The sequence below is a fragment of the Gluconobacter cerinus genome, assembly GCF_025961355.1.
Taxonomy (GTDB): Bacteria; Pseudomonadota; Alphaproteobacteria; order Acetobacterales; family Acetobacteraceae; genus Gluconobacter; species Gluconobacter cerinus.
Window position 1 is genome coordinate 3104823 of the sequence record NZ_JAOQNM010000001.1, and the last position, 57671, is coordinate 3162493.

47 protein-coding genes and 1 tRNA gene (2 of these 48 cut by a window edge) are annotated in these 57671 nt (G+C 53.3%); 25 read left to right on the plus strand and 23 right to left on the minus strand.

What is annotated here, in order from left to right:
• Together gluP and nagB are read left to right on the plus strand one after the other, a co-directional pair.
• Positions 1–756, plus strand: the 3' portion of a protein-coding gene (gluP, locus tag M2305_RS14365) for a glucose/galactose MFS transporter (protein ID WP_264649776.1). 495 nt of this gene lie to the left of the window's left edge; only the last 756 of its 1251 coding nucleotides appear in the window; its start codon lies beyond the left edge, outside the window; its stop codon occupies positions 754–756.
• The gene (gene nagB, locus M2305_RS14370; RefSeq protein WP_264649777.1) at positions 753–1550 is read left to right on the plus strand and encodes a glucosamine-6-phosphate deaminase; all 798 of its coding nucleotides are present in this window, start codon (positions 753–755) and stop codon (positions 1548–1550) included. Before gluP ends, nagB begins: the two co-directional genes overlap by 4 nt.
• A gap of 125 nt (positions 1551–1675) precedes the next feature.
• On the opposite strand, the gene M2305_RS14375 is transcribed toward nagB, so the two are convergent.
• Positions 1676–3892 (minus strand): beta-N-acetylhexosaminidase, encoded by a 2217-nt coding sequence (locus M2305_RS14375; protein ID WP_264649778.1) that lies wholly within the window; start codon positions 3890–3892, stop codon positions 1676–1678.
• 914 nt (positions 3893–4806) lie between these two features.
• Here M2305_RS14375 and M2305_RS14380 point away from each other — a divergent pair.
• Positions 4807–6099, plus strand: a complete 1293-nt coding sequence (locus M2305_RS14380; RefSeq protein WP_046901819.1) for an NAD(P)/FAD-dependent oxidoreductase — start codon at positions 4807–4809, stop codon at positions 6097–6099.
• Between the two features lie 9 nt (positions 6100–6108).
• Here M2305_RS14380 and M2305_RS14385 read toward each other — a convergent pair whose 3' ends face one another.
• Positions 6109–7050 (minus strand): CDP-glycerol glycerophosphotransferase family protein, encoded by a 942-nt coding sequence (locus tag M2305_RS14385; protein WP_264649779.1) that lies wholly within the window; start codon positions 7048–7050, stop codon positions 6109–6111.
• 222 nt (positions 7051–7272) lie between these two features.
• On the opposite strand from M2305_RS14385, the gene M2305_RS14390 reads away from it, so the two are divergent.
• The 3 genes from M2305_RS14390 (at position 7273) to M2305_RS14400 (ending at position 12812) form a co-directional block, all read left to right on the plus strand.
• Entirely contained in the window at positions 7273–8601 is a 1329-nt protein-coding gene (locus M2305_RS14390; RefSeq protein ID WP_264649780.1) for a lipopolysaccharide biosynthesis protein, read from the plus strand.
• Between the two features lie 516 nt (positions 8602–9117).
• On the plus strand, positions 9118–11448 hold the full coding sequence (locus M2305_RS14395; protein ID WP_264649781.1) for a TonB-dependent receptor family protein: 2331 nt from the start codon (positions 9118–9120) through the stop codon (positions 11446–11448).
• Positions 11449–11453: 5 nt separating this feature from the next.
• A complete protein-coding gene (locus tag M2305_RS14400; RefSeq protein ID WP_264649782.1) occupies positions 11454–12812 on the plus strand; it encodes a PepSY-associated TM helix domain-containing protein in 1359 nt (452 codons plus the stop codon).
• Here M2305_RS14400 and M2305_RS14405 read toward each other — a convergent pair.
• Complete coding sequence (locus M2305_RS14405) at positions 12783–13427, minus strand: SCO family protein (RefSeq protein ID WP_264649783.1); 645 nt, start codon at positions 13425–13427, stop codon at positions 12783–12785. The two genes, M2305_RS14400 and M2305_RS14405, sit on opposite strands and share 30 nt — an antisense overlap.
• A 70-nt stretch (positions 13428–13497) precedes the next feature.
• The gene (locus M2305_RS14410; RefSeq protein ID WP_099212936.1) at positions 13498–14262 is read right to left on the minus strand and encodes a GntR family transcriptional regulator; all 765 of its coding nucleotides are present in this window, start codon (positions 14260–14262) and stop codon (positions 13498–13500) included.
• A gap of 176 nt (positions 14263–14438) precedes the next feature.
• On the opposite strand from M2305_RS14410, the gene M2305_RS14415 reads away from it, so the two are divergent.
• From M2305_RS14415 to M2305_RS14440, 6 genes are read left to right on the plus strand one after another with little or no spacing between them, the layout of a single operon-like run.
• Entirely contained in the window at positions 14439–16790 is a 2352-nt protein-coding gene (locus tag M2305_RS14415; protein ID WP_264649784.1) for a TonB-dependent receptor, read from the plus strand.
• Between the two features lie 4 nt (positions 16791–16794).
• Positions 16795–18147, plus strand: a complete 1353-nt coding sequence (locus tag M2305_RS14420) for an NCS2 family permease (protein WP_046902127.1) — start codon at positions 16795–16797, stop codon at positions 18145–18147.
• A gap of 13 nt (positions 18148–18160) precedes the next feature.
• Entirely contained in the window at positions 18161–19237 is a 1077-nt protein-coding gene (locus M2305_RS14425) for a nucleoside hydrolase (RefSeq protein WP_264649785.1), read from the plus strand.
• Positions 19230–21005, plus strand: coding sequence for an adenine deaminase (locus tag M2305_RS14430; RefSeq protein ID WP_264649786.1), 1776 nt, complete (start codon positions 19230–19232; stop codon positions 21003–21005). The genes M2305_RS14425 and M2305_RS14430 overlap by 8 nt, the downstream gene beginning before the upstream one ends.
• A complete protein-coding gene (locus tag M2305_RS14435) occupies positions 21005–22267 on the plus strand; it encodes an amidohydrolase (protein ID WP_264649787.1) in 1263 nt (420 codons plus the stop codon). Before M2305_RS14430 ends, M2305_RS14435 begins: the two co-directional genes overlap by 1 nt.
• The gene (locus M2305_RS14440) at positions 22264–22926 is read left to right on the plus strand and encodes a phosphoribosyltransferase (RefSeq protein WP_264649788.1); all 663 of its coding nucleotides are present in this window, start codon (positions 22264–22266) and stop codon (positions 22924–22926) included. Before M2305_RS14435 ends, M2305_RS14440 begins: the two co-directional genes overlap by 4 nt.
• 86 nt (positions 22927–23012) lie before the next feature.
• Here the strand turns inward: M2305_RS14440 and M2305_RS14445 are convergent, their stop codons facing one another.
• Complete coding sequence (locus M2305_RS14445) at positions 23013–24704, minus strand: alpha-keto acid decarboxylase family protein (RefSeq protein ID WP_264649789.1); 1692 nt, start codon at positions 24702–24704, stop codon at positions 23013–23015.
• A 98-nt stretch (positions 24705–24802) separates the two neighbouring features.
• Here M2305_RS14445 and M2305_RS14450 point away from each other — a divergent pair, with 98 nt between their 5' ends.
• From M2305_RS14450 to M2305_RS14460, 3 genes are all read left to right on the plus strand, one after another.
• On the plus strand, positions 24803–25699 hold the full coding sequence (locus M2305_RS14450) for a LysR family transcriptional regulator (protein ID WP_264649790.1): 897 nt from the start codon (positions 24803–24805) through the stop codon (positions 25697–25699).
• A 189-nt stretch (positions 25700–25888) separates the two neighbouring features.
• Positions 25889–26188, plus strand: a complete 300-nt coding sequence (locus M2305_RS14455; protein ID WP_264649791.1) for a hypothetical protein — start codon at positions 25889–25891, stop codon at positions 26186–26188.
• On the plus strand, positions 26188–27648 hold the full coding sequence (locus tag M2305_RS14460) for a PepSY-associated TM helix domain-containing protein (protein WP_264649792.1): 1461 nt from the start codon (positions 26188–26190) through the stop codon (positions 27646–27648). The genes M2305_RS14455 and M2305_RS14460 overlap by 1 nt, the downstream gene beginning before the upstream one ends.
• 287 nt (positions 27649–27935) lie before the next feature.
• Here the strand turns inward: M2305_RS14460 and M2305_RS14465 are convergent, their stop codons facing one another.
• Positions 27936–29207: an MFS transporter gene (locus M2305_RS14465; RefSeq protein WP_264649793.1), complete on the minus strand. Its 1272-nt coding sequence runs from the start codon at positions 29205–29207 to the stop codon at positions 27936–27938.
• Positions 29208–29602: 395 nt separating this feature from the next.
• Between M2305_RS14465 and rfaE1 the strand changes: the two genes are divergently transcribed.
• The 3 genes from rfaE1 (at position 29603) to M2305_RS14480 (ending at position 33573) form a co-directional block, all read left to right on the plus strand.
• Positions 29603–31033, plus strand: a complete 1431-nt coding sequence (gene rfaE1, locus M2305_RS14470; protein ID WP_264649794.1) for a D-glycero-beta-D-manno-heptose-7-phosphate kinase — start codon at positions 29603–29605, stop codon at positions 31031–31033.
• Positions 31034–31255: 222 nt separating this feature from the next.
• The gene (locus tag M2305_RS14475; RefSeq protein WP_264649795.1) at positions 31256–32077 is read left to right on the plus strand and encodes an SDR family NAD(P)-dependent oxidoreductase; all 822 of its coding nucleotides are present in this window, start codon (positions 31256–31258) and stop codon (positions 32075–32077) included.
• 92 nt (positions 32078–32169) lie between these two features.
• A complete protein-coding gene (locus M2305_RS14480; protein ID WP_264649796.1) occupies positions 32170–33573 on the plus strand; it encodes a DUF2252 domain-containing protein in 1404 nt (467 codons plus the stop codon).
• 9 nt (positions 33574–33582) lie between these two features.
• On the opposite strand, the gene M2305_RS14485 is transcribed toward M2305_RS14480, so the two are convergent.
• Positions 33583–34041: a hypothetical protein gene (locus M2305_RS14485; RefSeq protein WP_264649797.1), complete on the minus strand. Its 459-nt coding sequence runs from the start codon at positions 34039–34041 to the stop codon at positions 33583–33585.
• Between the two features lie 105 nt (positions 34042–34146).
• On the opposite strand from M2305_RS14485, the gene purU reads away from it, so the two are divergent.
• Positions 34147–35025 carry a formyltetrahydrofolate deformylase gene (gene purU / locus M2305_RS14490; RefSeq protein WP_086633890.1) on the plus strand — a complete coding sequence of 293 codons (879 nt, stop codon included), beginning with the start codon at positions 34147–34149 and terminating at the stop codon, positions 35023–35025.
• A gap of 25 nt (positions 35026–35050) precedes the next feature.
• On the opposite strand, the gene M2305_RS14495 is transcribed toward purU, so the two are convergent.
• From M2305_RS14495 to M2305_RS14505, 3 genes are all read right to left on the minus strand, one after another.
• Entirely contained in the window at positions 35051–35917 is an 867-nt protein-coding gene (locus tag M2305_RS14495; protein WP_264649798.1) for a DNA/RNA non-specific endonuclease, read from the minus strand.
• 65 nt (positions 35918–35982) lie between these two features.
• Positions 35983–36067, minus strand: a tRNA-Leu gene (locus M2305_RS14500).
• A gap of 105 nt (positions 36068–36172) precedes the next feature.
• The gene (locus M2305_RS14505; RefSeq protein ID WP_211509862.1) at positions 36173–36955 is read right to left on the minus strand and encodes a class I SAM-dependent methyltransferase; all 783 of its coding nucleotides are present in this window, start codon (positions 36953–36955) and stop codon (positions 36173–36175) included.
• A 168-nt stretch (positions 36956–37123) separates the two neighbouring features.
• Here M2305_RS14505 and ypfJ point away from each other — a divergent pair, with 168 nt between their 5' ends.
• The 4 genes from ypfJ to M2305_RS14525 all read left to right on the plus strand — a co-directional run bounded on the left by ypfJ (position 37124) and on the right by M2305_RS14525 (position 40162).
• Positions 37124–37981, plus strand: coding sequence for a KPN_02809 family neutral zinc metallopeptidase (gene ypfJ / locus M2305_RS14510; RefSeq protein ID WP_264649799.1), 858 nt, complete (start codon positions 37124–37126; stop codon positions 37979–37981).
• Between the two features lie 155 nt (positions 37982–38136).
• Positions 38137–38655 (plus strand): hypothetical protein, encoded by a 519-nt coding sequence (locus M2305_RS14515; protein WP_264649800.1) that lies wholly within the window; start codon positions 38137–38139, stop codon positions 38653–38655.
• Positions 38655–39551 (plus strand): cytochrome-c peroxidase, encoded by an 897-nt coding sequence (locus M2305_RS14520; RefSeq protein ID WP_264649801.1) that lies wholly within the window; start codon positions 38655–38657, stop codon positions 39549–39551. Before M2305_RS14515 ends, M2305_RS14520 begins: the two co-directional genes overlap by 1 nt.
• Before the next feature lie 152 nt (positions 39552–39703).
• Positions 39704–40162 (plus strand): c-type cytochrome, encoded by a 459-nt coding sequence (locus M2305_RS14525; protein WP_264649802.1) that lies wholly within the window; start codon positions 39704–39706, stop codon positions 40160–40162.
• A gap of 70 nt (positions 40163–40232) precedes the next feature.
• On the opposite strand, the gene M2305_RS14530 is transcribed toward M2305_RS14525, so the two are convergent.
• From M2305_RS14530 to petA, 3 genes are read right to left on the minus strand one after another with little or no spacing between them, the layout of a single operon-like run.
• On the minus strand, positions 40233–40919 hold the full coding sequence (locus tag M2305_RS14530) for a cytochrome c1 (protein ID WP_264649803.1): 687 nt from the start codon (positions 40917–40919) through the stop codon (positions 40233–40235).
• Positions 40916–42112 (minus strand): cytochrome b, encoded by a 1197-nt coding sequence (locus M2305_RS14535; protein ID WP_264649804.1) that lies wholly within the window; start codon positions 42110–42112, stop codon positions 40916–40918. The genes M2305_RS14530 and M2305_RS14535 overlap by 4 nt, the downstream gene beginning before the upstream one ends.
• 8 nt (positions 42113–42120) lie before the next feature.
• Positions 42121–42777 carry a ubiquinol-cytochrome c reductase iron-sulfur subunit gene (gene petA / locus M2305_RS14540; RefSeq protein ID WP_264649805.1) on the minus strand — a complete coding sequence of 219 codons (657 nt, stop codon included), beginning with the start codon at positions 42775–42777 and terminating at the stop codon, positions 42121–42123.
• Between the two features lie 243 nt (positions 42778–43020).
• Here petA and M2305_RS14545 point away from each other — a divergent pair, with 243 nt between their 5' ends.
• A complete protein-coding gene (locus M2305_RS14545; RefSeq protein WP_264649806.1) occupies positions 43021–45099 on the plus strand; it encodes a phosphocholine-specific phospholipase C in 2079 nt (692 codons plus the stop codon).
• Positions 45100–45160: 61 nt separating this feature from the next.
• Here the strand turns inward: M2305_RS14545 and nadC are convergent, their stop codons facing one another.
• From nadC to M2305_RS14580, 7 genes are all read right to left on the minus strand, one after another.
• Positions 45161–46018, minus strand: coding sequence for a carboxylating nicotinate-nucleotide diphosphorylase (gene nadC / locus M2305_RS14550; protein ID WP_264649807.1), 858 nt, complete (start codon positions 46016–46018; stop codon positions 45161–45163).
• Positions 46019–46029: 11 nt separating this feature from the next.
• Positions 46030–47499, minus strand: coding sequence for an L-aspartate oxidase (locus M2305_RS14555; RefSeq protein WP_264649808.1), 1470 nt, complete (start codon positions 47497–47499; stop codon positions 46030–46032).
• Positions 47500–47501: 2 nt separating this feature from the next.
• Positions 47502–48485, minus strand: coding sequence for a quinolinate synthase NadA (nadA, locus tag M2305_RS14560; protein WP_264649809.1), 984 nt, complete (start codon positions 48483–48485; stop codon positions 47502–47504).
• Positions 48486–48566: 81 nt separating this feature from the next.
• Positions 48567–49448 carry an NUDIX hydrolase gene (locus M2305_RS14565; RefSeq protein ID WP_264649810.1) on the minus strand — a complete coding sequence of 294 codons (882 nt, stop codon included), beginning with the start codon at positions 49446–49448 and terminating at the stop codon, positions 48567–48569.
• A 101-nt stretch (positions 49449–49549) separates the two neighbouring features.
• Entirely contained in the window at positions 49550–50620 is a 1071-nt protein-coding gene (locus M2305_RS14570) for an NAD(P)-dependent alcohol dehydrogenase (RefSeq protein WP_264649811.1), read from the minus strand.
• Positions 50621–50725: 105 nt separating this feature from the next.
• On the minus strand, positions 50726–52084 hold the full coding sequence (locus tag M2305_RS14575) for an amidohydrolase family protein (RefSeq protein WP_264649812.1): 1359 nt from the start codon (positions 52082–52084) through the stop codon (positions 50726–50728).
• Positions 52081–53088, minus strand: a complete 1008-nt coding sequence (locus M2305_RS14580; protein ID WP_264649813.1) for an ABC transporter substrate-binding protein — start codon at positions 53086–53088, stop codon at positions 52081–52083. Before M2305_RS14580 ends, M2305_RS14575 begins: the two co-directional genes overlap by 4 nt.
• A gap of 313 nt (positions 53089–53401) precedes the next feature.
• Here M2305_RS14580 and M2305_RS14585 point away from each other — a divergent pair, with 313 nt between their 5' ends.
• Positions 53402–54424, plus strand: a complete 1023-nt coding sequence (locus tag M2305_RS14585; protein WP_408871479.1) for an isopenicillin N synthase family dioxygenase — start codon at positions 53402–53404, stop codon at positions 54422–54424.
• A 3-nt stretch (positions 54425–54427) separates the two neighbouring features.
• On the opposite strand, the gene M2305_RS14590 is transcribed toward M2305_RS14585, so the two are convergent.
• The 3 genes in view from M2305_RS14590 to M2305_RS14600 are tightly spaced (at most 57 nt apart) and all read right to left on the minus strand, a layout consistent with a single transcriptional unit that may run on beyond the window.
• The gene (locus M2305_RS14590) at positions 54428–55609 is read right to left on the minus strand and encodes an MFS transporter (protein WP_264649814.1); all 1182 of its coding nucleotides are present in this window, start codon (positions 55607–55609) and stop codon (positions 54428–54430) included.
• 57 nt (positions 55610–55666) lie between these two features.
• Complete coding sequence (locus M2305_RS14595) at positions 55667–56974, minus strand: lipase family protein (protein ID WP_264649815.1); 1308 nt, start codon at positions 56972–56974, stop codon at positions 55667–55669.
• A protein-coding gene (locus tag M2305_RS14600; protein WP_264649816.1) for a methylenetetrahydrofolate reductase crosses the window boundary here: on the minus strand, positions 56971–57671 show its 3' portion. It continues 169 nt past the right edge of the window; only the last 701 of its 870 coding nucleotides appear in the window; its start codon lies beyond the right edge, outside the window — the gene reads right to left on this strand; it ends in the stop codon at positions 56971–56973. Before M2305_RS14600 ends, M2305_RS14595 begins: the two co-directional genes overlap by 4 nt.

Here is a 57671-nt window from a genome sequence, read left to right on the forward strand (position 1 = left end):
GAACGCGACGCTATACTTACAGGCTTTACCAATGCCGTACACACGCCGTACCGCGTGATGGCTGGCCTGCTCGGGCTGCTCGCATTTCTTGTCGCGCGATCCTCTCTCCCTGAAATTACAATGGAGCAAGACGTTCCGGCACAAAGGCCAGGGCGCCGCAGGAATTCGCTGAGACTAGCCACTGGGGTGCTCGCCATGTTCCTCTACGTGGGTATCGAGGTTTTGGCAGGGGACGCGATTGGGCTTTTTGGGCGTTCTTATGGCCTCTCTCTCGATGTAACCAAGTACCTGACGGCCATGACCCTCGCATCAATGATGGCTGGATATCTTGTTGGTATGGTCGTCGTTCCGCGGTTTATTAGCCAGGAACGCTACATGATTGTGTCTTGCATTGTTGGGGTCCTCATCTGCCTGATAGCGCTAACAACACATGGGATCGCACCCGTGTTGTGTGTAGCATTACTGGGCTTCACCAACGCCATGATCCTACCCGCCCTCTTCCCCATTGTACTCGCGGAAGCCGGGGCAGACGGCGCAAAGGCAACAGCCTTCCTGGTCATGGCCTTTTCCGGAGGGGCTGTGCTCCCTCAGATATTTGTTCATCTGATCCCAGAACTCGGAACAACATCGGCCTTTATGGGACTAGTAATCCCATCCTACCTCTTCATCGGGCTTTGGATGACTGTTATCCTGATAAAAACTCAACCAACGCTCGCTAACCTTGTCAAAACGCCTGCAGGAGCTCCCGAGGCATGAAAATCTTGATTTGCCCGGATGCGGCATCCGCTCGAACTGCCGCCGCCCATGTTTTGAAGCGTCAGATAGTAAAGAAACCCACATCCGTCCTTGGGCTCGCAACTGGGCGCACAATGGAAGCAATCTATAAGCTTCTTGTCACGGAACACCGTGAAAGCAATTTGGATTTTTCGTCCGTAACAACATTCAATCTGGATGAATATATCGGGCTAGATGCTGCGAACAAGCAGTCTTACCATTACTATATGCAAGAGCATTTGTTTTCGAAAGTTAATGTTTCGCCGAACAGCACGCACGTTCCTAATGGTGCGGCAAGTGACGTAGATGCAGAAGCCAAAAATTACGAAGCCGCTATTGCTCGGGCTGGAGGTATCGACCTTCAACTTCTTGGGTTAGGCCAAAACGGGCATATCGGGTTTAATGAACCACTTTCTTCACTGAACTGCCGAACACGCGCCATCACTCTTGCTCAGACCACGCTTGAGCAGAACGCGGAGATGTTTGGGGGCAACCCAGACAGCGTTCCCTCTCGGGCCATCACGATGGGAACAGCAACAATTCTTGAGTCACATATGGCTCTCATGGTCGTCACTGGCCCATCTAAGGCGCAAATTGCAGCACAGATGATTGAAGGGCCTGTTACTGCAGCTGTGCCAGGATCAGCATTGCAATACCATCCATCCTGCCTGGTCATTTTAGATAAAGATGCAGCATCTGCGCTCGTTGCGCGCGAAGCCATCGATTGGCAAATGAAGCACGATCCTGAACTGATGGCTCTGATGGATTGTTTATAAGTCATAGCGGGGCAAGATTTTTGTTCTCTGCCCCGTCAATTCTCATCATGTTCACGACCATAATAGAAACAGACGACTTAATCCGGCGCTGGGTATGAACCCCGTTGCGCCGGAAATAGCAAACCTTACCTTGCGCTTTGAACCAGTGCGTGAATTCCTGGAACGATAGCAATCAGCAAACCGCTCGGCGGAATAACGCGTTCCTTTCCTGCAAAGCTTGTCGGGTCGATCAACGTCAAATCCTGTTCCGCCAGCAACTGCTGAGCCTTTTTGTGCCAGGCACGATTATGAGCTCCAGGTTCCATTGCCTCCAGCCCGATCTGTGCCAATTGAGAGAGCTGCTTGGAGACAGGCTCAGCCAACTGGAGCTGAGGCGTCGTCGCAACTTGTTCATAAGCTGCATCATTAGCTGCCCAGACACTCAAGGAAGCTCGAAGCTGAGCGGCGGCACTCTTGTCCCCCGCGGCATAGTGCTTCGCCAGAGCGTTGAATTCTATGGCGCTGAAGCTATCCGGTGACGCAATAGCGGCTGGACTTTTGAGCATCGCATCCCCTGTGGGGCCTGCCAAATGGTTCAACGCGTAGTTCTGTACCGGCACGGTTACGGACGTTAGCACCGTAAGTGGAGTAATGTTGCTCGGTGTGAGTTCTGCAATCATCCGGTCCGTATGCTCGCGTGCGAGAAGGCCCGTGCTCTCGAGTTCATTCATGACAACGGGAAGCCTACGATACAGATCGTCAACATCCTGAACTGTTTCCGGCGACCAGAAGCGTTCAGCAATCGCTGCCGAACGCGGCCATAGCCGTGCATCCAGCATCTCATCAGATACAATTTCCGCCCACAACGGCGCTTCCCCGCCCAGGACCAGCTTGCGTTGGGCTTCGTCCAGAGGCGCCATATCCGGATCTGGAGCAAAAGCACGTTCTAGGCGATCCAGCGTTTGATGACGCAGCCGCTCGGCATCTTCAGCGCTTATATTAGCCGGGCGCGTCGCATCCGGATCAACGGCATAGTGGTTGGCTGAGGAGTACAGAAGATCCAGATAGTATCCGGCAGACACTACTACCGGATGGCCAGCCTTCGTGGCAGATCCAGTCCATTTCGCGTTTCGCCAGACTTCAACCACAACATCTTTCGGGATAGGCGCTTCGCTAACTTCGTCCCAACCCATCATGATCTTGCCTTGCGCGGCCAAAGCCTTTTCAATCTTGGCCGTGAAGGCTGCCTGAAGCGCCGGGACATCCTTATATCCATTGGCCTTCATGTAAGAGACAATCGCCGGGTTATCCAGCCACTGCTGATCCTGAACCTCGTCCCCACCCGAATGGATGTAGCGATCCGGAAAAAGCCTTCCGATTTCGGCATAGAGATTTGCCGCAAAATCAATGACCTGCGGGCTAACCGGGTTCAGTGCTGCGTTATTCAGATTGGGCCTTCGGCTACAGTTCGTCGTTGTCTGCCCATCCGCTGAACTCGTCGTACATGCTCTGCCCGCGGCATCAGTCACTAGCACGGGTTGTTGCGCTGCCAACTCTGGATAGGCTTGCAACAGGGAGAGCGTATGCCCGGGAATGTCGATCTCCGGAACCACCCTGATCCCACGATCGGCAGCATATTGGACAATGCTCCGGACCTGAGATTGCGTATAATACTGGTGATGCGCGCCAACATCCTGAAGCTTCGGGTAACGAAGGCTCTGGATCCGGAAGCCCGTCCCATCACTCAGATGCCAGTGTAGAACGTTGAGCTTTGTGAGCTCCATCGCATCAAGCTGGCGCTCCATAGTCTCGACAGACATGAAATGTCGGGAGACATCAATCATGAGACCACGCCAAGAGAACCGCGGGGCATCCTGAATATCACCCTCAGCAAGCTGGCGACCTGATGGACCTGCCTGCACAAGTTGCAGAAGAGTAGCGAGGCCGTGGATCACCCCTGCTGGTCCAACTGCCTCAAGTTGAATGTTCTGCCCCTTTACGGACAGACTGTATCCTTCCCGTTCATTTACCGTCAGATAAGCAGGGTCCTGCCCGGCTCGAATATGCAGGACGGTTTTGGGTTCGGTACTGTCTGAACCGCCATATAATTTTTCCAGTCGGCCGAGAAACCGGGCCACGGCTCGCTGCTCAAGAGCTGTGGCTTTTCCGTCCCAAACAATCTTCACACCTTGAAATGGAACGGATCGACCGCTCAAACTCATGTGGGCGGGAACAGGGAGCAAAACCGGGCTGGAAGACAATGCCTCCTGGGATTGCGCATGCGCTTGAGACACGGAAAATGCGCAGACACTACTGAGCAAGACCCCAGAAAGTGCGAGAGCGTGCTGAAGGTGTTTTTTCACAAACTGTTTTTCCTGATCAGTTAGGAGAGATTTTCGCGGTTCACATAAAACTTCATGAGACAGAGTCTCGGGGCGGTGATCCGAAGACGTCATAACTGCGTCAATGCGTCAGGCTCATCGATGCAGTCAGGGGGGGGGCTTAAAAAGGGAAAAACTTCGGCCATAATTCAGAACAAAGTCTCTCATTCGACGTCATTTCTTCACTACTCCCCCGAAAGATTTTTTGTATTCTTATTACGGGATAGGAATTAAATCTCTGTCAATAGATTTTCATGTTGCATTAACGACGCCAAGATTGTTTAGGCGAAAAACTTAATCAAGAGCGGATAAAGCCCCTCTCAGAGCCCTATTTGGGTTCATACACACCACAATTTTGAAGCTCGTGGATGACTTAGAAAACGATGCATCCATCGTTTTTCATTAGTCGTTTGCTCCACTCAAAAGATAATCCTCCTCGCTTCAGCATGAGAGCGCTGCCTGTAGAAAAACGAAGATGCATGATTTTTGAATCAGGAAAATCATTCTCGCGACATGTTTCCTTTGGAAGGAAAGACAGGCAACCCTTTGCACAGTCAAAGACGGAAAAGAATGCTGTCTTTTATGGATACAACAATCACCCACGATGAATTTGCACAAAAACAATCGCAAATAATAGAAATATATATTCTAATTTCACATATATTTTATCAAAAAAATAGGTTTGTATTTAGATTTAATCAAAGTAAATAATTGTGCATCCGCAATAAGGCTCGCGCCATAAATATGAAATCACCAGAATATTACTTTCTAGAATTTCAAAAAATTCTAATGTCCACCACAACGTTCGTGGCCAGTTCATCCGGCTTCTACTCTCCCCGGAAATGTTCTGTATCACTTCCTTGTGCCTGACTCCTATAAAGGGGGCGAGAAAATCAATGGCGTCTAAATCTGAAATTCTGATTGTTGGTGGTGGCGTTGCAGGCCTAGCCCTCGCGACGCGGCTTGGAAAAGCCATGGGAAAACCGGGAAAAGCCCGCATTACGCTGATCGACAAAAGCTTTTCCCATGTTTGGAAACCAATGCTCCACTGCTTTGCGTCAGGCACAGTGGGAAACGAAAACGATCGTATCAATTTCATCACTCAGGCCAGCGGCCATCACTTCGAGTTCTGGCCGGGAGAAGTTGTATCACTTGATCGAGAAAAGCATGAAGTTGTCCTCAGCCCTCTTCATGCTTCCGATGGGACGGTGGTATTGGAAAGCCGAACCATTAAGTATGACACCATAGTCATCGCTATTGGTAGTTGCGCCAATGATTTCGGCACACCAGGCGTCAAGGAACACTGTCTTTCCATTGATAACCTGGTCGAAGCAAATGCTTTCAATGAAAAATTTCGAATGGAGCTTCTACGATCATTCGCGAATAATTCGGAACTGGATATTGCAATTGTTGGCGGCGGCGCAACGGGCACCCAACTCGCCGCAGAATTACACAAAGCACTCGAAATAGTCGGGCCTTATAACCTCCATGCTTTTGGCAAACCGCCACCGAAACTGCGTGTCACGCTCCTCCAGTCAGGGCCACGTATTCTTCCGGCCTTTCCGGAATCAGTGTCCGCAGCAGCCCAACAGGAACTGGAACGGATTGGGGTAACGGTTCGAACATCAGCACGTGTCGCGGGGGCAAACTCAACAGGTTTCGTCCTGAAAGACGGGTCCCAAGTCTCGGCAAAACTTCGGGTCTGGGCTGCAGGTGTAAAAGCTCCCGAAGTTACGACAACTTATGGTGGGCTTGCTCTGAATAAAACTGGGCAGATCCTGGTCAATCCAAACCTGTCTTCAATCGCAGATGACAGAATTTTTGCCATGGGAGACTGCTCATTCATCGAGAATGATCCCCTTCCCGCAACCGCGCAGGTTGCCAGACAGCAGGCTCGGCATCTCGCACGTTACCTGCCTGCCTGGATCGAAAAGGGCCAGAAGGTTCCTGCCTGTATTTTCCATAACAAGGGCGCCATTGTCGCCTTGGGGAAATACAACGGCTGGGCAGCGCTCCCCGGAGGCACCGTGTGGGGTGGTGGCGTGTCTCATGGTTTGTCAGCGAGGCTTGGACACCTGATGCTCTACAGAAAGCATCAAGTCGAAATTTTTGGCCTCTATCGCGGTCTGATTTCTTGTTATTCGGATTGGGTCGAAGGTTTCGTACGACCTTCTGTGCGACTGGACTAAACGCCGCCATTAGCGGTTCAAGAGACCTCGGATAACATTTGCGCCACGACGCGCTGCCCCCGGAGAACGATCGCCGAGCGACTTGTCAGCCATTTCTTTCTGTCGGTCACGGTACAGTCTATGGCGTTCGGGCGCGGCGCGGATAACATTCAGAAGATCCCTGGGATCATCCACCACATCTCCGAAGTGCCAATGCGCAAAATCGGGATTATTTCGCCAATTAACCTGATGAGCATTCAGGAAAACGCACGGCCGAGGCGTTTCCAGAAATTCGTAAACCTGACTACTCACATCTCCTACGTAAATATCAGCAGCAGACGTGTACGTCATATCGACACAGCGCTCAGATCCAGTGTCGATCAGTATTTGAGAATTGCTTCGCCCGTTCCAGCTATCTCGAACTAATTGTCTGCGCCGCCTGAACATCTTTGTGTGGGGCGCAACAATCAAATTAAAATCAGACTGCTCGGAAAACTGCTCAAGCAGAGGCTCAATAAACCGTTTCCAGGATGACAGCCCCCTCGCCTTATGAGCATTGTAAAGCACCGTTGGGCGTTGAATGGAAAAGAACCGTGTTACATCGGGAAAGAGCTTGCAGGTCTCAAGCTTGACTGATCCGATCACTGAATGATTTTCAGGCTTGATCAGTGCGTTTTCCAGCATTCTTTGGGCCGATTTTTGGCCTGACAGAAGAACATGATCAAATGCTTTGACTTCGCTGGTGAAGCCACGCGCACGATCACCGCAGCCATGTGGAATGTAGATCAATTGAGGAGACGAAATACCAAGTCGCCTCGCGGAAGCGACAGTATCCTCAACCGTTACAATGGCATCGTATCGATCCAGCTCAGCAGCATTATCGCGCAGCACCATATCCTTGAACATTCCCAGGATACGGATGGACTGCATCGCAGCGGTCGGCAATGATCGACGAAGTGGCCGATACTCCATTTCAGGAGCTCCAGCCGCGTAACGAACTCTTTCTAGGTGATAAGGTGTTTCCGGATCGTTGTAAAAGTTTGTAATATTGACTTTGTCAGATTGAGCTAATTCCAGCGCAATTGCCGCAGCGTGATAACACTGATAAGATTCAGCAATGTACAGAAATGCAACGTTCTTCATGTCTAAATATATAGTTTTCTCTCATTTGGTAAGCAAGCACCATTGAATACCATGTCACGAGAAAACGGATTACTGAAACGTACGCTGTCAAATCTTGCATGGCTCCTGGCAGGCAAAGGCGTTGGCGCAGTTCTGAGTCTGATTTATCTGGGACTGGCCGTTCGAACGCTGAAGAGCGAAGGTTTTGGCCAGTTCACCCTCGTGTTCAGCACAGCCCAGGCCATCGCTGCGTTCGTCAGTTTTCAGACGTGGCAAATTATCATCCGGTATGGCGTGCGTCACGTAACGGCACAGGATGAAAGCGCCCTTTCACGCCTTACAGGATTCTGTATCGGCCTTGATGTATCCGGGGGCATCGCCGGATGCCTCATTTCATGGGGCGGGGTTACTCTTTTGGGCCCGCTGCTTGGTTGGTCCCACGCCCTGTCCAATGCCGCACTTGCGTTCTGCTTTGTTATCCTACTGTCAGTCCGGTCCACCGCTGTTGGTCTGCTGCGGCTGCACGACCGTTTCGGTGTAGGAGCCATGGCTGATGCTGTTACCCCGATTGCACGGTTTATTGGTGCGATTGCCGCAACCTTTTGGCATCCAACAGTCACAGGCTTTCTTATTGCTTGGGCTATCGCCGATATTATTACAGCGATCGCTTACTGGATGTGCGTCATGCGGACCATGCCACGGTCTCTTCGCATGAGTGATCTCCGGCAAGGGTGGCAAGCCCCGCGAGAGAACCCGGGGATTTGGCGTTTCACATGGCTTACAAATCTGAATTCAATCATCGGGACAGGCTGCAATAATATCGTATTATTGCTTGTCGGTATTTTTACAGGTGCCACTGACGCAGGCCATTACCGCTTGGCTTATCAGCTGAGTCAGGCACTTGTCCGCGTGTCAGAAATGTTCTCCCGAGCGGTATTGCCAGAGCTTGCCCGTGCTCATGCCAGTCAGGAAGCTGATAATATAAGACTATTACTTCGCCGTTCGACTGGTCTCGCAATCGTCGTAACGGTGGTTATAGCGGTAGCTCTTGCGGCCGGCGGGCGTCCGGTTCTGCAGTTAGTGGCCGGACATGCTTATTTAACGGCGTTCCCTCTACTCGTGACGCTTGGCATTGCCGCCTCCCTGGACCTTATAGGCGTAAGCTTTGAGCCAGCCCTTATTGCGACTGGTCACGCAGGCCGGGCACTTCAGGTTCGCATTGCCCGAACAGGGGTTTTGTTCGCAACGCTTGCTGTTCTGATGCCATACCTTGGCACTATGGGCGCCGCCTTGGGTATGGTGGCTTCAGCAATTCTTGGGCTTGGGCTTTCTGCCATTACAACCAGACAGGCCCTGGCAAAGGCCCAGAAACTCTCTGATACGCTCACCAACAGGCCTTGAACGGAAATCTTACTCAGCCATCTGGTCAGAGCCGGAAAGAGAGAGTAGCACATCCGGTATGGATCGCCGGATCAGGAACTCAGCATATCTATTGGGCTTTTGGCCCTTGGTGCTGCTTGCCTTATTGGCACGCCTAACGTTCGGTAGCCTTGTAACAACGTCGTCAGTCGTTGACGATTCCTTAAACGAACTCAAAAAATTAAGCATTTTCTGTGCGCCGCAGGATGCCTCGTCCGATCCAGGCACACATCATCATCAGAACAATCAACAGGACGACGCGTTTCTACTGTCTGATGCTCTGGATCTTTTCCAGCTAACAATCGCTTTCTGCGCGCTCATAGCATTGAGCATGGCGTTCGTTCACCGTGTCTGGATGTTTGCACCAATTCGCGGGCCACCTAGTCCCGAACGCACCTCTCAATGCCCCCAGGGCCCTCCCGTCTGATCTGAACTGCAAAAGCCACTCGCCTGCAAAACGCACGCGGGTTTTCGTGCTGTCTATCCAGGTTCAGACCAATGCCTCACTCTATGTCTCATCTGCTTGCAGGCGTGATGACCTGCGCCGTCCTCTGCTTCTCTCCTGCCATATCTGCCCCCCTCCCGCATGAGAGAGGTACGTCTCTCAAAGACAATCGCCGCAAACCTCACTCTCCCCCCAAACAATCCTCACCTCTTACCAAACCAGAAGTTATTACCGTCACGGCAGCCAATCATGCGCCGGCGACGAGCCATCCGGCCGGGCAGACGACTTACAGTTCAGACCGCAGCAACTTTGGTAATCAGGTGGGACAAAGCGTCGCAGACATGGTGGTTACCATTCCAGGCGTCAGTTTCACCCAAGGCAATGGCCCGCGTGATACAGTCGTTTCTGTCCGCGGGTCGGGAGATCGACAATCCTATGGGCTAAAAAACCTGCAGGTGCTGGAAGACGGCTTTCCCATGACGCAACCAGACGGCACAGCAAGAGCCGATCTGATTGACCCTCATGCTTATCAGGGGGTGGACGTGTTTGAAGGGCCAGCGTCTACCCTTTACGGAAATTATGCGATCAATGGTGCAATCAATTTCCGAACCCGCAAGGGCACGGACATGCACGGGCTGGAATTAGGATCGGATTTCGGCAGCTTCGGTATGTTTAACAACTACGCAACGCTCGGACTTGGTAACCAGCGTTATGACCTTATGGTATTCGCGAGCGATGTCCGTGGAAATGGGTTCATCGCTAACAGTCGCTACAATACGTCAACAGAAAACGTCCGACTTCGGGTCAATCTGACGTCTTCAGACCGTCTCATCCTGAAGTTCGTCAACAACGTGACAGACGCGTCCCTACCTGTTCGCCTGTCTTTGAACCAGTATAGCGCAAATCCTTATCAGAATGGGTGTTACAATACATCCAATTCCCGCGCTGGGTGCGCTTCCGTCAACCTGCTGGTGAATGGCCGGTATGGCAGTAAAGTTGCCATGAGTCCCGAGGCTGCTGGTCTGGGTCGCTTTGATCGCCGTACCGTTACAGGCCTCCGTTGGGAGCATGATTTTAACAAGCAGACGACCTGGCGCAACCAGTTCACATACGATCAGCGCCACGTAGACCAACCCACTTCACCAACGTCTTTCGTAGGCCCCTACAACTCCTATAACGTCAGCAGCGACGTCACCAATCACGCCCGGATCGGGGCAACATCCCTCGATACATTCGGCGGACTGAGTTTTGATTATCTCGACTATGGATATCAGACGTACAACATCATGCCGTTAGGCGGTGCCACGCGAGGTGCCATGAGTTCTGCTTCCTACGGACATCAGTCAAATATCGGCGCACGTTTCCAGGAAGACTGGCACTTTGCGCCCGGTTGGCATGCTGTTGTTGGACTAGGAGGTACATACTCAGATATCGGTGCCACTGAGACGTTATACGGATATTCAGCATCTGGCATGAACAGCCAATACGTCACCGCCAACCGGTTCTACTTCAATCTCGCGCCTGAAGGTGCTCTGATTTATGATCCGAGCGAACACTGGACTTTCCATACACGCGTTGGCACGGCTTATGGCACACCGTCATCTTCCAATTTCTTCATCACGCCCCAAGGGCAATATGGAAATAATACGCAACTGAAGAGCCAGACGAGTGTCGGAGTTGACCTCGGCGCGGACTGGCACCCCACAGCCACAACACATCTTCAGGTCACGGGATTTTACGAGTTTTACAACAATGAACTCGTCAATCAGTCTGCAGGCGTCAACGCCGTTGGGGCCTACACATTCAATGCTCCTGCCTCGCAGCATCGAGGCATTGTTTTGGGGGCTGACTGGAAGCCTCTTCCCCATACCCTGTCCGGTGGACGGATCTCGCTCAGCTATACCTATGATAATCAGGTCTACACAAACTATACGGAAGTTCTTTCCAATAGCACTGCCTCAAAGGGTTTCAGCCGGAGTGGAAAATACATCCCGGGCGTCATTCCTAACTTCCTGAATGCCCGTTTCCTTTACGATCAGCCTTCTGGCCCTTTAGAGGGCGTGGGGGGATATGCAGAAGTCACCTGGCGTGATGCCTATTGGCTAGACAATGCCAATCGCCTGAAAGCGCCCGGATATGCCCTTCTAAATCTGGAGATGCATTACGATCCCCCCGCGCGAATGGGATGGGCGCATCGCCTGCACTGGTATTTCGAAGTACAGAACGTCACGAACCAAACCTATGTGTCAGGCGCCACGAATATCAGCGATCAATTGCAGGCAAACGGGCAAGAAGCGACGGCAGCCACACTGATGAATAGCACTGGATCGATTTATGCGGGTTCCCCCCGGGCATATTTTGGCGGCGTACGGATAAAACTGTGATGCGCATGAATATAAAACATTATCTGACTTCCCTTGGCCCAGACCGCCTTACGGTGTGGCGATGGCATTTCTTTGCGGGACTGTTTTGTCTCCCCTTTGTCGCTCTTTTGTGTCTCACAGGAAGTATTTACCTGTTCAAACCACAAATTGAGGGATGGATTGACTGGAAATACGATCACCTTCCAGCAGCAATATCCTCATCGCCTCAGGAGGACGTCAATTCTGCTCTGAAAGCTGTGCCCGGTGGCAGTTTTCTCGCATATGAACTTCCTACATCCCCACACAGTGCTGCCCGCATTCTGGTCAATGGTGCCGATGGTGAGGTCGTGCGAGTTTATGTGGAACAGAACCACCATGCCGTCCTGAAAACCGTGCTCGAAGAGGATCGGTTTGAACGATTGGTTTTTAAACTCCATGGGCAGCTTTTACTGGGCAATCTGGGCTCAGTTATCATGGAGATGGTTGCGTCATGGACGATCGTGCTTGTGGTATCGGGCCTCTGGTTATGGTGGCCGAGAAATCAACGCGGCTTGGCTGGTGTGCTGTATCCCCGCCTTACTCAGACTGGGCGGGCACGCTGGAGGGATCTTCATGCTGTGACGGGCGTCTGGGTTTCCATTGTGCTGACACTGTTTCTGGTATCGGGTCTTCCCTGGTCTTATGTCTGGGGACATGCCCTTCTTTCTGTCGAGAATACTGTCGGCCACATCACATCAGTGAAAGACTGGGAAATTGGAGCGGTGCCGGCCCAAGAGACGATAGCCGGTCACCCAATGGTCTCACATCATGAAGACATGCCCGGAATGGACATGTCAGAGGATATGCCGTCACAGGTGAACTTGGACGGCCTGAATAATGTGACCCGCACAGCAGAAAAGCTGTCCCTTGCTGCTCCTGTTCTTATCACGCCCCTCGCAGGATCTGACGATGTCTGGACTGTTAGATCCGACGCCCAGAACCGGCCTCTCAGGGAAAGTGTGAAAGTGATGGGAAACGGGCATATTATTGCGAGAGAACCGTTCTCTCACAAGGCAGCCATTGACCGTGTCATAGGATATGGCGTTGCAGCGCATGAGGGGCATCTGTTCGGTTGGGCAAACCAGTTGCTCAACCTTCTGGTCGCCCTCGGCCTCCTGCTGATGAGTTGTGCCGCAACGGTCCTGTGGCTCAAACGTCGGCCCGAGGGGAAATTTGGAGCGCCGCCCGTTCTTCCATCGTCCAGAATGGGTCTGATTGCGATCGGGGTGCTTTGCATCCTTGGCATTCTGTTACCCGAGTTGGGCATATCCCTGATCTGCATAGCAGTGGCTGGAAAGCTCCCGCGTTTGAAAGCATCACGAGTGAGCAGGCAAGAGACGCTTTAAATCTGTCGCTATCTGATGTGCGCTGGAATCAACGGGTATCATTCCGACCAGATGGTTCCGACCGTCCATCAGGTAGAGCAAAGAGCTGTGGTCAATCAGGTATTCAGGCCCCATGCCAGAATGATGCTGCATCTTTACGTGAAAGGCTTCCATAACGGACTGAAGCTGCTCTGCCGTGCCTGTCAGCCCGATAATCCTGGGGGAAAAATTCTCCACGTAATCCTTCACGACTTTCGGGGTATCGCGTGTCGGATCAACGGAGATGAAAATGGGAGTGACAGATTTACCCTGCACGCTGAGCTCATCGAGAGCTGATGAAACTGTTTCAAGCGTCAAAGGGCAGACATCTACACAGTGCGTGTAGCCAAAATAAATCAGGGTGTAACGCCCCGCAAAATCTGACTGACTAACGGAATGTCCTTGCCCGTCAATCAGTGCGTAAGGGCCGCCAACTGCTGTCGTATGATGTGAGGTCAGGAAGGTCCTGAATGCCGCAGCGCCCACGAGCAACGCAAACGTAATGCTGACAATCAAGACAAGAGCTTTTCTGTCCTGCCGCAAAGGGGCGGCAGCTCTCTTGGCAGGAATTTTCTTGCGGGTCGGACGCCGTTTCATGGGGCATTCATAGCAAATGCCAATGCGCTATGCACAACATGTTTGTTACGTGGCAGACCTCGGCCTGCCCTCACAGCACGCCTTCGCTCAGCATCTCACCATCCGCACCGATACGAAAATCCGCAGTCCCTTCCGTCACGAGCAGTCGGCTATACTCACAGACACCTTCTCCAAGGCATGTTGTCACACGCTTGATACGCATCAGCGCGGATTTCTCGGAAACATCGAGCCATTGAGCGACATCCGGAGACGCGTAAGACAGACCGATGGAAATGTCTGCATGAGCGATCTGGAACTTGAAAATATCCCGAAGGATTGCTGTCGATGTCAGGGACGCTGCGAGTTCTGGCGTTACGAGTGGTGCAAGCCGTCCCGGATAAAAAACTTCTGTCACGCCCAGAGGCCCTTCGTCAGAACGATAGCCGCGCCGGATGAACAATGTCTCGTCATTGACCGACAAAGCGGAGGCAACCTCTTCTGGGGGGCGACGCATCTGATAGTCCAGAAGCGTCATCTCGGGGCTTAGGCCTTTACCAGCCAGAATTTCGAAAAAGGAATGGATGGTTTTCTGCCGTCCCGGACGATGCAAGGCTCCCACAAAAGTCCCGCGCCCGTGCTGGCGGACAACGACATCCCTCTCCGCAAGATAGGATAACGCCTGCCGAATGGTGATGCGACTTACGCCGTACATCAAACAAAGCTCAGCCTCTGAGGGAAGCCGCTCCATGAAACGGCTGTCCTTGCCAATCAGCCCGGAAATATGATGCCCGACCTGAAGATAAAGCGGCGTCGGGCCATTCGTATCGAGGGCTGACGAGAAGACGGCGTTACGCATAGAGAAAAAATTCCAGAAAACGTTTCACTTTTGGATTGAAGAGCGCATCAAAACCCGATACCAAGACGTCTTATAACAACCTAATACGTCTTTGCCGATTCAGTCACTGTTTTGTGGCCAGTCTGCAGGATTTTCGTGCCTTTCTGGCGTCTCCGCAGTGTTTGAGAGCTTCTTCCATGCGTGCTTCAACCTTCCTGAGTACAGCCCTTATCGGCAACATGTTCTATGTTGCAGCCTACGCTGCTCCTGTTGCAGATACAAAACACGACGGGGAGAAGCGCCATTCTCCAGCCACGCGCAAGACTGTAAAAGCCGCTCCTTCCCGGCCTGAAGTCATCCGGGTGGCGGCAGAGTCCGTTGCTGGTGGCCGCATGGTTCTTCAGAACGGCACGAAATCACGCAGCGAGATCACACAGGCTTATATCGCCAAGCAGGCTCCTACTCCCAACGTCTTCAAACTGCTCGGTAACTTGCCAGGCGCCAATGTCGCAAGCGCTGACCCTTTTGGCATGGTCAGCGGCAACATGACGATCCGTGGCATGAATAGTGACCAGATCGGCTTCACTGTTGAAGGGGCGCCTCTGAACGACATCGGGTCTTACATGGCGTTCCCAACAGAATGGGTAGATTCCGAGAACCTCAATGAAGTGACGATGCAGCAGGGCTCCGCCAATCTGGACTCCCCGGTCATTGGTGCATCTGGTGGAATCGTGACGATGAACCTGATCGATCCGTCACACAAAATGGGTGCGACAATTGCGGGCTCGTTCGGCTCCTACAATACACATCGCGAATATGTACGGCTTCAAAGCGGTGACATTGGCAACACTGGCATGCGGGCTTTCGTGGCCTGGTCTCATCTTGAAGAGCCGCACTTCCGCGGCGCCGGTGACGATCACAAGCAGCACATTGATGCAAAACTGGTCAAAGACTGGGTCAATGGAAGCCGCAGCACCGTCGCGCTGACCTTCGATGATTCTATGAAGGTCGCCTATCTGAGCCCGTCTTTGGCTGCCTGGCAGCAATATGGGCGTGGTGCCAACTACACCGAAGATTTTTCACCGACCGACACCAAATACTGGAAACTCCATCAGAGCCCATATCGGGTCCTGATCCTGAGTGCGCCGCAGAATATTGTGGTTAATGACAAGCTTGGCTTCGACTTCACCCCATATTTTTACTGGAACTCAGGCACGATCGCCTCAGCATCTCTTCTGTCTGAGAACGCCATTTATTCCGGGACACAGAAATACAGCATCGACCTCAATGGTAACGGCACCACCAATGACAAGGTGATGATGTATACGCCATTCGGCACGCCTTACGTCTATCGTCCGGGACTTGTTTCCAAAGTGCATTACACATTGGGCAAGCACACTCTTGTCTTTGGATACTGGTTTGACTGGTCCAGACAGCGCATGGTCAATCCCTACAGCGCGGTTGGAGAAAATGGTGGCCCGGCGAATGTCTGGGGATATTTGGGGAATGTGAAGCTGTCCGATGGCACGCGGCTTGCCAGCTACGACAACCTGACCATCACCCGCGTCAATACTTTGTTCTTCGGCGACACGTTCAATGCACTGCACAACCGTTTGCGCGTTGAAGCGGGAATCAAGGAGTCCATGGTAACCCGAATTGGTTACAACTACCTCCCCGGAGCGCAGTATCGCACCAGCATGAACGCGGCAGTCGCAACGCCAAACCTTGGCGCGCGTTATCGCATCGACAGTCACAACCAGATCTTCGCGGATGTCGCGACCAATTTCCGTACCCCGACGTTAAATGCGCTTTACAACACATACAGTGCATCGACCGGCAAAGTGGCGACGCAGGCGAACCCTGCCCAGAAGACCGAATATTCGATCTCGGAAGAGCTAGGATACCGTTATCAGGGTGATATCCTGAGTGGGTCTATCACCTTCTTCAATTACAACTTCACCAACCGCCAGGTTTCTACGCAGGTTACGATTAACAACGCGCAGATCACCCAGAACATCAATGCGGGCGGCCAAACGTCCCGCGGTGTAGACATCGAACTTGGACTGCGCCCGTGGCATCATCTGCGGCCATATGTTTCGGCGGAATATCTACACGCGACGATCGATAACAACTATCAAGTCGGATCGGATTACCTGCCGACTGCGGGAAAAACTGCCGTGCGTAGCCCAAATGTGCAGGCTTCCGTCGGACTGGATTATGATGACGGCACATATTTCGCAGGATTTGCCGTCAAGTACGTAGGCCGACAGTTCTCAACTTTCATGAATGACCAGGCCATGCCAGGGTATGTCAACGCAGACATGAACTTCGGCTATCGGGCTCCGAAGATCTTCCATACACACCCGGAAATCAGGCTGAACCTCATGAATGTTGGCGATAACAAATACCTGTCAGGCGTCGCCGGGGTCGCCGCATCCTCACGCGCAGCACGCGGGATCTATGGCAGCACCATCGCATCGCAGGGTTCACCGACATACTACGTCGCCGGAAGCTTCGCAGCTCTGGTCACAGCCAAGATTGACCTTTGATCTGATGCTTCAAGCCCGTCTGGATCGTTTTTTCGGGCTCACGGCCAGCGGCACAACTGCTGGCCGTGAGGTCATCGCTGGCCTGACAACCTTCGCTGCCATGGTCTACTGTGTCGCAGTCAATCCCATGATCATGGCAGAAGCTGGCATGGACCGTGCAAGCGTCCTGAGCGCCACATGTCTGATTGCAGTCTTCAGCACGACGTTGATGGGCCTTCTGGCAAATCTGCCCCTTGGTGTGGCGCCCGCCATGGGATCAAACGTCGTCTTTGCAATCATTCTGGTCAAACAGATGGGCGTTCCCTGGCAGGCTGCCCTCGCTCTCGTCTGCCTGACCGGCCTGATTTTCATGGTCATGAGCCTGACGCGCATCCGCGAGCGTATTGCCCACGACATTCCTGACACCCTTCGGATTGGTATTCAGGTTGCGGTCGGTCTGGTGATTATGTTCATCGGAATGCGCAACTCTGGGTTTGTCGTGCCGAGCCCGTCCACGTTCGTCACCATGGGCCCGATTACCAGCCCCAAAGTACTCATGACACTGGCTGGGTTTATTCTCACGCCAGTCCTTGTTGCCAGACGGGTGCCGGGATCTCTGATCATTTCGATCATTGCGCTAACGATTGTGGGTCTCTTCCTACCCAACGGAAAAGGTGGAACGATCACCACCTGGCCAGAGCATATTTTTGCCCTGCCCCGCTGGCCTCATGAGACAGCGTTCCGGCTTGAGCCGCTCTACCTTCTGCATCACATTTTCTACGTGCTGCCGATGCTGTTCTTTTTCCTGTGCACTGAACTCTTTGGAACGCTTGCCAACCTGCTGGGTGTTGTTACGGCTACAGGAATGGTGTCCGAAGACGGTCGCATTCCGCGGGCCAGAGAGGCGTTTATAACGGACGCAGCAGGCAGTATTCTGGCCCCCATGCTGGGGACGTCCATCGTAACGGTATACTCTGAGTCCATCACCGGCGTTCATGCGGGGGGCCGAACAGGCCTGACGGCTTTGGTAATAGCAGGCGGGTTCTTCACCGCACTTTTCCTGTGGCCTCTGTTCATGATCATTCCGCCGCAGGCAACAGCGCCATCGCTTCTTATGGTGGGAATGATGATGTTCCAGGGCGTTCGTCATCTGGAACTGTCAGATCTCAAAGAAAGCGCTCCGGCTGCTTTGACGTTCATCATTGCCCTCCTGACCGGCAACCTCATCAACGGCATGGCCATAGGGACCTTTTCTTACGCGACCATGGCTCTTGCCACGGGCCGGGGCCGAGCGGTTGCGCCAGTTGTATGGGGGCTTTGCGTAATTTTCATCATGTTCTTCGTCGTTTCCGCCCAGATGCACGGCCACCATGGCTGAGAGGATATTTCCCATGTTTCCCAGACTTTGCCTTTCAGCTCTTCTGGCTGGCCTCTCCGCTTTGGTGCCTATTCACGCGCACGCTACATCTGCGCCGAATTACGTCATTATCGATAATGATTTTGCCGGACCGGGCGGAACAAACATCCAGTCGGTCATTCCACTACTGGGTCAGCCGGATAAAATAACGCTTCTAGGATTTACGGTTGTCGTAGGAGATGGCTGGGAAAACGAGGCCGTTGCCCATCTGTCCCGCTTTCTGGAGGTTGCGTCTGCTTCAGCAGAGCTCCCGGTCGTACCGGGTGCGACCCAACCGTTGGTTAATTCACGCCTACGCCTTCTGGCATGGGAGAAATCCAACGGGAAAATGCCATGGAAAGGTGCATGGCGCGGGGATGCTCCTGATCTACAGCCTCCGGTGAAAGTCCTGAAGGAAGGACAGCCGACCCGTGCTGTCTCCCGGGAAACTGCCGCACTTTTCCTGATTAAACAGGTGCATGAACATCCTCATGAGGTCACAGTCCTTGCGGCTGGCCCCATGACAAACATTGCTCTGGCCATCAAGCTTGATCCTGAATTCGCCTCGCTCTGCCGCAGGCTGGTCTTCATGGGAGCCATCGTGGACGGCAATCTTTCCCAAGTGACAGAGAGCGCCGATTACTACACCGACTTTAACTTCATGTTCGACCCGGAAGCCGCCAGCATCGCCTTGGAAGCTCCCTTTCCGGAAGTCATCTCCGTGGGTTCGGTCGCCAACCCCATTCGTATGACACCAGAAATCCGCGATCGCGCGACCCAACGTCCGGGACCGCTGTCAGACTATCTGAAGCATTATTTCCACCCACAGCCCATGTGGGACGAACTGGCTGCCGCGATCGCTGTAGATCCCGCTCTGATTACACAAAGCGTGACGGCTTACATGACGGTTGATCTGACGCATGGCCCCAATTACGGGTATGCCCATGTGTGGCCTGACAGCACGCGCCCCCATATTGGTGAGCGCCCCGTCAAGATTGTCACAGCAGTCGATACGCCGCGTTTCATTCAGACGTTTGTCGACGCAGCCAACCGGATGAATACGCATGGTTGATGTAACGGTACCTCTCACCTCACCTGAGTTGCGTAGACGCGCGGTGGATGCCGCAGCAGGTCGAGCTCCATTTGACGTCCTGCTCCGGAATGGCAAAATTGCTGATGTGGCTACCGGAGAGCTTCGTGACGCCGATGTTGGATTGGTGGGTCCGCTGATTGCCAGCACCCATCCAACTGGCCAGCGGAACGACGCTCTCAAAATTTTTGATCTCGCTGGTGCGGTTATTGCGCCTGGCCTCATTGACTCTCACATGCACATCGAGAGTTCGATGGTCACGCCTCGGGTTTACGCACAAACCGTAGTTCCGCAGGGAACAACAACCATTTGCTGGGACCCGCACGAAATCGGGAATGTGAGCGGCTTGGCCGGAGTCCGGTGGGCTATTGAAGCCACTAAAGGCCTACCTCTACGCATTCTGGTTGAAGCTCCATCCTGTGTTCCATCTGCGCCTGGGCTGGAACGGTCAGGGGCAGCCTTTGACGCTACAGCCATGACAGAAATGCTGTCTTGGCCCGAAGTTATTGGCGTTGCTGAAGTGATGGACATGCGCGGCGTCATCAATGGCTCGCCCCGTATGAGCAGCATCGTCAGTGCTGGCCTTAGCAGTGAAAAATTTGTGTGTGGTCACGCCCGAAACCTCAAGGGCCAGGATCTCCAGGCTTTTATTGCGGCAGGCATTGAGTCAGATCACGAACTGACAAGCAAAGCTGATATCCTGGAAAAGCTCCGGTCTGGCATGACGCTGGAACTGCGTGTTTCGCATGAAAATATTTTACCTGAAGCCGTTGCCGCTTTTCAGGAACTGGGCTGCGTTCCTCAAACCGTTACCCTCTGCACAGACGATGTCTTCCCGGATGACCTGTCACGCCGTGGCGGAATGGTCCATCACCTGAGATGCCTTGTGTCTCTGGGAATGCGTCCGCTGGATGTGCTGCGATGCGCCACTCTTAACGCAGCGATGCGTCTTGAACGTAGGGATCTCGGCTTGGTGGCAGCTGGGCGCCGCGCTGATCTGGTTATTTTCGACAACCTGTCTGATTTCACGCCGCTAGAAGTGTTCACATCAGGCGTCCATGCGGCCTCCCACGGAACACTTCTGGCAGATCTTCCTGCCGAACTTCCAGGTCTCCCGCTCAAGACCGTGAAGCATTCTTTAGTCACGGCTGAAGATTTTCAGGTGCCCGTACCTGACGTCTCCAAAGCCCGCATTCGAACCGTTCGTACTCCACGGACGACCCAGTGGGGAGAACGTGACGTCGATGTGAAAGACGGTCACATCACGCTGCCGCCTGATACTGCGCTGATGGCTGTTTTCAATCGGTACGGAGAAAATAGCCCCCCCGGGCTTGGAGTTCTGGAAGGTTGGGGAGACTGGTCAGCTACAATCGGAACGACCATCCTGCATGACAGCCACAACCTCGCAGTTTTCGGTCGAAACCGGGAGGACATGGCGCTCGTGGCCAATACTCTTATAGCCAGTGGCGGCGGTATGGCCGTTGCACGAAATGGCCAAATTGTTGCTCATGTTCCACTTCCTGTCTGCGGGCTGCTATCTCCAGAAAAACTAGATTTTGTCAGTCAGCAGTTTGCCGCTGTACGTGATGCAGCTGCGGCAGCGACAACATGGGACGGCCCAACGGCCATGATCAAACTTGTGACAGGCGCATCTCTCGCCTGTAATCCCGGACCGCATGTCACAGATCTGGGCATTACAGACGGCATGACAGGCGAAATCATCACGAACATGGTCATGGAGACCATTTGATGACATTTCCCTCTGAAGTCACAGCCATGCGGCGCGATCTTCACAGCTTTCCTGAAACTGCTTTCCTGGAATACCGCACTGCCTCGGTCGTCGCAGCGCGTCTGACAGAACTGGGATATTCTGTCAGAGTAGGTCCCGAAATCATGTGCATGGATGATGTACGTGGACTGCCCTCGCAAGACGATATTCATTCCGCCCAAAATGCAGCATTAGCAAATGGGGCCGCCCCTTACTGGCTCGAAAAAATGCCAGATGGGCAGACCGCTGTCTGTGGAGAAATCAAGCGTGGTGCAGGCCCCGTTCTGGCTCTTCGCTTCGACATGGATGCCCTCCCCGTTCACGAAAGTGCATCCGGGAACCATCGTCCTGTTGTGGATGGCTTCGCATCCGAATGCGAAGGTCGGATGCACGCATGCGGGCACGATGGCCATACGGCAATCGGCTTGGCCGTTGCGGAAAAACTGTCGCATCCCAATGCCGAATGGAAAGGAACACTCAGGCTTATTTTCCAGCCTGCAGAGGAAGGTGGCCGAGGAGCGCAACCTATCGTTTCAAGCGGCCTTCTGGATGATGTAAACATTTTTCTCGCAACCCATGTCGGCTGTCAGTTACCGAGTGGGCAGATTGCATTAACTGCAGACGGCTTTCTCTGGGCTGAAAAGTGGAACGTAACCTTCACGGGGCAAGCTGCGCATGCGGCCATGTGTCCGGAAGAAGGTCGTAACGCCCTTCTCGCTGCGGCAATTGCCATTCCCGGTCTCTATGCCCTGCCCCGCGATGGCCAGTCGGACACGCGAATTAATGTGGGGCTGTTGCAGGCCGGCCGAACGCGGAACGTCATTGCGGACCATGCCTATCTCGAGCTTGAGTTGCGGGCGTCAACTCATGAAGGTCTTGCGCGCCTTACTGCAAGCGCGAGACGAACCTTGCAGGGCGCAGCATTGACACAGGGCGTTGACGCCACAATCGACGTTTACGGGACTGCCATCAGTGCCGCCTCTGACCCGGAAGTAATGGAGCGCTTGCGAGACGCTGTCTGTTCCACCAATGGCGGTAGTATTGTGCAAAGCTGGCCTATTGGTGGCGGAGATGACGCGACATTTATGATGCAACGTGTTCAGGACCGGGGCGGCAAAGCTGGATATTGCCTTTTTGGTTCGGATATTACCGCGCCTCATCATGCCAGCCTGTTTGATTTCGATGAAACCGTTCTGCAGGCAGCGGTGATGGTGCTTTCTCGGTTTGTGGAGCTATCATCATGAGCACGCTCCCTTTCTGGCAGACTTTTGCTCCTGATGTCGCGCTGACGCCCCCATACACAGATCGCTACAGAGTTCAGGTAGGAAATCGGCACCTCGATCTTCCCCTGCGGGTTCTTCCGAGCAAAAAGCAGGCAGTCTCATCGCTGCTGGTGAACCAAACATCCTTTGAAGTCATGGACGTTCTCTGTGGTGAACTGGTGGCTATCGCTCGTTCGCTGCAGCCGGATCTGATTGTGGGCATGCCGACCCTGGGCCTGGGTCTGGCCGCCGCCGTTGCGCGAGGATGCGGGTTGGCGCGATACGTTCCGTTAAGCACGTCTCGAAAATTCTGGTATGACGAGGCGCTGTCTGCGCCACTTTCGTCCATTACCAGCCCGGATAACGTCAAAAATCTTTATCTGGACCCCAATCTGCTGCCACTTCTGAAGTCAGCACAAAAGATTATCATTGTTGATGACGTGGTCAGCACCGGACAATCACTTGCGGCTGGCGTGAATGTTCTTGCGGCGGCGGAAGTTTCCCCCTGTGCAGCCCTTTGTGTCATGACCCAAAGCGATCGCTGGAAAGATCGTTTTTCTTTTCCTATCCTAAGCTGCTTTTCGTCTCCGCTCTTTGAGCGGGTTCAAGATGGGTGGGTTGAACAGAAATCTGTTTCCTAGAACAGCTTCTCACAAGAAACGGTTGGATCTGAAGAATTCACTCCAGATCCAACCGCATTTAATAGTAACTGAGCAAACGCTACTCTTCAGCTCAGCGTAGGCTTGCGGGAATTCGCAGCAGCGACAAATTTTCCCCATTCTACCAGCGTCTCTGTGCAGTCCGTCCGATCAAGTTTGCACTCGATCAGGGTCGGGCCACGTGTGTTTTTCTTTGCCTTCTCAATTGCCTCAGCGAGTTCAGCACCAGTCGTGGCATGCAGGCCGAGGCCGTACTTCCCACTTTCTTCACCGGGTACACCCTGATTGAAGCAGTTGATCAGAGCGGCGTAATCCCAGTTCTGGATGTAATTGTACGGACCATCATGGATCTTGATCTCAATGACGTAACCGTAGTTGTTGATAAGGAAAATGATGACCGGAAGCTCATAGCGCACCATCTGCGCGACTTCCTGCGCGGTAAGCTGGAATGACCCGTCACCCACCATCAGGACATGCTGCCTCTCCGGCGAGCCCATGGCATTGCCGAACATGGACGGGACAGACCATCCGATATGGCCCCACTGCATTTCGGACTCAACCTTGGCCCCTTCAGGGAGGTTCATGCGAATGGCGTTGAACCATGAATCGCCTGTTTCAGCGAAAAGGGTTGTCTTGCCATCAACAAGTTCGTTGATCTGGCGAGTCATTTCATCGTTCGTCAGTGGCTTGGCCTGATCGGCCACTGGCAGCTTCACAGGCGCATACCCTGCTGCAAGAGACGCAGGCTTGCTGGAAACACGCTCCGTAAGGGCCGTGACGAATTCCTTCAGGCGGAAGCCTTCGAAGGTTTTCCCTGCAACCGTGACACGATGAGGGTCGACTTCAAGGACACGCTCTCCGCGGACCAGATCGCGCCAACCAACGGAGGAGTAGTCATTCCAGACGGGCGCAAGCGTAATAACGACATCCGCGCTCTTGACTACGTCTTCGACACCGGGGCTGCTGACTTCGCCCCAGTAGACACCCCGGAACCCCGGATGCGTTTCTGGGAAGAAGCTTTTGGCTGCAGCCATGACGGTGACAGCACAACCCAGCTTGTCAGCCAGCTCAATGGTTTCGTCCAACGCATCGCTGGCCCGAAGCTTGCTGCCGACCAAAATGACGACCTTGTTGGCCTTCTCCACAAAAGCTGCACTCTCATCGAGAGCTGCGTTCAGACTGTCCGTGTCTGAGGTCAGGTGAGCCAGCAACGACGAGACCGGACCTGGGCGCACACAAGGGGCATTCGCCACATTACAGGCAATTTCGAGATAAGCGGGCTTCTTTTCGCGCAGTGCCGTCCGAATGACATGGTCAATTTTCTCGGGGGCGTTCTCAGCGGACGTGATGCTCTCAGCAGCACAGGTGACGTGCTTCACCATCTCCATCTGATAGTTGTAGTCCGTGGTTCCAATCGTGTGATGCAGCACACGTCCTGAACCATGGTCATTGGAGTTTGGCGCGCCAGAGATCAGAATAACCGGCAGGTTTTCGGCATAAGCGCCACCAAGGCCGTTCATGGCCGAGATCGCCCCCACGCTGAACGTAACAATCGCGGCGGCCGCTCCATTGGCCCGGGCGTAGCCTTCTGCAGCAAAGCTACAGTTTAGCTCGTTGCAGTCATAGATCTGCTTCATGCCGCCATGCTCAATCAGCTGGTCCAGCAAGATCAGATTATAATCGCCCGCAACTGCGAAATGGTGCTTGAGGCCGATCTGCGTCAGCCGTTCTGCAAGGTAATGTCCAACAGTGAAAACCATGAGATCCTCCGGAGTTCGTTAACCAGAGGGTGCGCGTTCAAGCTTCGGACGTCCAATATATAGTTGAGCTCTATACCATATCTAATTAGTATGGATTTATGGATCTCCGCCACCTTCGCTACTTTATCGCCATTGCAGATCACGGAAGCTTTACGCGCGCTGCCGAGGTTCTGCACATCGAGCAGCCCCCTCTGAGCCAGCAGATCAAAAGTCTTGAGACTGAACTCGGGCTCAAACTGTTCGAGCGATCACGACGTGGTGCGGTTCTGACAGATGCTGGCGAGCAACTCGTTGAGCAGGCACGCACAATTCTTACGCTCGAACATCAGTTTCGCCTTCTGGCAACGGGTCTTGCACGCGGTGAACAGGGGCGATTGCGCATTGGAATGGCTGGTGCCGTGTCGCTGCTCCCCCTTATTCCACAGGCCATTCGTGCCTTTCGGGAGAAGTGGCCCGAAATTCAGATCACGCTGGAGGAGAGCAACACGCCAGCATTGTGTGAGGCGTTAAACGAGAGCCGCGTTGATATTGCGATTGTGCGGCCTCCGGCTCCGGACCCTGGGATTTCGCTCCACCCTCTCTTTGATGCACCGACATTGATCGCGGTCCCGAAGGGGCACCCGCTCTCTCAACGCGGAACACTCAGACTGACAGATGTCGCCAATGAGCCCTTTCTGATCTTCGATCGCACTCTGGGGCCCGGCTTTTACGATGCCATTATTTCAGCCTGCCAGCAGGCCGGGTTCACCCCGCATTTCGGGCAATCCGCACCACAGATTGCAGCCACGGTTCCCATGGTTGCCGCAGGCCTAGGGGTTTCAATCGTTCCAGCTTATCTCAGCCAGATCCATGTTGACGGAGCCACTTTTCATCGCATCGAAGGCCCCTCGCCTCGTGCCAGCATCTCTCTCGCATCACGCACACCAGAGCTATCCGGGCCAAGCGCCAACTTCCATAAAATATTGCTGAAACTGGCGACATCTGAAGGCAAGTGAGAACGATCAGCTTACTGATCTTGCGTTTTCGGAAAAGCACAAAGGTCTTCATTAAGCGGTAGCAACAAGACGTATACTTTCTAGCCTCAACAATCTCGTTACGACCCGCTATGACAAGAACGCAGAACGCCTGACCCATTCGTTTTACGAACCAAGAGACACCATGTTGCCGTTGACACACGACGCCTGATGACAGTGAAACAGATTTCGTCTCCTTGGCAGAAAGCTTCACCCACATCGCGATGGATGTTGAGGGGGCTTCTGGCCCTTGGTCTCGCATGGACCTGCGCTCACCTCATTACTGTTGGATCTCCGCAATGGGGGCCCGGAGCCCGACATGACTCTGTCGTTTTCGGCCAGATGATTGCGATTGCCGCGTTTCCTGTGCTTCTGCTCATTGCCTTTGGAACACAGAAGCCCTTGCATGGAGCACTTATCGCGGGGACCGCCTGTATCCTTGCTGCGCTCGGTTTACTGTTTCACGCCTGATGCAAGATAATCTTCGTACACGCATGGGCTGGCTCCATGCATGGGTTGGCTTCATCGCCGGACTGCTTCTCTTCTGCGTTTTCGTGACGGGAAGCCTCTCGGTGTTCGATACCGAACTGACGCGGTGGCTCCAGCCTGAAGTCCCGCCTCAAGCGCCCGCTTTTTCTCCGCAGGTCCTGGATCGCACCCTTCCGACCGTCCGTGACCTGCTCCAGCAAGGAGAAAAGCCGTTCATAACTCTCCCGTCGTCGCGGGACCCTTTCGTGCGCGTCCAGCACCATGATGGATATGAATTCCTGACGGTGCCGTATAATCCGCAGACTGGAGAGCAGCTACAGGCACGCGATACTGCGGGCGGAAAGTTTTTCTATGACCTGCACTATACCCTCCGAACTGGGCTTTACGGAGAAACACTTATTGCCGCGGCCGGCCTGGCTCTTCTTGTAACAGTCGGATCCGGAATCATCATTCACCTGCGGGGACTGATTTCGGATCTGCTTCTGGTGCGACCTTTCGCCGCACGACTGCGCGCATGGCTGGACGTGCATGTTCTCGCCAGCGTTCCCTTTATCCCGTTCGTTATTATGATGGCCTATACGGGCACGTTCATTCGCACACGCACGCTGTTCCCGCCCGTGTCTTATATCAGTTCCATCCAGAATTTTGTTTCGCCTCATCGAGCCACAGACGCCGAGCCGCCAGAAACAAAACGGGACATTCCTGTCGGTCCCTCTCTGCCGCCCCTGCTTGATGTCGCAGAGAACACACTCGGCAAGGGGCAGATCGGGTTCATCCTCTTTCTACCCAACAGCGTTCTTTTTAGTCGCACCGATATGTCTGGGCCTCTGCTGACACGGGAACACGTCGATTTCAGCCCGGTTGATGGGCATTTTCTACGGCATGTCCTGCTTTCAACTCCTGTCACCCAGACACAGCAGCTTATGGAAGGCATTCATTATGCCCGCTGGACAGGCACAGGCTTAAGATGGCTGTATTTTCTGTCTGGTGTCATGGGAGCCATCATGTTTGCCAGCGGAGCTATCATTTTTCTGATGAAGCGCCGCAAAGTCTCCGGAAAGCGCGTCATTTTCCGCGTGGCTGAAGGGCTCACGATTGGCTGTATTCCAGGATTTCTTTTGGCAACATTGGCATTCTTCTGGGCAAACCGGCTTTTGCCAACATCTCTCCCAGCGCGCCATCTGGCCGAAGTCCACTGCTTTTTTGCCGTGTGGGGCCTGAGTTGCGTTGCCGGGATGCTCTGGTCTCTGCTGCATCGGGCTCTACCGGGATGGAAGATACAGTTAAGTGCTCTCGCATTTTTGGGTGTTCTTCTAACGCCGCTTGACTTTCTGACACGTCCCGGCGCCTCCATGCTGCACCCCCCTACGGTTTTTGCGGCAACGGACATCTGCGCCTTACTCTTGGGACTTGCCTCTCTTCAGATGGTGCGCCGTCTGTGATGCTAATTTTATGTTTGGTCTTTTGGCTACTTGGCCTTGGCCTTCAGGCCGCGTGCGAACCAAAGATGCTTCGCTTCGCACGTCTGCCTGATCTGACATTGCCCCCGTCAGTTCGGCGGGGACGATTCATTTTCCCCTTACTAGGCCTCGTTATCGTTTTTTGGACCAACCCGGTTGTGGCAATTTTTGTCTGGGCAGGTACATTCTCAGTGGCTGCTGTCATCGTCGCGATTGTCTGGGCCTCATTAGCTCGCGTGCTTGAATCCCGACGATAACAGATTTTTTTCCTAGGCCTTTTCGGGTGAGAACCAAAGACCAACACCACCGATAAGCGCCGTGAATGCAACGTAAATAGCGGGAGCAACTGGCGTATGAGGTGTCAAAGCTGAAATGATCGCGGGTGTGAGGCCACCAAAGATTGCGTAGGAAATATTATAGGACAGAGACAGGCCAGAAAAGCGAACCTGAGCCGGAAATGCGCGCAGCATCCCGATAGGAACGAGCCCGACGAACCCACAGCAAAGCCCACTCAATGCGGCCCAAGGCACGAGCGTGCCCGAGAACAACGGAAAGAGCGCGTAAAGCCCAAAACCTCCCAAAGCAAGCATGAGCCCGCAGGCCACGCTTAGCGCTCTGAGAGAGAAAACGTCTGTCAGCGCACTCACCAGAACTACTGAAACTGTGAGGCAAAACGTCGCGGCAAGACTCGCCCGCATTGTTTGGGAAGGTGACACATGATGGAGCGTCTGCATGAGCGGAGGCATCATGAGAACGAGCACCACAATGGCCGCTGTCAATGTCCATGTCGTCATCATTGAGCAAAGAATGGCGCGACGATGGTCACGTAACAAAAGCTTTGCGGGCATGGCCTCGGCAGTTTTAGCCGTCGCATGCATCTCCCGGAATACAGGGGTTTCTTCTAGCCAACGCCGAAGGAACATCGCTCCAAAGCCGAAAACACCGCCCAGAATGAAAGGAATACGCCAACCCCAGTTTGACACCACATCAGGCGCCAGGACTGCATGCAGCAATAGAATGACGATGGACCCAAGAAGAATGCCACCCGTCAGCCCTCCGGTGAGAAGGCCCGTGGCGAGACCAACACGGCGGCTTGAAGCATGCTCGGAGACGAATACCCAGCCTCCAGGGGCTTCTCCGCCAATTGCCGCACCCTGCATGATACGCAGGATAAGCAATGTGAGCGGAGCCATGATGCCGAGTGTCTGGTAGCCAGGCAGCAACCCCATCAACAAGGTCGGGAACGCCATCAGGAGCACGCTGAGCGTAAAGACCTTTTTTCTTCCTGCGACGTCTCCAAAATGGGCCATGATAAGCCCACCTACAGGACGTGCCAGATAGCCGGCTCCGAAAAGGCCGAATGCCTCCGCCTGTCGCAACCATTCAGCCTGACTGTCCGGGAAGAAGTGCGCGGCAATCAGCTTTGCAAGGAACGCAAAAATAACAAAATCATAGAATTCCAGTGCCCCTCCCAGCGAAGCAAGAGCTAAAATCCGAAGCTGAGATGAACTGAGAGGCGAAACTGCCGGGTTAGACGACATGAAGAAGTGTTTCCTGCGCACGGAAAGGTTTCAGCAGAGAGGCTGGAACAAAAGGATTGGATCTTATAATCGCGCTTGTTTCAAACCGTCCATATTTTTTGGAATAATATACCACAAGAAAACCGAAAATTTGCACTTTCAGTCTCTATAACCTTCCACTTTACCATGAACCGAGCGGCATTTTAGCAAGGGTGGCTGAGTTATACCGAGTATTCTTATGCCCATAGGATCGGGAGGAGGCCGCAGTAGGTGCATCTAGACCATTCGTTGAAAACGGGTAAGATAGCTCTTAAGGTTTTTGAGGCAACAAACTCTAGTAATTGAGCGACAGGAACAGCATTTCGAAGATTTTTTAGAAAATTTTCTAAGGAATATTCAAATGCGATGTAAATGACATGATAGAAAACTTTGATTTTGGTCGTCTCACGGTTATCGGCGATATTCTCCTCGACCAATACATTGTTGGAACAGTAAATCGCATTTCGCCTGAAGCACCTGTTCCTGTCCTGTTGCGCTCAAAGCATTCTGTCGTCCCTGGTGGAGCCGCCAATGTGGCTGTCAACGCTGCCTCTCTGGGGTGTACTGTCAATCTTGTTGGTGTCGTCGGCCCGGACGCCAATGCCGATATCCTCCGGACAATTCTGGGAAAACATAAAGGCATTAACGTCAGCGGGTTAGTCGAAGAGCCTGAATGGTCTACCATCTCTAAAACGCGCGTTCTGAGCGGCCAACAGCAGATCGTCCGCATTGATGAAGAAGAGGTAACGGGCTTTACCGAACAAACTCGGCAGAGGCTGATCTCCAATGCACAGGTCGCGATCGATAACTCGGACGTTCTTGTCTGTTCAGACTATGCCAAAGGTGTACTGGCTGATGACGTTCTTGAAGCAATCATAAGATATGCGCGCGGGAAAAATATTCCTGTTATCGTAGATCCGAAACGCAAAGATTTCACGGCCTATTCGGGGGCGACCTTGGTCACCCCGAACCGCACGGAAGCGGCCCTTGCTACCAACCTCCCCGTAAATACGGATGAAGAGGTTCTTAAGGTGGCAGCGACACTCTCCGAGCAATTCGGCGGAGATGTTCTTCTTACGCGTTCTGAAAAGGGCATGACACTCTGGCAGAGAAACGGCCACATTCATCATGAGGCCGCCCACCAGTCAGAGGTATATGACGTTTCAGGTGCAGGAGACACCGTTCTCGCAACAGTGGCGAGCATGCTCTCGGCTGGTCAGGACCTTGATACAGCGGTGATGGTCGCAACCGTTGCTGCCTCCATAGTCGTCAGAAAATTGGGTACTGCGGCGATTTCGCGAGAAGAGCTGAGCCAGCAACTCCTTAAAGACGTTCCAGAAGCCGGGTTGCTTGCGTCTTGGGAGAGCGCGGCGCGAACTGTCGAAAACTGGCGCAAACATGGAGCTTCTGTCGTTTTTACAAATGGATGTTTTGACCTGCTCCACCCCGGACATATCGCTTTGATCAAAGGCGCGGCCGCCGAGGGCGATAAGCTCATCGTCGCGATCAACAGCGATGCATCCGTCAAGAGACTCAAAGGCGAGGCACGCCCCGTTCAAAATGAAATCGCACGTTCAACAGTGATCGGTGCGTTACGGGACGTCGACATGGTTGTGATTTTCGATGAGGATACGCCTCTGGACATCATAAAAGCATTGAAACCGAATGTTGTCGTAAAGGGCGCCGACTACACGGAAGATGCTGTTGTTGGAGGGGATTTCGTAAAAGAACATGGTGGTCGGGTAGCTTTGGTTGATATTGTCAATGGACACTCGACGACGAGCATCGTTAAAAAAATAAGTAATTGAAATTATTGTTTCATGAAATATCCACCAAATTACCTGAATAACGTTACAATAAGGCAGATAAAATTTTTCTGCAGGAGACCATCTCGAAAGTAAAATTAATTTATTTCAAAATATGCCTGATCCCTCTAGATTTAATTTACGGGAAATAGGAGTATGAGTATCGTCGCTTTCAAATTCTTCTCGCCTGACGTTCTCTCCATGCTCACAACGATTGTTTCCTAGATGCCTTTCAAGTCACACTGCAGGCCGGTCTCCGCCTCTAAAACCATCGTTCTTACGGGCGCGTCTGGAGGCATCGGGACGATCGTTACCCAAAAACTGTTGGACCAAGGGCACGTTGTCGTCGCGCTGTCCCGCACTGCCCCGGATATATCGCATAAGGCACTGACACATATCAAATACGATGCTGCGAACTTGCACGATATCGGTCAGATCAATAAGAAAATTTCGGAAAAAATTTCTCATATTGACGTTTTACTTCATTGCGCCGCAATCATAAATCCAAGCACGATAGAAAATTCCCCACCAGAAGATATTATACGGCAAATATCGATTAACCTGACCGCACCCATTACTCTGACGTCTCTTCTACTGCCAAAAATTCCGGCTGGTGGTCGGATCATTCTGGTAAATTCGATGGCTGCAACAATTCCTTTGGCCGGAAGTAGTGTCTACGGCGCCACAAAGGCAGGATTGCGTAACTTTGCATTATCATTAGCTCAGGAAGTGCGTTCCAAGGGTATTTCTGTTTCCTCTATCTTCCCGGGCGCTGTGGAAACTGGGATGCTACGCCAGGAAATGGAAAACGGTGGCTCGGTTCTCAATTTCGTTAGTGATCCCGCGAAGCCAGAAGACGTTGCGTGCGAAATTCTGAAGCTCATTCGCAAACCAAAACTGGAGCGTTTTCTTCCGACACTCGACGGAATTTTCGGTGGCCTTTGCCTGCTGATGCCTACGCTTCTGCGTCTTAGCATGCCAGCGCTCACGTTCTTTGGAAAACGGGGCTTTCAGAAGTTTCTCCAGAAACAGACAAGCCGACAGTAACTCGGGCAGCTTTCTCACGGGAGCGGAAAGCTCGATCTCCTGACCCTACAATCCGTCGCTCAAAACAGATCTATAGGAAGGCAGAATAATCCATGCAGAATACGTCGCCAAAGATAACTGCTCATGCCTCTGATCTTTTGACGCGCAAAGAAAGCCATTGTCAGGGGGCCAAGCTTAGAAAGAAAATTCCGCGTGGAGCTCATGCCGAGTGGAGTTCTCCTTCGACCCGGCAAAGCCCTGTAAGCCTTCTATCTCAACAGGGTAAGGACCGGATCCCGTCTCTTTTGCCTGTCCGCTATGACCGAATGAAGGTGTCTCCCTTCACGTTCCTCCGCGGCGCAGCGATTGTTATGGCGCAAGACCTCGCATCAACCCCAGCATCCGGCATTGACGTTCAGTCTTGTGGAGACTGCCATCTTGCTAATTTCGGCAGTTATTCGTCTCCGGAAGGCGTACCGGTCTTTGATATCAATGACTTTGATGAAACCCTGAAGGCGCCATTCGAATGGGATATCAAGCGCCTGGGAACGTCTCTGGTTCTTGCAGGTCAGGAAAATGGGTTATCCAGCAAGGGGGCTAGAGATCTTGCCGCTAATATGTCCCTGTCATATTGCGAGCAGATGACGCGACTAGCCGCGATGACCCCACTTCAGATCTGGTCAGAGCGAATTGACCTGACCGCAGCTATTGCCGGCTTCGACGATCAGAAAGTTCGGGCTCGTGCCGAAAAACTTTTGTCCGACCGGTTGGAGGCGGCGAAAGGGCATTTCGGCCTGATCGCCAGCGACGGAAAAAATCCGTCTTTCAAAGAAAAGCCACCGCTTGTCATGCGGTTGCCAGAGCAGGAAGAAACCATTCGTCTTGCCTTCAACCGATACGTTGAAACGCAGCCGTTAGAACGCGCCATTCTGCTACGTCGCTACACCCTTAAAGACGTTATTTTCAAGGTTGTTGGGATCGGAAGCGTCGGGACATTCTGCGCGATCGGACTGTTCTCGACCGCCGATGGTGAAACTATGCTCCTGCAGATCAAGGAAGCTCAGGTTTCCGTTCTACAGGCTGATACGCGGACCTCACCATTCGCCAATCAGGGCGAACGTGTCGTAACAGGCCAAAGGATCATGCAGGCTGTATCTGACACCTTCCTCGGATGGACGCACAGTAATGCCTCGACCTCCAGTGACACACCAGATCTATCCGGAAGCGGACGGCAGTTTTACGTTCGTCGCGTGAAAGACAGCCGATTAGCTGCAATTGGTTCAGACGTTGCTCAGGATGGTCTGGCGGACTACGCAAAATTATGCGGCCGTACGTTAGCTCGAGCCCATGCACGCTCTGGAAATGTCAGTATGATCTCTGGATATCTGGGCAAAGGAGCTTCGTTTGCTGCGGCCGTAGCGGAGTTCTCTGAGACATATGCGGACCAGACTCACAAGGACTGGAAGACGTTTTGTTCAGCTCTGGAAAGCGGTGAACTTAGTCAAAAGTCTGCGTAAGGATATGCATTATGGGAAGGTCCGGACCGGATTTTTCGTCTTCACGTCGAACTTTCGGACTTTCCCGGTGCTGGGGTCTAGGTGACATTCCCATGTGAATGTCACCCACTCAATAGGGTTGGTCTTCATCTGATATTGCCCTCGCCCTTGTATCAGAGACGCGTTGATCACTCTCTGGCTCTTAGGCTTGTCGTCTTGAAGAAAAAAGCGATTACTTGAACTGCCCTGCCTCACGAGTTCGCGTCTGGCGGCAGACTGACAGAGATAGGTTGTCATAAGCCATGCCGTTCCTTGCGTCGCCACGGCATTCCTCTCTTGAGGATCACGAATAGAGGCGATCTGACGCGAAATGAGCTTTTGCTCTGCGGGTGACGGAGCAGCCTCTTTCTGGGCGGCCGCGTTTGCAGTCCCGGACAGAGCAACGAAGAACAGGAACGATCCCGCTAGCAGATAATCGTAGATTTTCATAAAGTCCCCTGCACCGTGCTTTGCTTGTCTCTGATCCCAAGCGTATAGGGTGGGACTAAGCCGTCACCCTGCCAAGCAGTCATTCAACCCTGGACCCCTCTTTTCATGATCCGTCAGTCATCTACGCTTACAACGTTCGTAGTCACCCTAAGCTGCCCTAACCGACCTGGCATTGTAGCGGCAATCAGCCAGCGCCTTTACGAACTTGGTGCCAACATCACGGAAGCACAGCAGTTTGATGACACAGGCAGTACGCAGTTCTTCATGCGAATTGTTTTCGATGTGGCAAAAGAAGCGTTATCCGAAACCCAGTTGAAAACAGAATTTTCCCGTCTGGCGGAAAATTTCTCGATGGACTGGCAAATCAGTGACATCTCAAAGCGCCAGAAAGTTCTCCTTTTTGTGTCCCGCTTTGATCATTGCCTTGTGGACCTTCTCTATCGCTGGCGTATCGGCGAATTACAGATAGATCCGGTCGGCATCATCTCCAATCATGCTCGGGAAACCTATGCTGATCTGGATTTCCATGGTGTTCCATTTCACCATCTTCCCATTACCAAAGATACCAAGGCGGAACAGGAACAGCGCATCTGGACTGTTTTTCAGGAGAGTGGGGCTGAACTGGCTGTTCTGGCGCGATATATGCAGGTCCTTTCCAACGAAATGGCCACTCGCCTTTCTGGACGTTGCATCAACATTCACCATTCCTTTCTACCAGGTTTTAAAGGCGCTCGCCCCTATCATCAGGCGTTTAGCCGTGGTGTAAAGCTTATTGGTGCAACGGCCCATTATGTCACCAGCGATCTGGATGAAGGGCCGATCATCGAGCAGGACGTTGAGCGGATCTCTCACGCTGACGACCCGGAAGACCTGATCCGTAAGGGACGTGATATCGAGCGTCGCGTGCTCGCTCGCGCTGTACGGTATCACATAGAGCGGCGAGCCATTCTGAATGGAAACAAGACGATTGTTTTCACACCCTGAGCGAGAAAGCGGCCGACCAAGGCGCTTATTGAACAAGCGCCTTGACGAGAGCCTTGATCGCCTTCTGTGCCGCTTTGGAACCCCACTCCTTGAGTAGCCTGTTGCTACGAGGACGCTTGGAAAGTGCATAAGGGCTTTCCCTGATCGGCGGCATGCCTACAGCCTGTTCCTTCATGGACTGCGGAAGCGCAGGAAACGGGTCCACATTCACGAGTTGCATCAGAAGCGCAACGGCTATGATCTTGCAGGTTGGTTTGCGAGTGTTCAGGCACACATAGGCGCCCGTCCCGTTAGAGGCTGGATCGTATATGGCTTTCCATGTCACAGCGGGAACCGGAATACGCCCTCTTCCAATCTTTGCTGTGTGCTCGGGATCGTATCCGGGGCCGGTAACGACGAATATTTCGCCCTCTTGGCGTGCCCACCCTCTGACAGCGCTTTCAACACCTTCCCACGGTCCACGGTTCAACTCACCCGTTTGGGGAACAATATTGGACAGCAGGAAAGACTGCTGCTGAGACGCAAGACCCGGCTCATTGCCGCTCGGTGTCATATGCCCCCGGTCGTAGCCTGAGGCTCTGTAGTCGGTCAGTGACGCACGCATGGAGGCTGGCAGCCTCATATCGGGAAAGAATTTTCCTTGCCGGTTCGTGTCATCGGCAATTTCAAGATTTTCTTCGGTCAGGTCTTCAGCAGCCCAGAGCGGGCCTTTTGTCGCTTCTGAAACCAGAACGGCGTAATGGTCATTACAGAGCTGAACGGTGCCTGATCGCGCGGTCTCTGACAGAAGTGCGGGGGGAACGCCTTTGGCAAATAAGGCCGGGCACGAAGCCGCATGTGCCGGACATGCGACAACCAGAAACCCGACGAAACCAAGCGGAAGATATTTCAACGCCCCTCACAGACCTAATGCCAGACAATCTTGTCTGCCGGAACAACGAGGATATTGAAAATGACTGGTACGGGCAGAGGGACTTGAACCCCCACAGCTTGCGCCACCAGAACCTAAATCTGGCGTGTCTACCAATTCCACCATGCCCGCAGACTGTGAAGTGGGTCTAGACGATCTCCACGGCTCTTGCAATGGCTATCAACGACCTAAATGACTGAAAAATCACACCTCACAGAAAGAAAATGGATTTAGGAGTTAATTTCCAACCTTCTGGAATTTCAGAACAAAATTGTCCCCTTCCCCGATGGCGGCATATTTGGCGCGATCAACCTGGCCCAGAGCGTATGTTGGAGGAAGGGTCCAGATCCCTTTGGGCCACTGTGCCGTATCCCGGGGGTTAGCGTTGATTTCGGAGCTTCCAACAAGCTTGAAACCCGCTTTCTCAATCATCTGAATAGCGTAGGCCTGTCTCACATAGCCATCTTTTGCCTGCGGGTCCTGCGGAGCGCTGGTGTTTCCGCGATGGTCTTCAATACCCAGAATACCGCCAGGCTTCAGCACTTTGTGAATTGCCTCCAGCATTTGCGGGGCATTTCCAGCTTCCATCCAGTTGTGCATATTCCGGAATGTCATGACGAGATCCGCACTGTCTGCCGGTGCGAAATTCAAATTCTCTGCATCAAAACGAGTGGTTTTGACGGCTCCGTAGATATCCGGATGCGTCGCCTGAAGCTTGGCAATACTCTGCTTTTTGATATCTGCCGGCCCGAGAGCGACTGTATAAGTGCCTTGGTCACGAAGATACGGCGCAAGAATTTGGGTCCAGTACCCTCCAGCAGGCCAGATCTCTACGACATTGGACGTCGGAGTTATCCCGAAAAACTGCAGCTCTTCCAGCGGGTGTCGAACACTGTCACGGGCGACGAAGGCCGGCGTTCGCTCTGAAAGTTTGAGAGCTTGATCCAAACTTGGGCCAGCCAATGCTGGCGTGGCTGTCAAACATGACAAGGCCAACAGAAAACCGGATCTCGACAGCATGATAATGACTCCTGTTGCAGATGTCGTGACTGTGACACGAGGTTGTAGAGGCTGTCTTCACACTTCTTCAAAGCCTGGTGTTCAAACGGTGCTTTACAATCGCGAAATCTGATAAAGGATAATTTAGCAATCATCCCATCCGGGAAACGGCAACAGGGCAAAGCACACATGCGTCTCGACGACCAACGGGAAAGCACCAACATTGATGATCGACGTGGTTCCGGAGGCGGAGGACGCGGCCCTTTGAGGATCGGAGGGATTGGCGGTGTCATCCTTGTCATAGGGGCGCTGTACTTCGGCGTAGACCCCCGTGTAGTCCTGAACCTTCTGGAAAATGGACCGACAGCAAACACAGCGGCGACCAGCCGGCCTCAGGCAGCAAAAGATGACCCCGGCAGAAAATTCATCGCCCGTATTCTCGGCTCAACCGAAGATGTCTGGAGCAGCACTTTTCAGCAAATGGGCCGAACCTATCATGATCCCGGTCTGGTTCTCTTTTCTGGCGGGACACAGTCTGGTTGCGGGTATGCACAGACATCCGTAGGTCCATTCTATTGCCCTGCCGACCATAAGGTCTATCTGGATCTCCAGTTCTTTCAGGAATTGCAGGATCGTCTGGGAGCCAGTGGCGACTTCGCCAAGGCCTACGTCGTGGCTCATGAAGTCGGGCACCATGTCCAGAATGAGCTGGGCATTATGCAGCAGGTCAATCAACAGGGCAGCGCTGCCCAAAAAGGGGCGAATGGCCTTTCTGTCCGTGTTGAGTTGCAGGCGGACTGTTTCGCAGGGGTCTGGGCCAAGCGCGCGAACGATACCCGCCACTTCCTTGAGACGGGAGATATTGAAGAGGGCATGAACGCAGCCTCAGCCGTTGGTGACGATCGCCTGGAGCGCAAAGCTCAAGGTTATGTTGTCCCGGACAGCTTCACCCACGGGACATCTGCCCAAAGAGTCGCGTGGTTTAAGCGCGGACTGGAAAGCGGAGATATCAAACGCTGCGATACGTTTAACGCCCCCGCGCTCTAATCTTTCTTGCCTCTGGGCATGGAGAACTAAAACGTGCCTGCAATGCCCAGAGGCAAGACATCTGACACGTTTCGATGCCGTCATACCTCTGGAAAATTTCCCTATTCTGGTGCTTCAATAGGCGCATCTTAGAGCTTCTGCTGGAAACCATGACCATGAAGCACATCCTGCCCAGTGTTCTCTCCCTAGCCCTGCTTTGTAGCGCCGGTACAGCACTGGCCGAACCTGCATCTTGTACGCCTGGAGCGACCTCTTTACCTGCGGGGTATGAGGGCTGGAGCAATCCCACTCCTTTGACCGCAGCCACAGACAAGGCTGGTCTTTTTGCAAGTCACCTAACGCTCAATCACGCGTCTGCCATTCATCTGGCACACACTCCAGACGTTCACTTCCTGCAGAGGCCCGCTGAACCAGGCGGAAGTGTCAGCTATGGAGGGATGATTGCTTTCGAAGCTCCCCAGTCGGGAACTTATCGCATCATGCTGCCAAACAAGACATGGATTGACGTTCTTGGACAGGCGGGACTAGCCGTTTCGACGCATCATCAACATGGTCCCGACTGTTCGGGTATCCGCAAAATGGTAGATTTCCAGCTGCCAGCTGGGCAATACACGCTTCAACTTGCGGGCAGCGGTCTGCAGGATATGCCAGTCATGGTGTCTGCCCTACCCTGATGCGCTATCCCACACTGCTGTTTCTGGGCTTTCTTACGACTGGAGCAGCATTTCCTGCGATAGCAGCGAATATTTCCCCAACCGCTGCAAAAATCGAACTGGGGCACAGACTTTTCTATGACGCGGACCTCTCTCGTGACGGGAGCATGTCATGTGCAACCTGCCACGAACAGCGTCATGCCTTCTCAGATGCGAACCCAACTCATCCGGGAGTGACAGATGAAGACGGAATCCGGAATGTTCCACCCCTAGCGAATGTTGGGCAATTTCATACGCTCACTTGGATCAACCAACACGTTACAACACTGGAAGATCAGTTCTTTATTCCGCTAAGTGGCCATCACCCAGTGGAAATGGGCATGACAGACATGCCCGAGCTCGCGCGTCGGCTCTTCGCAAACCCTTGCTATCGCGTTCTGTTTTCAAAAGCCTTTCCTGAAAAAAATATTCCGATTGATGCCCGTTCTGTAGCCCAAGCCATGTCGGCCTTCGAGCAAGAATTAATTTCCGATAAGTCACCGTGGGATCTTAGGTTATCCGGCGCGACGCGGTCACAAACAAACGGAAAAAAGATATTCTTTGGCAAGGGAAAGTGCAGCTCATGTCACCAACCACCCCTATTCACTGATCAGGAATTCCATGCACTGTCGACATCTTATTCCGAACCCATCAGGACGCCTTCTCTTCGGAATGTCGAAGTAACCGCTCCTTATTTGCATGATGGTTCTGCCCCCACTCTCAGAAAAGCTATTCTGGCACACCCCAAAAGCAATCTGCTTTCGCAAAAAGAGCTGATAGAACTGATGGCGTTTCTTAAGCTGCTGACGGATCATAATTTTCTTTCTGATGCCAGCTTGGGGTTGCCATCTGAAGAATGCCCAATAAGCACGCAATGATCAGCCCTGGATAACGTAGCTAGTCTGCACACACGTTATACAAATCCGACTGCGCTTTTCAATTGAACCGGAGCGATGGCTTGGTACGAGGCCTCGATACTGATACATCCGTTGGTCTCCGCTCCACTCAGATGATCTGTCGGGAACCATTCATGACCAAACTTACAGCTCTTGTTATAGGACTTCTGTTCGGATCTACAGCGATAGCTTACGCAGAAGATGGTCAGGCTCTCTACAGTAGCAAGTGCAGCGTATGCCATCAGGCCGCCGGAATTGGATCGCCGGGACAGTTTCCTCCCCTCAGCGGAAGAATTGGAAAAATCGCCTCATCTCCTGAAGGAAAGGCTTATCTGAAAGACGTTCTTCTGAATGGCCTCCATGGCGCGATTGACGTCTCAGACGAGACATATATGGGCTTTATGCCGTCTTTCAATTCGCTGACAGACAGCCAGATTGCCGCGGTTCTTACGTATGTTTCGTCCCTGAATACGCCTGGAAAGGCTCCAGCTTTTTCTGAAGATGAAATCAAGGCTGCCCGTGGCACTCCAAAAAAAGCGAAAGAAATCGTTTCAGAACGGGCCGCACTCAATTCCATCCACCCGCTCCCATAAAAACTCATTTTTAGAGAGCGAAAGCTATTTTCTGTGACTTCCCATTAAAGAAAATATGGGATGTCACAGTCTAATTCTTAACCTTTTTCCATATTCTCTTCTTGAGAAAAAAGACCAAAATACTCATCGCGATAAGGTAAAGCAGGGTAAAAACGCCTACCTTATGTCTGGTGTGAAGATGTGGATGGGCTGACCATTCCAGAAACGCACCTATATCCTGCGACATCTGGGGAATGGTTGATGACGTTCCGTCTGAGTATTGGACCTGACCATCATGTAGAGGCTGAGGCATCGCGATGTGGCGATGCTTCATGGCCAGATTATAGTACGAGCCTTTAGGCAACACCGTCCCTTCCGGGGCGGATGCATAAGACTGCAAAATCTGAATAATGCGCGCCGTGCCTCCTTGTTGGGTCAGAGCAACTCGTGAAAAATCTGGAGGAAGACCACCGTGGTTGGCTAGTCTTGCCAGGTTTTCACTTGGATAAGGCGATCCAATTCGATCTGACGGGTGGGCTGGCCGTGTTTTAGGATCGCCATCATCGTCAAGACCATCGGCAACCTGATGCTGTGAAGCGTAATCTTTGATGGCCGCCACAGACAGGCCGAGGTCTGAAAGATCTGAATAAGCAACATAGTTCAAGCTGTGGCAACTACTGCAAACCTGCCTGAATACCTGGAGCCCGCGCTGCTCAGGCGTAGATGCGCCTGCTTTGAAAGAAAAAAGAGCGAGTAAAACTAAAAAAGGATATTTCATTCCCTGCCCTCTCTTGCGAAGCCCAAGGAAGATGATGTTTCGCCACGCGATTGAAGTGGCAAAAGTATCAGAAAATATAAATACCAATAGAAAACAGCAACGCGGCTAAGCCAGAGCCACCCTCCTGCGGGTGGATGCATTCCAGCAAAACCCAAAGCCATAAACGAGAAGAAAAGTATTAAAAGCGCTGGTCGGAGGAGAGGTCGAGACTGTGCGGATCTGACCGGGGACTTATCCAGCCATGGAACCGCAAATAATACGCCTATACTTCCTGTCGCAAGGATGAGGCCTCCAAGTTTGGAAGGAACCGCCCTTAAAATCGCATAAAACGGTGCAAAATACCATTCCGGCGTAATGTCCTGAGGCGTCACAAGCGGGTTTGCCTGTACGTAATTCTCTGCAAGAGTCAGAAAATCCGGAGCGAAAAAAACAACTGCTGCATAAACGATAAGAAAAAAACAAAGCCCCAACCCATCCTTGGACGTATAATAGGGATGAAATGGGACTGTTTCATCAGAAAATTCAGGATCTATTCCTGTCGGGTTATTTGATCCAGCAACATGCAATGTTGCAATATGAAGCGCAACGACGCCGATAATAGAAAATGCTGTCAGGAAATGAAGAACGTAAATCCTGTGTAAAGCAACATTACCAAGGCCCTCCCCTCCCATTAGCCAGGACGTCAGGGCTTTGCCGATCAATGGCACAGTATTGAGCGCATTCACGACAACTGTAGCGCCCCAATAGGACATCTGCCCCCACGGGAGAATGTACCCCGCGAAAGCCGTTATCATGACCATTAAAAGCAGTCCCAGCCCAGTGAGCCAGATCAGTTCGCGAGGCGCTTTGTAGGATCCGTAATAAAGCCCTCTCGCGACATGGACGTAGAGAGCGGCAAACAGCATGGAAACGCCGCCCATATGAATGGACCGAACCAGCCAGCCCGATGCGACCTGCCGATCCATGGTCTCTATGCTGGAAAACGCATCTGACATTGTCGGAGTGTAATTAAGAGCAAGAAAGATCCCGCTCAGCAAAAGCATCCCGAGCGAAACCGTGGCAAAGGCACCGAAATTCCATAGATAATTGAGGTTTTTCGGCATCGCGAAGTCAACATATTCACGCCGAAAAGAAGAAACAATCGGGAGACGTTTCTCTACCCACCTGGAGAGATCTTGAGATTTATCGGTCATGAGGGCAATCAGATCTGCTGGATCGTCGCAATGTCAAAATCTGGATCGCCTTTACTCTTCCCAATGAGAAGGTGCTGATCAGAAATTATCGTCACGGGCGGAACTGGGAGATTATAGGGCGCTGGCGCATCCTTATACGCCCGCCCTGCGATATCGAATTGGGACCCATGGCAGGGACAGGCATATTTCCCGCATCGATCGCCTGACGATGGCGCGTCAAAAGATGGCACACACCCCAGATGCGTACAGATTCCGATCAGGACGCCAATTTCAGGTACAACAGAGCGATGCCAGTTGATCGCATCCTGAGGTTGCTGGTGCATTTTGGACTCTGGGTCACGCAGCCGATGCGCCAGTTCAGGAACACGGAGCGAAGCCAGCATTTCGGGTGTACGCCGCTGAACGAACACCGGCCATCCACGCCACGTCACCACAAGCTGCTGCCCCGGCGCCAGCTTCGAGTAATCAACCTCAACAGTATCATCTTCGCCAATGCGACTGCTCTGCGTACCATTCAAACTGTTGAGAAATGGATATGCCAGCGCGCAGGCCCCTGCACAGCCCATCCCCAGCGTGACTGTCGCGAGCACATCGCGTCGCCGAGGGTGGTTTTCCTCTTCCAATCCCTGTTGGGACGAGGAAGGAGGTGCATCATCCTGTGTCATGGTGTCCTACTCAAATAACCAGCTCAAATCATTCAAGCCCATATGGGTGAAGTCAATCTTAAAGATACGCTGCACGAAACGGAGCCTCTGTTTCTCATCATGCACCTTCAGGGGCCAACCCGCTCTTTTTAACACCATACCCATTCATAAAAATGACATGAAACTCTTGAAATTCCTTGATGATTTCATCCGCCGAGACTGATAAGCGTCTTATCACAATTGAGCGTATGGAAGAGATCAACGGTGGCAACAAAACTGAACCGTCGCGGCGTGCTAGGTCTGGGAGCAGGTTTTTCCCTCAGTGCGCTTCTTCCATCCATTCAGCGTGCCCGTGCCATCCCTGCCCGTCGGGACACAGGAACGATCGAAGACGTCCAGCATATCGTTGTGCTGATGCAGGAAAACCGATCTTTCGATCACTATCTTGGTCATCTGTCAGGCGTTCGAGGGTATGGAGACCGGCATGTCGTGCGTGGTCCAAACCGCGAACCGATCTGGTGGCAGCAACGGCAGAAAGCCGAAAATGGCTGGATCACGCCGTTCCATCTCCCGACACAAACTACCAGTGCAGAATGCGTGATTGATCTGGACCACAGCTGGGCTCCTACGCACGCAGCGATCAACAAAGGCTGGAACAACCAATGGCCTCGTCACAAGAAAGATATGACGATGGGCTATTACACACGGGAAGATATTCCCTTCCATTACGCTCTGGCTGACGCGTTCACGGTCTGCGATCACTATTTCTGCTCCACGCCGACACAGACACACCCCAACCGTTTTTACCTCATGTCTGGCACCGTTGATCCCAATGCGACAGGCGGTGGCCCGATCCTCGATAATGTGGATTGGGTAGACAGAGATTTTTATCCCAAGGTGCCTGAACCTTTCACCTGGACGACCTACCCTGAGCGCCTTCAGGAGGCCGGTGTGTCATGGCAGGTTTACCAGCAGGGCCTGTCTGGCGCCGATGTTGAGAATGGTAATTTCGGCACAAACGTTCTGATGTGTTTCAAGAATTTCGCTGACGCCAAGCCGGGATCAGCCTTGCATGAGCGTGCCATGACTGCGCGAACACTTGACCACTTGAAACAGGATGTTCTGGCGGATCGGCTACCACAGGTGTCATGGATCCTGCCTCCGGCGGCATATTCTGAACACCCCCGGTGGACGCCCGGCTACGGTGCAACCTTTATTGCTCACGCGCTCGATGCCCTGACGGCAAACCCGGATGCCTGGGCCAAAACCGTCTTTCTCGTGATGTATGATGAGAACGACGGGTATTTTGACCATATGCCGCCCCCACAGCCTCCCACACCGGTTCTCCCCGGTCAGAGCACGGTGACGACGAGAGACGAAATTCACAATCACCTCCAAAGCTTCAGGCCAGATCGCTACAGGGCAGACGACCTTCCTTATGGCCTGGGGCCGCGTGTACCAGCTTTCGTTATCTCTCCCTGGAGCACAGGGGGCTTTGTCTGCTCCGAAGTGTTTGACCACACCTCTGTGCTACGCTTCATCGAAGCCCGCTTTGGCGTCAGGGAAACCAATATCACTCCATGGCGCCGTGCAGTCTGCGGCGACTTGACCAGTGCGTTCGATTTTTCGCGCAAAACTACGGTTAAGCCGCCGCTTCCGGACACGGCCGCCTACAGAAAAATTGCTGACGCGTCCTGTAAACTTCCCTCGCCCGTTATTCCTCATCAGAGCACGCTCGACGATATCGGCGACCAGGAACGAGGTGCGCGCTTGGCACGACCTCTGCCTTACAAACTCTCTGCAGACCTCCTGGAGGCCAGTGCAAACAGCGTGACTTTCGAAATCCGCAATGACGGCACATCCGGGGCATGTTTTTACGTTTACCGTGATGGAACCGAGGAAACCCCTCGCCGCCATACTCTGGAGCCGGGAAAAGCCATCACTGACGTTTGGCAAATAGAGAGCGCCGGACAGCACGACTTCACCATTCTCGGGCCAAATGGGTTTGCGCGTTACTTCCAGAACGCGAAACCTATGGATATCCAGGTTCAGGCGCGGGGAGATACTCAGACCGGCAATCTGGTCCTAAACCTAAAGAATACTGCGTCCACAGAAAAGAAGGTCAGGATCCAGGATAACGCTTATGGTGCGGAAGACCGTTTTCTTTCCCTTAAAGGAAATCAGTCGGCATCCGTGTCTGTCGATCTCGACGCCAGTCATCACTGGTATGATCTTGTTCTCTCCTGCTCCGATGAACCGGGCAATCAATCGCGATTTGCAGGGCATGTAGAAACCGGACAAACGAGCATCACAGATCCTGCCATGGGCAACGTCCTGGCCTGACGGACACAGTCATACTCTCGGCAAGAGCATACTCTGGAATGCTCTTGCCGGAAAAACCAGCTTAGCCGCTTATATCAAGGCCGATATCCAGCGCTTTGACCGTATGTGTAAGCCAGCCCAACGATAAAACGTCCACCCCGGTCTCTGCAATCGAGCGCGCCGTCTCCGGTGTAATTCCACCAGATGCCTCAGCAATAGAGCGGCCACCAATAAGTTTGACAGCTCTACGGAGCGTTTCCACAGCCATATTATCGAGAAGATACGCATCTGCTCCGCCAGCCGCGAGCGCTTCTTCGAGCTGGTCCAGCGTATCGACCTCCAGCTCAACCTTCATCAGATGCCCTGCCCGCTGACGCGCCGCCTTCAAAGCTGCCGAGACGCCTCCGCATAAAGCCAGATGATTGTCCTTAATTAGGATAGCGTCATCAAGCCGATATCTATGACTGGCACCCCCACCTGCACGTACCGCATATTTCTGAACCGCTTTAAGGCCAGGAAGTGTTTTGCGTGTACAGCAGATCCGAGCCTTCGTGCCATGAACAGCATCCACGATCGCCCGCGTCGCTGTAGCGATGCCGCTTAGGTGCGAGAGCAGATTTAAAGCCGTGCGTTCGCCTGCCAGAACCGTACTCGCAGACCCGTCAATGACGGCCAAAACATCCCCGGCCCCAATCCTGTCTCCATCCTGCCTGTGAGAAATAAACTCAGCCTTGCGGTCAAGAAGACTGAATGCAAGCTGGGCCCCCTGTAACCCAGCCAGAACGCCATTTTGTCTTGCACGAAAAACCGCCTGAAGGGGCTGTTCAGGATCAAGAAGAGCCTGTGTCGTCACATCTCCGCCCGTTCCGAGATCTTCAACAAGCGCGGCACGAACTACAGGTTCCCAGAGAAGATCAGGCAGAAAGGTCTGAAAGGTCATGCAATGTGTCCTTATGGCGAAGGAAGATCAGTTATGGTCAGCACAGTTCGGTTAGGCATCGTTTGATTTGGAAAGTCCGTGCGCCAGTGGCTTCCACGGCTCTCCCTACGTCTCAGGGCAGACGATGCAACGAACGCGGCAATGAGCGCTTCATTACTAACGTGGATATCAGGAAGAATTGTTTCAAAAAGGGCCTGCAATCCACGCTCGTCCCTGAGCAGTCCGGCATACTGGCTCATGAGTGAGGCCAAATCATGCACAGCAGGAGCATTGCTGACTTCGCGCAGCGCAGTCGCCCGGAACGGCACCTTTGGAAGCATGCTGCTATCGACGCTTTCTGCGACCCATTTCCCGGTTACGAAGGCTTCGAGCAATGAATTACTCGCCAGTCGATTAGCGCCATGAAGGCCGGTACAGGCCGCTTCTCCGCAGGCCCACAGACCCGGCACAGAGGTACGCCCCTGCTCATCAACATCCAGACCACCCATGTGATAGTGCATTGCTGGACTGACTGGGATGAGCTGTGCGTCTGGATCAATCCCCATGGCCATGCATAACGCTGTTATGCCCGGAAACCTCAGACTAAAGGGCGTTTTTCCTATTGCCCGCGTATCCAGAAAAACGTCGTGTCCGCTTTGAATATGAGCCGAAATCGCTCGCGCGACGATATCGCGTGGCTGGAGTTCTTCCGTAAATCTGTTTCCAGTTTCATCGACCAGAAGAGCACCCGCCCCGCGTACCGCCTCGCTCACCAGAGGTCTGCGGCCAGTCTGGCCCACGCCCTTGAGAGCAGTTGGATGAAACTGGGTGAATTCCATATCGACCAATCTGGCACCAGCCCGTGCAGCATGAGCCAGACCGTTCCCGGTCAGTGTTTCAGGACTGGTGGTACAGTCATAAAGAGCACCGATGCCCCCGGATGCGATGACACAGCATGAAGTGGGCAGAAAACCTTGTGAGGTTCTGACTCCAACAAGGCGCTCTTCCTCCGTAACCAAGCCCTCTAGTCGCGCTCCTTCCAGAACAGTGATGGTATCGCGACTTCGAACACGCTTTATCAACGTCTGCATGATCGCAGCACCGCTTCCATCTCCGCCGACATGGAGAATACGGTGCCTGGAATGCGCGGCTTCCAGATGCAGGTCCAGCGCTTCGCCCTTTTTTGCAAAAGGGACGCCCCACTCGAGCAAGGTCCTGATGGCGTCAGGTGCTGAGCTCGTAATCAGTTTCACTATGTGGGGAACACTGAGGCCGGCACCTGCGGCTAACGTGTCCTGAGCGTGCAGATCCGGTGAATCTTCTGCTCCAACTGCGGCTGCAATTCCCCCCTGAGCCAAAGAACTCGCCGCCTCGTGCCCTAACGGAGCCGGGCTGAGAACAACACAGGGCTGGCGAAGGTGCAGGGCAGCGGAAAGACCTGCCAGTCCTGCCCCTACGATAACGGGTTGCCCAGCGAGGTGACTTAAAAGAATGTCCTTCACAATTAGATTGCCAGCATTCTCTCGACCGCCATGCGGGCTCGCCCTTCAAGCTCGGACGGGATGGTTACCGGAGTTTCGAGTTTTTCGAGCGCTCTGCGGATTCCTGCCAACGTAATGCGCTTCATGTGTGGGCAAAGATTACACGGGCGAACAAACTCGGTTTCCGGATTCAGCGCGGCCAGATTGTCGCTCATTGAGCATTCTGTCATCAGCAACACTTTTTCCGGGCGGTGCGTCGCGACGTAGTCAATCATATTGGCGGTAGAGCCGGAATAGTCCGCCTCGGCAACCACGTCTGGCGGGCATTCAGGATGCGCTATGACCGTCACACCTGGATGAATTCGCCGATACTGCCGAATTTCCTGCGGTGTAAAGCGTTCATGCACTTCACAATGACCCGCCCAGGTCAGCATTTCGATGCCTGTTTCGTTCTCGATGTTTTGAGCCAGAAACTCGTCTGGAATCATGATAACACGAGGAACACCCAGGCTTTCCACAACCCGTCTGGCATTGCCCGACGTGCAGCAGACGTCTGTTTCCGCTTTCACTTCCGCTGTACTGTTCACGTAGGTGACTACCGGAACCCCCGGATAGCGCCGCTTCATCGCCCGGACGTTTTCCGCCGTTATGCTCTCTGCCAAAGAACAGCCAGCCCGATCGTCCGGAATTAGAACCGTCTTGTCGGGATTCATCAGCTTGGCGGTTTCCGCCATGAAATGAACGCCCGCCATGACAATGATGTCTGCGTCGAGGTTCTGAGCATCACGAGCCAGAGCCAGACTGTCTCCTCGGATGTCCGCGACACAGTGGAAAATTTCCGGCGTTTGATAGTTATGAGCCAGGATAACGGCATTTCGTTCGCGTTTCAGGCGAAGAATAGCCTCGATGTCATCCGCGTATAAACGTTCCCAATCCTCCCGCGCCATCAGGCGGGAGACAGGTTCGTAAAGCCTGTCACGGCTTTCCAAGACATGCTGACGGCCCATGACGGACTCCGTAATAACATTATGCTCCTATTGAGGATAATGTATCTTACCGTATTCACAAGCCTGTCGGTCAACACGTTTTCAGGAGAACGTTCCCAGTGGAAGCTTGGCCCCTGTCAGATAGCAGTTTTCAGAATTATCCGCCCGAAACCTGTAAAGCCGCGCAGGTCTTCCCTGAACCCCGCTCTCGTAGCGATCGGTTTCACTGACCAGATCCTGATTTTGTACCAAACGACGAAAATTCTGCTTGTGCATCAAACGCCCGGAAAGAGCTTCCATCGCTTGCTGGAGTTGAAGAAGCGTAAATTCTTCGGGCACGAGCTCGAACACGACAGGCGTGTAACGGATTTTCGCTCTTAAACGAGACATCGCCGTTGCGAGAATACGCCGATGATCCCAGAGCATCGGACTTTCTCCCAGTCCGGCGCTACAATGGGGTGACTCCTGAACCAGCCCAGCCTCCCACAGCAGTTCATAACGCTCCAGCACGGCTTCGTCGTTCCAGCTTTCCCCGCTCAGGCCAAACGTGGCCTTACAGCGGTCGAGCTTTTCCTCCTCATGGGCAGCCCACTTGAGAAGTGAGCGCTCAATGGTCTTGAGAAGGGCAACGCTTCCTTCAGTTCGGCGGTCTTCCCAGGGAAAGTACTGATACCATCCCCTCCATCCTGCCTGATCGCCACTGTCGCGCGTCAGAGCCATGTAGGAAATACGCACAAGCCGTTCAGTTTCAGCAGGAACAGAGTCCCCGAACGTATAGAGTTGCTCAACATGGCCGAGGCGGAACCCCGTGAGTTCCTCTACCCAATGGCGCACACCACGCTGCAATGACGAGTGTTCCGTTTCCAGGGCGCCTGCAGGTAAGCACGCTCCGTTCTGAACGGTCAGAACTTCTGGTGTTCCGTTCTGCAGGGTGGTCAGGACGGCAACCAGTTCCGCCCGACACGTCGCAACGTGATGATTCATTCTAAAATCATGTCTTCCCGTTGGTTAGAAACTCCAGAAGTAAAACTTTTCTCAGGAAGGAGGCTGGGAGTTTCTTGCTACCACCTCCCCTCCCTAAGGTTTCAATCTGCGATGCTGTCTGGCATGGACGCCATATCGATCACGAAGCGGTATTTGACGTCTGAACGCAGGACGCGCTCATACGCCTGATTGATCTCATCCATCCGAATGATTTCCACGTCACTGACGATGTTATGCTGCCCGCAGAAATCAAGCATTTCCTGCGTTTCCTGAATACCGCCGATAGCGGAGCCAGCCAGACTACGGCGCTTGGCAACCAGGCTGAAGGCCCCAACGGACATCGGCTTTTCCGGCAGTCCTACAAGAACCATATGTCCGTCCTGCTTCAGCAGGGACAGGTAGGCATTGATGTCATGATCTGCCGACACAGCATCAAGAATGAAATCAAAGCGGTTTGCCTCGGCAGCCATCGCTTGTTCATCGCGGGAAATGACAACCCGGTGTGCACCAAGTCGCTTCCCATCTTCGACTTTACTTGGAGACGTTGTGAACAGCGTCACTTCGGCACCAAGCGCAACGGCAAATTTGACCCCCATATGGCCAAGTCCACCGAGCCCGACAACACCAACACGATGCCCTGCCCCGATTTTCCAGCGAGACAACGGAGACCATGTCGTGATCCCGGCGCAAAGCAATGGTGCCGCCGCCGCCGGATCAAGATTTTCGGGAATACGCAGGACGAAACCTTCATCGACAACGATAGCGCGTGAATATCCGCCGAACGTGTAGGCGCCTTCTGCCGGGAATGCCGGATCGGGGCTGTTGTATGTCCATGTTGGGCTGGCATCACAATACTGCTCCAGACCAGCCTCGCAGGACGCGCAGGTTCGGCATGAATTCACCATGCAGCCCACGCCCACCCTGTCACCGACTTTAAAGCGTGTTACGTCTGGGCCAACCGCTTTGACATGCCCGATAATCTCATGACCCGGCACGCATGGATAAGAAGCAGGTCCCCATTCGCTCCGTGCGGTATGGATGTCAGAGTGACAGACACCGCAGTGGGTAATGTCAATCTGAACGTCCAAAGGACCACAGTCACGGCGCTCAAAAGCGAAGGGAGCCAAGGGAGATGTCGGGCTGGAGGCCGCGTAACCAACACAGGTAAGCATTGCAGGTCCTTGTCGAGACAGAAGAATCAAAGCGTCAAAACGATTGGTCCATTCTAACAGGAAGTCCCGCTGAACTGTACCCATGCTGAGTTCGCACAGATTTCCTCAGGCACGCGTAAGACAACTAACAGCGTCCCGAGCCTCTGCCAGTAACGCCTCAAGATCCAGCCCGGGAATAGCGCCATCCACTACCACGGGCACACCGTCCATCAGGACATGACGTACAGTTGTGGCGCCTGACACGACCGGAGCGATCAGTGGATCATGCAATCCAGCACATCTGGGTGCATCCAGACCATGGATAACCAGATCCGCCGCTGCGCCGACCTCAACCCGGCCAACATCGGGAAGCCCCAGGATTTGCGCTCCCGCGGATGTTGACCAACGCATAACATCCTCAGCCGTGACAGCGTCAGCACCGTGAACAGCACGATGGATCATCCACGCACAATGCATCTCCGCCCCCATGTCACAGGCTTCATTGGATGCTGCCCCATCAACTGCCAGCGATACGCGCCCGCCCAGAGCGTCCAAGGCCGGTGCAGGCGCGATACCTGACCCAAGGCGGCAGTTACTCTGAGGGCAATGCGCCATACCGGTCCCGGTTTGGGCCATAAGCGCCAGTTCGCTCTCATCAAGATGAACCAGATGCGCAAACCAGACGTCTTCTCCAACCCAGCCATGCTCGGCAACAAACTGAAGGGGCCGCATTCCGTAAGTTTCCAGACAGAACCGAACATAGTTCTCTGTTTCAGACAGATGTGAGTGTAGCGAAATACCCATGCTTCGGGCGGCAATAGCCATTTCCCGAAGCTCATCCGGCGTGACGCCCCAGGTTGGCGTATTAGGGGCCAAAGCAATTCGGCGTTTCGCGTTCGGGCCAGATTGATGATACCGGCCGACAAGCCCTTCGACACGTTTCATCATCACATCCAGCGTCTCCGTCGGGGCTGGAATAATGTCGTCCGTATCGAATTTTCTAGCGCGCGTGGTGCCTCCACGTGCCAGAACATAGCGCAGGCCAAGATCTTCAGCGGCTTCGAACAGAACGGCAGCCGGATCGTATGCATACATATCTGCAAACAGGTAATGATGATCAGCGACCGTCGTGCAGCCCGACAAGAGGAGTTCCACCATTCCAATTCGGGCCGCGACATTGAGCGCCCGCTCATCTATGCGGTTCCAGTAGGTGTTGGGCACAAGGCGAAGCCATGGCTCCAATGGCTTATTAATGGCTGTTGGAACTGCTTTGAGTACACTTTGAAAAAGGTGATGATGCGTGCTGATAAGTCCGGGAGTTGCAATTCCTCCCTTGGCGTTCAGAACCTTCTCCCCAGAGCCAGGTGTCAAATGACCGATTTCCGTGATCCTGCCGTCGCGAATGCGAATGTCACCGGTACGTCGAGCGGCATCGCCGCGTAGTCCAGTTAAAATTCCACCGATATTCTGTATCAGTAAGCTCATGCTGGCATCACCCGGAGAGTATCCACAAATTCTGTGGTGAAGGCACTTTTCCAGTCAGCATCGGCTGGCAAGAGGTTCTGGCTGACCATAAAGTCCCGTGTGGCCTGCCACCGGGCAAGCGTCATAGCGCCAAGACCTCGCTCTTTGACATCTGGGGATGACAGAGCATCTGCTTTTTTCAGTCCGGCGTAGCCGAAAGCCAGATGCTCCAGCGTCATATTAGGGTTAGCTTTGAGGATCAGAGCATTCCCCGGATCGGGGTTTTGAAAATAATCACGCCATCCCATCAAAGACGCTTTCACAAAGCTGCTTACCTTTTTCTTATCGGTCGCAACCATCTGCTGCGTCGTGACCATAGGAGCGCCATAGGGCGGATAACCCAGATCCTTGAACAGGAAAAACTCGACCGGCATTCCTTTCTGTCTGGCATCCCACAGTTCGGAGGATGCATAAGCCTGAACGGCCATTTCCGGATCCAGAAAAAACGGCTGGATATTGAACGAATAAGGCCTCGCCTGCTCTTCCCAGTAACCAAAGCGATTTTTGAGCCATGGCCAGAACGTCGCATGGGAAGATGCTGCTATCAGAATTGGGTGGTCACGGAGCTGGGCGAGATCCGTGACACCAGCATGCGTCATCAGGCCCTGCTGATCGTGCTGAAATGTACTGGCCACAGCGACAAGAGGAATTCCAGAGGCAACGGCGGAAAGAAGCTGGAAGTCGTAGCCAGTAATGAAATCTGCACGGCCAGCAGCCAGAAGCTGAGGAACATTCATTTGCGGGCTGGCAGCCTCTATCGTGACGTCCAGTCCTTCCTGTGCGTAATACCCCTTGGCCAGAGCTTGATAAAACCCACCAAACTCAGCTTGTGCATACCAGGATGTTATAAGCTTGACGGGCGTCCCCGCATTTTGCGCCCTACTGATGAGCGGCATGGATAATCCGCCGAGACTTCCAGCCACCCCCAAAAGGGTTCTCCGACGACTGAGAGATATCCTGGACATGCGGGAGCGTTCTCCATTCTTCATTTAGCCACAGTTTATGAATCGAAACGGTTTTCATGAAAGTGCCTATTTGAGAATATCGGAATGCTTTTATGAGAACGGCTTTTGTAATTGACAGGCAAATGCCCACCATGTTTTGTGTCGGAAACGAGTAGAAGCGGTCGAAGTCTTGTTACAGGCTTTGGGCATTGCTCCAACAGATCCGGACTACGGCTCTGGTTGGGGGCATATGCCATTATTGATCGCCACAGCCCCTCACCCATGCCGTAGTTCCGTCTCTGTTGTCTTCAATACGTTTATGGAGAAAACGAGTATGGTCCCGACAGGTCTGAGCGAACTTGAAACCGAACGCCATATTGGCGGAATGGGGACGAATATCGCCCGTCAAATTCCCAGGATCGATCTCTCCTCTTTTGAAGAACGGAAATACCAGATTGCGGACGAACTTTGGTCTGCGGCTACGGAAATCGGATTTTTTCAGGTTTATAATCACGGTATTCCGCAGAACGACATAGATCGAGCGTTCTCACTGGCAACAGCCTTCTTTGCCCTCCCTAAAGATGCAAAGGCCCGCCTTCCCCTCAAACCTGGTACGAACGCCGGATGGGAATTTCAGGAACAGGTGCGGCCCTCAACAGGTACACCTGACCATAAAGAATCATTTCAGATCACTCTTCCCAGAATGACGGCTCTGTGGCCAACAGAGCAAGACGCGCCGGACTTCAAGGAATTTCTATCTCACTTCGAGCACCAGAACTGGCTTCTGGGTATGAAGATCCTGTCCTGCTTTGCCATCAAACTCGGATTTGACCAAAAGTTCTTCACCGAACTGCACGACCCGTCCTCCCCTGACTACCAGTGCACTCTTCGTCTCATTCACTATATGAGCATGGAGAATGCTCTGCCGGAGGACTTCAAACGCTGGCGTGCAGGCGCCCATTCGGATTTTGATTGTTTGACACTTCTTCATCAGCGAACAGGCGAAGGCGGTCTTCAGGTTTGCCCTGGGAAGGATGCAAAGAGCGGGGCATGGACCGACGTTGAACCCGTCTCAGGATATGTGACCTGCAATATTGGCGACATGCTGATGCGGTGGAGCGACGACAAGCTGCTGTCCACGCTTCATCGTGTTCGCATGCCACAACCGGACGAATATCTTGGTGAGCGCCTCTCCATTCCCTTTTTCTGCCAGGCCAATCGGGATGCAATCATTCAGGGGCCAGAGAAGAAATATGCTCCGATCTCGGCCCAGAACTATCTTCTGGAACGCCTGAAGGCTAATTTTGCGGCGACTGAATCGAAAGGCAGCACTACAGGAACTGGTGCTGCCCTTTAAAGATCAAGCCAGCGCCTTAAGTTGCCTGACCTGGAAAATTGTCAGGCAACCCATTCCCAGGGCGCAGAACGCAAACAGGGCGTAACTGGTCCAGAGCGTTGTCGAGAAGTAGAGATAAGGCATCAGGACCGCCGAGACGGAAATAAACTGACCGACCGTGCCGGCAACAACGCCACGGGTCTTCCTGTCTGTCGCAACCACCGGCAGCAAAGACATCCCTGCACCACTCAGGCCGCTATAGGCGAATGTCCAAAGAAATAGCCCGGCAGACGCGACCAGCATCGTGCTTCCTGGGAAAAGCAGCAGCCATTGAGCCAGCATGCCAATAGCCGCCATGATGCAAAACATCACCCGGGAACGACGCTCCGTTCCGACACATAGACTGACAATCAACCCACCAGCCAGCATGACGACAATTTTGATGATCGCGACTTCTGCGGCAGACGCAGCCAAGCTCACGTGGTGAACGCGCGCAAGGTAAGAGGGCGCGATCAAACTGGTTCCATAAGCAATCCCATTCGGGAGCGTTACTGACAGCCCGAGAGCCGTGACCAGCCAAGGTGACAGTCGCTTGGCCGGACCGCTTTCAGTCAAGACAACTGGCGGCTCTTTCAAACCAGCGAGCGTCAGAACGCCAACAGTAAGAATAACAACCATCAGCGCCATATGGGCCGTGCAGGCTGCCTGCCAGCGTCCCCCATTCAAAAAAGGAATGGCGAGCAGAAGACCGGCTGAATATCCGGCCGGAGCAAAAGTGGACCAGAATGCCAAAGCTTTGGAGCGACTTTTTTCCGGCAGATAGCGCATGAACAACACCGGGGAACCCGCTGTCGCGAACGCAAACCCGCACCCACACAGCATAAGCCCAATCCGCAAGCTCCATAACGTGGATGTTGACAGGAGGAGACTGTCACCAATCAACGTAAGGACAACTGAAATTGGAAAAGCGCGCTTTACGCCAATACGGTCGACCACCATGCCGAACAAGAAAGATGTGAAGGCTGCGGGCACGGAAAAGAAAGACAAACTGGTGCCAACAGGTCCCGGAGAAACATGTCGGACTTCCGCGATCGCACTGATAAACGGAACCACCAGTCCGACAACGGCCATGGACACTGCCGAATAAACGTAAATCACCAGAACAAGAAAGAGATGATAGCCTGATCTGTCGCTCGTGGTCTGCATGGTCTTGTATCCTTGAAAAGGCCGGCCACGGGTCCGGCTAAGGGCTATTCAGTCGGCTTAGTTATTCCATGGAACATTCGGCAAAGCTTCCTCTACCGGGCCTGGCGGCTTGATTGAAGCGCAGCTTTGCGGAGGCATATGGCCAGCCAGAAGCATTTTCACGAAAGGAATGGAATCCTTCAAAGACACGTTGACTGCACCATTATGGGTCATACCCGGATAGCGCTTCCACAGAACATGAGTCCCAGCATCACACATGGCTGCAACAGCATTATACTGCCCATTCACTCCGGCCTCACCATCTGCCAGACCTGTCCCGGCGAACACAGGAAAGCTGATTTTGGCATCCGGGATCGTGAAGGCTGCGTCGTGTCCAGCCTCGAAAGCAGGAAGCTTCTCGTTGAAAAGTGCGTTACTTTGCACTTTGAGCTGGTCAGCTTTGTCGAAAAGATTGTGCAGGCAGGCGTGGCGAGCAATCTGGGACATCTGGCGCCCCGCACTCGTCAGAACTGTCCGGCTGTCTGTCTCAGGCTGCAGAGACTGGTCAGATCCTTCAACCCGCAACATGGCGAACGCGGAATCCATTTTGCTGGCGTCCGTATAAACTTCAGGAATAGGCACATGTCTCGCGCCTGGTGAGACTGCGAACCCTGTTACAAGGCCTGTAGCAACGACTCCCCGAATGTTTAACTCAGCAGCGTATGAGGGTGCTAGCCAGGCGGCTCCAAGCGCTGCCCCGGATCCCTGCGATTGCCCGACCAGAACGATCCAGTTTCTGATCTCTTTTGGGAAACTGCTCAGAGACGCTCTTAATCCGTCCAGAACGCTATAACCTTCCGGTCGATAGAACAGATACGGGTGCGGTCCCGGAGTTCCCAGACCCTGATAATCCGTCGCGACAACGACAAACCCTTCAGACAACCACCGCGACAGATAGGCTTTATCCCGACTGGAATACCCGCGCCAGGATGGAGCACAGACATCCGCAACGCCTGTCGTTCCGTGCTCCCAGGCCACAACAGGCCATCCATCAACAGGAGGCTTCCCCTTTGGAAACAGAATCTGCCCTGAAACTGCAATCGGACCGCTTTTGGTCACGCCATTCTGGGAAGAATACAGGACCCTAACGCCGCGACTGGCTCCTTGAGGAAGTTTGGTGAGATCCATGTCTTCATGCTGGATCAGCGTTCCGGGTATTGAGGATATAGCCGTATTGGCCGTGTAGAAAGCACTTACGCCACCGTCGCCATATCGGTCGTCAACACTCGCGGTGGTTGACGGTGATTCAGGTGAAACTGTGCATCCACCCAGTGCCAGCAGGAAAGCTCCTGTAGCGCATGTCAGGCCAGATAGTCGTGGCGTCATGAGGGGTCTCCGGTGCTGAGGGAGAGTGCACGGCGCCATTCCAGCGTGCGTGCAATCGCTCCAAACGGATAAAAATGTAGCCCACGAAAATTCGTGTCGGGTGTTTGAGCGATTTCTTGGGCTACAGCATCAACAAGATGTTGCGGATTGCAGGGCATAAACCAGCGATGCAGTTTCCAGCGTTGACGCTGCATGAAACGCAAAGACTGCCCGACACCACAGGCCATACCATACCGCACCAGCGTTTTTGGCGTCGTTAGCCCGTAAATTCCCAGGTTGATTGGCAGTGTAATGCCCTCTTCCCTGAGCCTTTTCTCCCAGGCAAGAACTGGAGCCGCATCAAAGCAGAACTGCGTTACGATCTGCATATTCAAACCCTGCGTCCGTGCAAGATCCTGTTTGCGACGCATATACTCCAGCAATGTTGCCTCGCTGGCCTGCGGGTGCCCCTCAGGATGCCCAGCAACGTAGACAGTGCGAATGCCAGTACGAACCGGGATCTCTGTTTCCAGAATTTGCACCGTATCGGCAAAAATACCAGCAGGCTTATCCGCTCCTCCCGCGATCAGGAGCATTCGCGGAATATCCCGCTCGGTCAATGCAGAGCAGATTTCCTGCAGATGGCCTTCGTCACGGATGGATCGAGCTGCGACGTGAGGAACTGGTAGGTAACCGCACAACTTCAGCAGGTCACAGG

Bases quoted from the DNA above. Each gene is read 5' to 3' on its own strand.
- M2305_RS14410 (WP_099212936.1), bottom strand. From the start codon at position 14,262: ATGCGTAACGCCGTCTTCTCGTCAGCCCTCGATACGAATGGCCCGACG.
- M2305_RS14380 (WP_046901819.1), top strand. From the start codon at position 4,807: ATGGCGTCTAAATCTGAAATTCTGATTGTTGGTGGTGGCGTTGCAGGC.
- M2305_RS14505 (WP_211509862.1), bottom strand. From the start codon at position 36,955: ATGCTGTCGAGATCCGGTTTTCTGTTGGCCTTGTCATGTTTGACAGCC.
- M2305_RS14450 (WP_264649790.1), top strand. From the start codon at position 24,803: ATGGATCTCCGCCACCTTCGCTACTTTATCGCCATTGCAGATCACGGA.
- M2305_RS14430 (WP_264649786.1), top strand. From the start codon at position 19,230: ATGGTTGATGTAACGGTACCTCTCACCTCACCTGAGTTGCGTAGACGC.
- M2305_RS14395 (WP_264649781.1), top strand. From the start codon at position 9,118: ATGCCTCACTCTATGTCTCATCTGCTTGCAGGCGTGATGACCTGCGCC.
- M2305_RS14465 (WP_264649793.1), bottom strand. From the start codon at position 29,207: ATGTCGTCTAACCCGGCAGTTTCGCCTCTCAGTTCATCTCAGCTTCGG.
- M2305_RS14400 (WP_264649782.1), top strand. From the start codon at position 11,454: ATGAATATAAAACATTATCTGACTTCCCTTGGCCCAGACCGCCTTACG.
- M2305_RS14440 (WP_264649788.1), top strand. From the start codon at position 22,264: ATGAGCACGCTCCCTTTCTGGCAGACTTTTGCTCCTGATGTCGCGCTG.
- M2305_RS14515 (WP_264649800.1), top strand. From the start codon at position 38,137: ATGAAGCACATCCTGCCCAGTGTTCTCTCCCTAGCCCTGCTTTGTAGC.
- M2305_RS14585 (WP_408871479.1), top strand. From the start codon at position 53,402: ATGGTCCCGACAGGTCTGAGCGAACTTGAAACCGAACGCCATATTGGC.
- M2305_RS14435 (WP_264649787.1), top strand. From the start codon at position 21,005: ATGACATTTCCCTCTGAAGTCACAGCCATGCGGCGCGATCTTCACAGC.
- M2305_RS14455 (WP_264649791.1), top strand. From the start codon at position 25,889: ATGACAGTGAAACAGATTTCGTCTCCTTGGCAGAAAGCTTCACCCACA.
- rfaE1 (WP_264649794.1), top strand. From the start codon at position 29,603: ATGATAGAAAACTTTGATTTTGGTCGTCTCACGGTTATCGGCGATATT.
- purU (WP_086633890.1), top strand. From the start codon at position 34,147: ATGATCCGTCAGTCATCTACGCTTACAACGTTCGTAGTCACCCTAAGC.
- M2305_RS14565 (WP_264649810.1), bottom strand. From the start codon at position 49,448: ATGAATCATCACGTTGCGACGTGTCGGGCGGAACTGGTTGCCGTCCTG.
- M2305_RS14390 (WP_264649780.1), top strand. From the start codon at position 7,273: ATGTCACGAGAAAACGGATTACTGAAACGTACGCTGTCAAATCTTGCA.
- M2305_RS14575 (WP_264649812.1), bottom strand. From the start codon at position 52,084: ATGAGCTTACTGATACAGAATATCGGTGGAATTTTAACTGGACTACGC.
- nagB (WP_264649777.1), top strand. From the start codon at position 753: ATGAAAATCTTGATTTGCCCGGATGCGGCATCCGCTCGAACTGCCGCC.
- M2305_RS14445 (WP_264649789.1), bottom strand. From the start codon at position 24,704: ATGGTTTTCACTGTTGGACATTACCTTGCAGAACGGCTGACGCAGATC.
- M2305_RS14485 (WP_264649797.1), bottom strand. From the start codon at position 34,041: ATGAAAATCTACGATTATCTGCTAGCGGGATCGTTCCTGTTCTTCGTT.
- M2305_RS14420 (WP_046902127.1), top strand. From the start codon at position 16,795: ATGCTTCAAGCCCGTCTGGATCGTTTTTTCGGGCTCACGGCCAGCGGC.
- M2305_RS14475 (WP_264649795.1), top strand. From the start codon at position 31,256: ATGCCTTTCAAGTCACACTGCAGGCCGGTCTCCGCCTCTAAAACCATC.
- M2305_RS14405 (WP_264649783.1), bottom strand. From the start codon at position 13,427: ATGAAACGGCGTCCGACCCGCAAGAAAATTCCTGCCAAGAGAGCTGCC.
- M2305_RS14590 (WP_264649814.1), bottom strand. From the start codon at position 55,609: ATGCAGACCACGAGCGACAGATCAGGCTATCATCTCTTTCTTGTTCTG.
- M2305_RS14535 (WP_264649804.1), bottom strand. From the start codon at position 42,112: ATGACCGATAAATCTCAAGATCTCTCCAGGTGGGTAGAGAAACGTCTC.
- M2305_RS14425 (WP_264649785.1), top strand. From the start codon at position 18,161: ATGTTTCCCAGACTTTGCCTTTCAGCTCTTCTGGCTGGCCTCTCCGCT.
- M2305_RS14460 (WP_264649792.1), top strand. From the start codon at position 26,188: ATGCAAGATAATCTTCGTACACGCATGGGCTGGCTCCATGCATGGGTT.
- ypfJ (WP_264649799.1), top strand. From the start codon at position 37,124: ATGCGTCTCGACGACCAACGGGAAAGCACCAACATTGATGATCGACGT.
- M2305_RS14580 (WP_264649813.1), bottom strand. From the start codon at position 53,088: ATGTCCAGGATATCTCTCAGTCGTCGGAGAACCCTTTTGGGGGTGGCT.
- nadC (WP_264649807.1), bottom strand. From the start codon at position 46,018: ATGACCTTTCAGACCTTTCTGCCTGATCTTCTCTGGGAACCTGTAGTT.
- M2305_RS14595 (WP_264649815.1), bottom strand. From the start codon at position 56,974: ATGACGCCACGACTATCTGGCCTGACATGCGCTACAGGAGCTTTCCTG.
- M2305_RS14520 (WP_264649801.1), top strand. From the start codon at position 38,655: ATGCGCTATCCCACACTGCTGTTTCTGGGCTTTCTTACGACTGGAGCA.
- M2305_RS14480 (WP_264649796.1), top strand. From the start codon at position 32,170: ATGCAGAATACGTCGCCAAAGATAACTGCTCATGCCTCTGATCTTTTG.
- petA (WP_264649805.1), bottom strand. From the start codon at position 42,777: ATGACACAGGATGATGCACCTCCTTCCTCGTCCCAACAGGGATTGGAA.
- M2305_RS14570 (WP_264649811.1), bottom strand. From the start codon at position 50,620: ATGCTTACCTGTGTTGGTTACGCGGCCTCCAGCCCGACATCTCCCTTG.
- M2305_RS14525 (WP_264649802.1), top strand. From the start codon at position 39,704: ATGACCAAACTTACAGCTCTTGTTATAGGACTTCTGTTCGGATCTACA.
- M2305_RS14415 (WP_264649784.1), top strand. From the start codon at position 14,439: ATGCGTGCTTCAACCTTCCTGAGTACAGCCCTTATCGGCAACATGTTC.
- M2305_RS14385 (WP_264649779.1), bottom strand. From the start codon at position 7,050: ATGGAGTATCGGCCACTTCGTCGATCATTGCCGACCGCTGCGATGCAG.
- nadA (WP_264649809.1), bottom strand. From the start codon at position 48,485: ATGGGCCGTCAGCATGTCTTGGAAAGCCGTGACAGGCTTTACGAACCT.
- M2305_RS14530 (WP_264649803.1), bottom strand. From the start codon at position 40,919: ATGAAATATCCTTTTTTAGTTTTACTCGCTCTTTTTTCTTTCAAAGCA.